Genomic DNA, 57,550 nt, shown 5'->3' with positions numbered 1-57,550 from the left:
TCCCCCGCTGCGGGCTTCGCCCTGCGGGGGAGGGGGATGTTTCAATTGTCAGCACGCTAGCGGCTCGCATATAAATGCCGCTGTAAATCACGGATGGCGGCTTGATATTGCGCATTGCCGCCGAATAGGCCGATGATTTTCTTCGGCGTGCCGATACTTTTGAACGGCGCGTTGTTCAAAATCGCGGTTTCTTCGAGCGCGATGCCTTCGTTCATGTATTTGTCAAGCAGTGCGCTCAATACTTCGCGGCATTCGGTGCTGTATGCCTGCAAAAAGCCGTCTTTTTCCAGGCGACGGGCGCGCTCTTTGCGGGTCATGGCGGGGCGGTTGTAGGCAAGGTGCAGGATTAAATCGAAGGGGTCAATGCCTTCTGCCTCGCCGTAGGCTTCCTGCAACACGTCCAGCGGCAGCCCTTGTTCTGCCAGCGCGTCGAGTACCGCCCGCTTTCTGTCGGCGGCGTTCCATGCCTGCAAGAACACATCGAGCGTGGCGTATTCGTGCAGGATATTGCGTTTGCTGTAATCGGTGAGGCTTTCCACGATGAGCTTGCCGTTTTCGTCGAGAATTTCCACTCGCTCGCTTAATACGCAGACTTCCACGCCGCGCACGCGGATTTTTTTCCTGACTTCGCCTTCGCTGGGCGGTTCGAATTTCCCGCCATCTCCATTGCCGTCAATATCGCCATTGTCTGGCGTTTTTTCATCCTTTTCATCCGGCAGCCAATTATCGCCATCAATGACAAACGCTTCGTCATCATCGGTTATGGATTCGGGCAGGCCATCAAATTCGGGGTCGGCAAAGAGATTGGTGACATTGCGGAAATCCATGATGGTGAAATACTGCTTGCCGTAGTCATCGTTAATGCGTGTGCCGCGCCCGATAATTTGCTTGAATTCGGTCATCGACTTGATTTCATTATCGAGCACAATCAGCTTGCAGGTTTTGCAATCGACGCCGGTGGTCATCAATTTGGAAGTGGTAACAATTGCCGGATATTGCTCGTTCGGGTCGATAAAATTATCGAGCTGCGCTTTGCCCTCGGCATTGTCGCCGGTGATGCGCATGATGTAGCGCGGGTTGTCTTTGACCCGCTCGCGGTTTTCATTGATTAGCGCTTGGCGCATGCGCTCGGCGTGGTCAATATCGACGCAAAAAACAATGGTTTTGGCAAAAGGGTCGTTGTCGTCCAGCCATTGCGTAATGCGACGGGCAACCGCTCGCGTGCGCTCGTCAATGACGATGTATTTCTCAAACTCTTCGCGCAGGTAAAGGCGGTCTTCGATTTCTTCGCCGTCTATATCGGTTTTGCCTTTGGGCGGGCGCCAGCCTTCTAAATCTTTATCGAGGCCGACGCGAATCACTTTATAGGGCGCGAGAAAGCCGTCTTCGATGCCTTGTTTTAGGGAATAGATGTAAACCGGTTCGCCGAAATAGCCGATATTGCTCACCTCGCTACTTTCTTTTGGCGTGGCGGTCAAACCCAAATGGGTGGCTTGGCTAAAGTAATCCAAAATCCGCCGCCATTGGGATTCTTCGCGCGCGCTGCCGCGATGGCATTCATCCACCACAATCAAATCAAAGAATCCAGGCTGGAATTGGCGGAACGGCTCATTGCCTTCCTCGCCCGCCAATTGCTGATAGAGGCTCATATAAATTTCGTAAGCGCTATCGAGCGTTTTATTTTCCACCTTGGTAATGACTTTTTTGAACGGGCGGAAATCGTTTTGCATGGTCTGGTCAATCAAAATATTGCGGTCGGCGAGATAAAGCACCCGCTTTTTCAATTTGTTTTTCATCAGCCGCCAGATAATTTGAAAGGCGGTGTAGGTTTTGCCCGTGCCGGTTGCCATCACCAAAAGCACGCGCTGTTGCCCACCGCTAATGGCGGCAACGGTGCGGTCGATGGCGATGCGCTGGTAATAGCGCGGCGCGATTTGTCGGTCGCCGTCAAAATAATAATCAGAAAGTAGCGCGGTTTGCTGCGTGGCAGAAAGCGCGCTTTCGCCAGAAAAACGCGCCCACAGCGCCGCATAAGCGGGAAATTCGTCCATTGCCAATTCGCGCTCTGTGCCAGTCAAGCGGTCATGCTCCAAAAAGCCCTTGCCGTTACTGGTATAGGCAAAAGGAATATCCAAAATTTCGGCATATTCCAGCGCCTGCTGCATGCCGTCGCCCAACATCTTATCGCCGCGCTTGGCTTCGATAATTGCGAGCGGCGTGCGCCCGTTGGGCGCGGTCAAAATATAGTCGGCCTGTTTCTTTTTGCCTCGGCTGGCGTTTTTGCCGTGCACGGTAACCCGGCCGTCGGTAAAGCAATATTCCATAAAAATCTGTTCTTTTGTCCAGCCTGCCGCTTCTATGGCGGGGGTGATATGGCGATTTTTAATGTCTTCTTCGCTGAATATGGGCTGCTTCATGCGGCGTTCTCCAATGTGTCGATTTCTGCCAGTAATGTTTCGAGTTTGGCGACGATTTGCTGTTGTTCGCTTAGGGGTGGGAGGGGTATGGGCAAATCTTTTAGAGAATTTAAATATATTCCTTTTTGAGCTGTTCCTTTACTTACTAATGTCATTATTTCTAGTAAGAAAGGTGATTGTAAAAGGTAACTCAAATAAATAGAACTAATTAAGATAGGTTTAATAACTGCAACACTTCGTTGTAACGCAAATTTAGTATCGTCTTCTACGACTGCCGTACGTCCAATAGTTCCAACGATTGTTAGTAAAACGTCATTAGGATCAATTGATGTTCTTTTATTCTCAATTTCCCATTCTTCGTAACTTATCCAGCGATTAGCCGATGAGAATTGAATTTTTTGTTCAAATATATTTGCTGCACTAAGAATAGGTATTCCTGATACTCTTTTGGGCGGCGGGTTGTGAGAACCATCGGTAATTTTAGATGATATTTCCCCCAACCGCACCCACACCCAATTTTCAGGGATGGCAAAGGGGATTTCTTCTTCACTAATCACGGCAAGCGGTTTGTCTTTTTTCAGTTTGCCTGCTTTTTGTAATGCGGCTTTTTCTGCCTGGATGGCGGCGAACAGGTCGCGGGCGTTTTCGTTCGTTCTTTCGTTGAGTTCTCCCTGCACCGCCGCTTGTAGTAATGCCGCGCGCAGTTTTTTCGGGAAGGCGTTTTGTGCGGCAAGCAGGGCTTGTTCTTGCGCTTTTAGTTCGTCTATTTCGGTTAGCAGGTGGTTCAGTTTTGCGACGATTTGTTGTTGTTCGGTGAGGGGTGGTAGGGGGATAGGTATATTATGTAATTCTTCAACAGTAATACCTTTCACCGTTGCCCCTTTACCTTCCATTTTTAATGTGCGATAGAAGTGATAAAAGTATTTCTTGTTAATGGATTTAGAAAGGAATATAGCTCGTAAGTCTTGGTTAATTGCGACATCAATATCTGTTAAAGCAATTTTCCCTAATCCCATTCTCGTGCAAATAATAAATGTACCTTTAGGGATTAGATTTGCGCTGGAATTCTCTAATCCTTCTGTAGTAATGCTATCTATCGTTTTTGTCAGCACATCACAATTCAAATCTTTTACGCTTGCCCACGGAATTTTACCATTCCAATAACTCGGCTCTTGTTTGCTTGGTGTTCCACCACCGATATTTTGCAGGATTACATCCCCCAACCTCACCCAAACCCAATTTTCTGGAATGGCAAAGGGGATTTCTTCTTCGCTAATAGCAGCAAGCGGTTTGTCTTTTTTTAATTTGCCTGTTTTTTGTAAGGCGGCTTTTTCTGTCTGGATGGCGGCGAGCAGGTCGCGGGCGTTTTCGTTTGTTCTGTCGTTGAGTTTGCCTTCTATCGCTGCCTGCAAGACGGCGCGGCGCAGGTTGTCGGCGAGTTGCGGGGTGCGCATTTATTCGTCCTCCGCTGTCAGGTCGATGCCTATCAGGGCGCGGATGGTCGCCAGTTGTGCGTCGATGCGTTCGTTCAGGCGGTCGCGGGTTTGTTGGTAGTCGCGGATGGTGTCTGCGGGACTGAGGATTTCGGCTTCTTCGTTGGGGTAGCCGCAGAGGTCGAGGTTTACGCCGCCCGCCAGCAGTTCGGCTTTGTTGTAGGCGCGGGCTTTGTAGCTGCCTTCTTGTTCGTCTGCGATTTCGGTGCGGTTGTGCCACCAGGCGATGCAGTCGGCGAAATGTTCGAGTTGCATCGGTTTGGTTTTGGAAAAGGCTTTGCGGTCGGCGGGGATGTCCACGCGGTAGTACCAGAGCTGCTCACTCGGCGCTTCGCCTGCGGCGGGCTTGTCGAAAAAGAGGATGTTGGTGGTGATTGAGGTGTAGGGCGCAAAGACGCTTTTCGGCAGGCGGATGATGGTGTGCAGGTTGTAGTCTGTGAGCAGGCGGGTTTTGAGGGCGGTTTTGGCACCGTCGTTGCCGAAGAGGAAGCCGTCCGGGATGATGATGGCGGCGCGGCCGTGGGTTTTCAGGCGGTACATGGCAAGGGCGATAAAGAGGTCGGCGGTTTCGCTGCTGCGCAGTTCGGCGGGGAAGTTGTGCTTGATGATGTCTTGCTCGCTGCCGCCGTAGGGCGGGTTCATCAGGATGATGTCGTGGCGGTCGGCTTCGCGGTAGTCACGCACGTTTTGTTCGAGCGCGTTGCCGTGGCGGATGCGCGGGCTGTCGATGTCGTGCAATATCAGGTTGGTGATGGCCAAGAGGTGCGGCAGCGGTTTTTTTTCGACGCCGTAGAGGCTTTGGTTCAGGGTGGTGCGGTCTTGTACGGTTTTGACTTGCGGCTCGATGTGGTTCAGCGCAGAGACGAGGAAGCCGCCGGTGCCGCAGGCGAAGTCCGCCACGGTCTCGCCGAGGACGGGCGCAATCATTTGCACCATGAAGTCGGTGACGGCGCGCGGGGTGTAGAACTCGCCGGCGTTACCCGCGCTTTGTAGGCTTTTGAGGATGGTTTCGTAGATTTCGCCGAAGGCGTGGCGCTCTTTGCTGCTGTCAAAGTCGATGGCGTCGATTTCGTTGATGACTTTGCGCAGTTGCACACCGTCTTTCATGAAGTTTTTGGCATCCATGAAGACGTCGCGCACGATGCGTTGGCGCAGCGGGGTTTGTTCGTTGATGCGCAGGTTTTTTAGGGCGGGCATCAGCTCGGCATCGATGAAGTGCAGCAGGTCGTCGCCGGTGAGGGTGTTGCCGTCTTTGTGGTCGGTCGCCCAGTTTTGCCACTGGTAGACGGGCGGGATGATGGATTGGTAGTTTTCATCGATGATTGCCCAGTTTTCTTCTTTGTTGCCGTAGATCTTGAGGAAGAGTAGCCAGGTCATTTGTTCGATGCGCTGCGCATCGCCGTTGATGCCGGCGTCGGAACGCATGATGTTTTGGATGGTTTTGACGAAGGTGTTGAGGCTCATAGGTGTGTAACGGGTTGTTCAGATGTGGGTATTTTAGCGGGTTATGCGGTTTTTTTTTGTGGTGGTTTTTGGGGGACGGGTGCTGGTGTAGCTGCCGCTTTGTCGCTATACTGCGCGCCCCGTTTTGGGGCTAAATCATTAAACATACACAGGAAAAACTATGGATCGCAGATCATTCATCAGCGGCGCCGCCGCCGCCTCCCTCGCTTTCGCCGCCACCGCAGCCAGCGCCGAAGAACACAAGCACGAACACGCCCACGGCGCTGCCAACCCGAACGAAGCCGTGCTGAAAGCAACCGCCGCCTGCCTCGCCGCCGGTCGTGCCTGCCTCGCCCACTGCCTGCGCCTGCTCGCCGAAGGCGACAAGAGCCTCGGCGACTGCGCCAAAACCGTCAATCAAATGCTGGCGCTGTGCGACGCCACCAACAGCCTCGCCGCGCAACAGGCCGCATTGCTACCCGCCGTCGCCAAACTCTGCGCTGATGCCTGCAAACAGTGCGCCGAAGCCTGCAAGGCACACGCCGAGCACCACGCCGAGTGCAAGGCCTGCCTCGAAGCCTGCAACGACTGCGCCGAACAATGCGGCAAAATCGCTGCCTGATTGCCCCATTCGCAAAAAAGCCCGCCATCCGGCGGGCTTTTTCCCAACGAGAACCGCGATGACCACACCCGCCCTCACCATCCCGCTCACCGGCCGCGCCCTGATTGAAGCCTCTGCCGGCACCGGCAAAACCTGGACCCTCACCGGCATCATCCTGCGCCTGCTCATCGAAGGCGGCTACGAGCCGCGCGGTATCATCGCCACCACCTTCACCCGCAAGGCCGCGGCAGAAATGCAGCAGCGCGTCCAAAAGCGCCTGCACGCGCTGCGCGAAAACCTGAAAGCCATCGCCAGCGGCTACTTCCACGACGAAACCCTGCTGGCCGACGACGCCGGACTCGTCGCCCGCCTCGATGCCCTCATTACCGCCAGCGGCGGCGACGACATCAACCGCCACCTCATCGCCAACGCCGTCAAAAAACGCGGACTGAACGGCCTGATCGCGCTCTTTGCCCGCGTCGAAAGCCTGCAAGAACACCTCGACGAAATCTTCATCGGCACCATAGACAGCCTGTGCCAGCGCTGGCTGGCCGAATTTGCGCTGGAAACCGGCAACGACGAACGCCTGCAAATCAACGAAAACAGCCCCGCCCTCGAAGAAACCGTACACGACGCGCTGCGCCGCCTGCGCCACGCCGAATACCTCGCCGACCCGGACGCCTTCGCCCGCCGCATCGCCCAGGGCGCCCTGCATGACAGCGACGCCTACCTTGCCGCCGCACGCGAGGCGACCACCTACCGCGACGCCGAAATCAACAGCGACAACCCCAAAACCGACAGCGACGACTCCCCCGAAACCTACGACAGCGAACACCACGCCGCACTCGTCCAACAACTGCGTGCGCTGGACGCCGCCGTGATTGCCGACTGGCACGCCCTCATCACCGCGCCCGCCTTCATGGCTATCACCCGCAAAGATGCGGCATGGAAAGCACACACCGGCCACATCCCCACCCTGCTGCACCAACTGCGCGAAGAAACCCCGTTAGACACAGACACCACCGCAAAACTCGCCGAAGGCATCCTTGACCCCAAAATCAACAAAAGCAAAACCAACGACGCCCTCGCCGCCGCCTACAGCGCCCACCCCCTCACCACCCTCCTCCGCGACCTCCTCGCCGCACGCGACGCCCAACAACAACACCACGCCCACCGCGCCCGCCAAACCACCAAACAACTGCTTGACACCGTGCGCTACGAATACCCCGCCGCCCTCGAAGCGCGCGGCGAAACCACCTTCAGCGAAAAAACACGACGCATCAACCAGACCCTTGCCCACGACCGCCACGGCGCGAGCCTCGCCCGCTACATCATGCAGCGCTACCCGGTGATGCTGGTGGACGAATCACAAGACCTCAACGACGAACAGGCGACCCTGCTCGAACACACCTGGCTGCGCGACGACGCCGACCGCACCCGCACCTTCCTCCTCCTCGTCGGCGACCCCAAACAGGCCATCTACGCCTTCCGTGGCGGCGACGTCGCCAACTACAACCGCCTCAAACAACACTTCACCGCCGCCGAACAACACCGCCTCGACACCAACCGCCGCAGCAGCCCCCACCTCATCGCCGCGCTGAACGAACACTACCTCCAGGGCGACAACGCCCACCTCGGCGAGCACATCACCTACCACCGCGCCCAGGCCGCCAACCCCGCCCCCACCATCGTCAGCACCAGCGGCGCCCCCATCGCCCGGCCGATGCAGTGGTACCACAGCGGCACCAACAACGGCGAAGAAACCGACGCCATCGCCGCCCTCGTCGCCCACCTCCTCGCCGCCAACAGCCCTTGGGCGCGGCGCAACGCCGACGGCAGCCTCGCCCGAATCCGCCCCGGCGACATCCAAATCCTCACCCGCGGCAACGACAGCCTCGCCGAACTGCAAACCAAACTGCACGCCCGCCACATCGACAGCGAGCTCAACCACGACCGCAGCGTCTTTGGCGGCACCGTCGCCCGCACCTTCGCCGACCTGCTCGCCGCCATCGAACAACCCGACCAGCGCGACCGGCAAAACCGCCTCCTGAGCGGCCACTACTACGGCTACAGCCAGACAGAACTCGACCGCCTCGCCGCCATCGAACAAGGCAGCATCGCCGCCCGCCCCGACGAACTCACCCTCGCCGACCTGCGCGACGCCCTCGCCCGCGCCCAGGACGACTGGCAAAACCGGGGACTGCTCGCCGCCCTCAACCCGCTGCTCACCCACCGCAAACACAACATCTGGCAAACCCTGGCCAGCTACCCCGCGCCGGACAACCTGCGCCACCTGCTCGACCTGCGCCACATCCAGATCATCATCGCCGAACACGCGCCCGGCCAACGCCCGGCACAATTTGCCGCGTGGTGGCGCGACCAACTCGCCGCCCCGCCGGACGCCGACTGGGCCAAAGCCCCGCCGCTACCCGGCGACGACGCCGTGCGCCTGCTTACCATCCACAAAGCCAAAGGCCTCGAATCCCCCGTCACCATCCTCGCCACCGGCGGCGTACGCCGCGGCGGTGACAACCGCGCGCGCATCAAAACCTGGCGCTACCGCGACGGCGAGCGCATCCGCATCACCCTCGACAAACCCGAAGGCGCCATCGAAACCCGCATCAACACACAAGAAAACGACGAAAACCGCCGCCTGCTCTACGTCGGCCTCACCCGCGCCAAAAACCTGCTGCTCGTCGCCCACCGCGAAAAATATGGCATCGAAAGCACCGAAAAACTCTACCAAACCTACGCGCAAAACCCCGGTCAATGCCCGCACGCCGACGAAATCCCCATCTTCATCACCAATTCCCCCGCCGAACTACCCCCTCCCGCCGACCTGCCCCCCTCCCCCTGTGGGCGGGTACCCACGCAAAATGCGGCTGCATTTTGCGTGGGGCCCGGCGGAGGGGAAGGGGGTGGGGTTCGCCTGCATACCGCCAATGCCGAAACAACCACCGCACTACCCCCTCCCCCGCAGCGAAGCGCAGCGGGGGAGGGCTGGGGTGGGGGTAGCGCCAACATTCCCGGCACCGCCGCCGAAATAACCACCCCCCCAAAAACCTGGCGCACCCGCTTTCACGGCTGGCAACGCAGCAGCTTCAGCGCCCTCTTGCGCGACGCCATCGAACCCACCTCGCCCGACCTCGCCGACTACGCCATCGCCGAACACCAAACCGCGCCAGACGCCCCGGCAGACGCCGACATCCGCTACACCTACCCGCGCGGCACCGCCCCCGGCAGCGCCCTGCACGCCATCCTCGAACACACCCGCCCGGACCACCGCGACGACTGGCGCCGCCACCTCGACCACGAAAACCAACAATGGCAACTCGGCCTTGAGCCCGCCCAACTGGACGCCTGCGAAACCTGGCTCGACGCCATCTACCACAGCACCCTGCCGCAAAGCGGCATCACCCTCGGCGACAGCAAACGCGGCAACCACCGCAGCGAATACAACTTCACCCTCGGCGGCGACGACCGCGCGCCACTACCCGTCGCCCGCATCAACCGCCTCCTCACCGCCGCCGGGTACCCGCTCAACCTGCACCAACACCACCGCCACATCCGCTACATCCGCGGCGAAATCGACCACATCTACCAACACGACGGGCGCTACTACATCCTCGACTACAAAACCAACCACCTCGGCAACCACCCGGACGACTACACCCCCGCCAAAATCCGCGAAGCGATGAACGACCACCACTACTGGCTACAAGCCGCGCTGTACCAGGTCGCGCTGCATCGGCTGCTCAAAACCCGCCTGCCCGACTACGACCCCGCGCGCCACCTCGGCGGCATCGAATACCACTACCTGCGCGGCATCGACCCCGCGCACCCGACACACGGCACATACGGCTGGAACTACCCGCCCGACTTCATCGCCGAACTCGACCGCCTCCTCGGCAACAACCCCGACTGACCACCCCGCCATGCAACACCTCGCCCGATACCTCGCCCGCCAAAGCGGCCACCCCGAACACGGCGATCGCCTCGCCACCCTCCTCAGCGCACTACAAAACGCACACGACAACGGCGACACCCTCATCCGCCTTGACGCCGAACAGCGCGCCGCCGCTGACGCCCTCGCCACGACACCGCTGCTTGCCGACGACGACCGCACCGCGCCACTCACCCGTCGCGGCGACCGCCTCTGGATCAACCGCACCTACCAACAAGAAGCACGACTCGCCGCGATGATTCGCGCCCGCCTGGGCGACACCGCCCCGCCTGCCGCCACGAACACCACCCCTGCCGACGGCCTGCGCGAAGAACAACAAGCGGCCATCCGCCTCGCCCAAACCCGCCGACTCACCCTCATCAACGGCGGCCCCGGCACCGGAAAGACCTACACCATCGCCCGCCTCATCCGCGCCGAACAAGACGCTGCGGCAGACATCCGCATCGCCCTTGCCGCCCCCACCGGCAAAGCAGCAAAACGCATGGAAGAAAGCCTCGCCGCCGCGGGCATCAGCGGCCTGCCCGCACAAACCCTGCACCGCCTGCTCGGCATCGACAACAACGGCGAAGCGCAATACCACGCCAGCCGCCCGCTGCCGCACGACATCATCATCATCGACGAAGCCTCGATGCTCTCGCTCGAACTGGCACACGCGCTCATCGCCGCCACCGCCGCCGACACCCGCCTCATCCTGCTGGGCGACGCCGACCAGCTCGCCGCCGTCGAACCCGGCGCCATCCTGCACGACCTCAGCCACCACCCGGCACTACAACAACACCGCATCACCCTGCACGAAAGCCAACGCTTTGCCACCGACAGCGGCATCGGCCAACTCGCCGCCATCCTCGGCGCCGGCGAGGACCGCGGCGCGACGCTGCTCAAAGCACTCGAACCCTGCCGGCAGCCCATAACCACCGCCGCCGCTCCCCCCACCGAACTGCCCCCCTCCCCCTGTGGTCGGGTTCCCACGCAAAATGCGGTTGCATTTTGCGTGGGGCCCGGTGGAGGGGACGGGGGTGGAGTTTGCCCGCATACCGCCAATGCCGAAACGACCATTGAACCGCCCCCTCCCTCGCAGCGAAGCGCAGCGGGGGAGGGTTGGGGAGGGGGTAGCGCCAGCATTCCTGGCACCAGTACCGAAACGACCACCCCGGCGAGCCATCACGACACCATTCCCTTAACTACAACGAGCGCCCAACAATTAACCCCACCCCAACCCTCCCCCACAGGGGGAGGGAGTATATCCGTTGCGCCATCGCCAACCCTCACCAATCCGCCCACCGAACTGCTCCCTCCCTCGCAGCGAAGCGCAGCGGGGGAGGGCTGGGGAGGGGGTAGCGCCAGCATTCCTGGCACCACTGCCGAAACGCCCACCAGCGTAGGTCGGCCATTCATGGCCGACAACAAAAACGTCGGGCATAAATGCCCGACCTACGACACCATTGCCGATACCCAACAAACCGCCGCCAATCCGCCCACCGAACCGCCCCCTCCCCCGCAGCGAAGCGCAGCGGGGGAGGGCTGGGGAGGGGGTAGCGCCAGCATTCCCGGCACCACATCCCAAACAACCCCCATCCGCTGGTACCCCATCCCGGACGCCGCCCTCTACCGCGCCCTCATCGCCCCCTACCAGCCCTACCTCGAACAACTCCAAAGCGGCGCCGACCCGCAAACCCTCCTCAACGCCTACGACCAATACCGCATCCTCTGCGCCGGACACCACGGCGCACTCGGCACCCGCCGCATCAACGCCGCGCTGCGCCGCCTGCACCAACAAAAACAGCACGAAGACACCGGCCTAGACTACTACCACGGCCTGCCGCTGATGATCCTCGCGAACGACCACCGCCAACAACTCTACAACGGCGACACCGGCATCTGCCTCGACGACGGCAACGGCCTGCAACTGCACCTGCCCAACCACGCCCCCGTGCCGCTCGCCCGCCTCAACCGCGCCAGCCTTGCCGACGCCTACGCGCTCAGCATCCACAAATCCCAGGGCTCCGAATACCCGCACATCGCCCTCACCCTGGACGACCACGCCGAGCGCCTGCTCAGCCGCGAACTGCTCTACACCGGCATCACCCGCAGCAAAGGCCGGCTTGACCTCTACGCCAGCGAAACCGCCCTGCGCACCGCCGCCGACACCCCGACCCGTCGCAACACCGGCCTCGCCTGGCATCTGGAACATTCCGCGTAATGACGCTCACTCTGAAAAAATTCGCGCCCCTTTAGTTTGACCCCAGGAGAACAAAAATATGGCAAGAAAAAATTACTTCCTGTTGGCGCTGGGATTAACCGTTATTGGCAGTCTTATGATGGCGAACGGCATTAACCGGGTTCGCGTGCAAAATATACTGGAGAAACAGGGCATATCCGTGCAGGGGGAATTGCAGGCGGCAGAAATGAGTGGGGAAGACACCCTTCCTCCCAGAAGATTTTATAAATTGCACATAAATTATTTGGGACATCAGGGCAAATTTGGCGTCGATAGAGAAACCTTCAGGCGCTATACCCGTGACGGAAACATTGTGCCGGGTACGACGGTAGAAATTCTTTATCTGGAACAGAACCCGGAAACCGCCGAAGTCAAGGAAATGATGGGCAAATGGTTTTACCAATTTCCTGACGGGCCGGGAAGCCGCATTATTGTCGGCTCAATTTTTCTACTATCTGGTCTTGTGTCGTGGATACAATTTATTCAGAGAAGAATACGGAGGCGATGATTAATACCCATCCACGCCAATTATTTTCACAGCGCAGGACGGTTGAAATATAGCCATCCACCGAAAGTTTCAGACAAGACGCGCCGCTGAATGCAGTACGCCGTTGTACGGCGCGGGTTTCCCTAAAAAATGGCTCCTCTATTTTTCGGGTGCCCGGTCTGCGGCGCAACACCGTATGAGGCTTTCGGTGGATGGCTATAATTTCATAACTATCCATATGCGATACGACAGCAATTATTTGAATCTGCCGCAGAACAGCTCCCTCCCCCGTGGGGGAGGGCTGGGGTGGGGGCAGGGATACAAATTCCAAAAACCTGTCCCTTTGCCTGGTTTGGAAAGAGGTCTAATTAAGCAAGCGCCCTTGCGGCCTTATTCACCCGCACGCCATTTACCGTCTATCTGGATAAGCGGGATTTCATCATTCCGGCTTTCGCCGTTTTTGGTTTTGATGGTAATAAAGGCGTGGGCTTTGGTTTTGCCGTCGCTATAGGCGATGTCATTGACGGTAACGCTGTCGAGCCCCTGATTTTTTTCGGTCTGTTCGCGCATGACCTTGCCCGCCTGACGCATTTGCTCTTTCATGCCGTCTGCACTGAGGTGATGCTTTTGCAGAAATTCTGGCGAGGTGTATGTCCATGCGATGACTTGCTCAATGTCGCCATTCAGGGTTTCGGTGACATAGGCTTTGGCAAAGGTTTTGGGGTCGCTTTGTTTGTCGCTGCAAGCGCTGATGACAAGAGCGAACAGGGCAAGGGTCAGAATGCGCAGGGATTTTTTCATGGATGTCTCCGGAGATTCAGGCGGATTTGCCACGGGGATGATAGCGTATTGTGCCGTGGTATTGGTGATACGGAAAACGCCTCATGATGAGGCGCTTTGCAGTTTTTGCAGGACGGCGGTGTTGGGTTCGGGGAAGCGGTAATCGCTGATTTCCGCGCGCGTAACCCAGCGCCAGCGCTGACCTTCAAGACCTTGCGGGGCGATGTCCCGCGTCAGGCGGATGTGGTAGAAGTCGAGGACGACTTCCGCACCACGGCTGCCGTGGTAGTAGTGGGTGAGCGTTTCGTTGGCAAGGTCAAGGCCGAGTTCTTCGCGCAGCTCGCGCAACAGCGCCGCTTCGTGGCTTTCGCCGGGTTCGATTTTGCCGCCGGGAAATTCCCAATAGCCCGCCCAGGCTTTGTTCGGCGGGCGTTCGGCGATGAGGAGTTGGCCGTGCGGGTTTTCGATGATGGCGGCAACGACGGTGAGCGGTTTGTGGTTTGTCATTTCTGGGTCTCCATAATGTTCAGTATGCGGAAGCCGCGTAATCAGCCGTGCTGCAACGCTTGCCAGCGCTCCTGCAACACCTCCAGCTCCGCCAGCAGCAGCGCGCGCTGTTCTTCCAAATAATCCTGCAACGCCGCCTCGTCGGCAAAGCCCTGCAACAGCGCCCACGTCTCATCTGCGGCAATCGCGGCGATTTCCGCATTGAGCGCGTCAATACTGGCGCGCAACTCGCGGATACGCGCCTGCAACGCCTCGCGGTCGGTGAGCGCCTCGCTCGCGGCGGTAAACACCCCGCGCTGCAACTGCGCCAAAAACCGCTCCACCGCCGCCACATCCTTGCGCTTGTACGCCGCGCCCAACTCCTTGAACAGCGCCTCCGCCTGCGCCTTGAATTCCGCCGCGACCCGGTCGGGGTGGCACAAATGACAGGCGCGGCGATACGCCTTTTTCAGGCGGTCTTCCTCATCAGCATCCAGCTCGGCGACGGGCGGCTCGGCGGCTTGCGCTTCCTCGGACTGCGCCTTGTCGCGCTCAAAATCCTCGCGCTGCCGCTGCGCCTCGGCAAATTCCTCATACGCCGCCGCTTCCTCGTCATCCACTTCGTCCGCTGGCGCAGCCTCAAGCGCATCCAGCCAGTCACAATACTGGTCATAAAGGTCAAGCAACTCCGCCCGCTCGTCTGCCGCGTCCTCCCAATCTTCAACCTGCGCTGCGCTCTCCTCGTCTTCCGCCGTGGCATCCAGATAATCCGCATCCGCCTCGCGCTGATAGCCTTCCCTTTCCTCGGCATGACGCCGCGCGCGGCGCAGCTGCTGCCATTCCAGCCGCGCAATCGCCTCGCGCAGCGCGAAAATCTCCTGCAACGGCGCGCCGCAGCACGCCAAAAAATCCCGGCTGAAACGCTCCAGCCGCTCCTGCATCTCGTCGCGCTCCAGCGTCTGCGCGCTCACCAGCCGCTCCAGCCTGAGCACCGCCAATTCCTCATCCAGATGCACCACCAGCGCTGACTGCGCCGCAAGAAAGGCATTGATGCGCTGCATCGCGCGCGGGTAATGCCCCGACTCCAGCGCCTCGATAATCAGCGCCAGCACCGCCTGCGGCGTGGAGTTTGCCGGCAAATCCGCCAACGCAGCCCGCAAGGCGGGCAACTGCTGCGCAATCAGCGCCTCATCGGCAAGCGACATCGCCGCGCGGACAATCTCCAGCCGCTTGATCAACATTTGCATGGGCGGGATTCCGGGTTAGAAGGGGGGATTATCGTCATCATCGTCATCGGAGAAGAAAAAGTCGTTGTCATCGTCGTCGTCATCTTCGAGCAGGGATTTATCGTCCAGCCCTATTCTCAATGCACCATTGCGTTCGCGGTAGAGGCTTTTCAGGGAAGCGGGCAAGCTGCGCAGGGGATTTTCCGTGAATTTACAATTCAAGTGCAACAGCTACAAAAAAAGGCATCCATAAGCGATACTGCAAAAAACATCAAAACCTTGCAGGAGACCGCAAATGGATACCTACCGTCATATTACGCCCTTTGAGCGGGGTTGCATAATAGCTCTGCACGAGCTGGGCTACAGCCTCGCCGCCATCGCTACCATATTGAAGCGCCACAGGAGCACTATCTTGCGCGAGCTGAACCGCAACCGTTCCTTTGATGGAACTTACAGCGCCAGCAAGGCGCAGGAGCAATACGACAACCGGCGTCTGGTCTGCCACCGCAAGCGCAAGCTCAATGACCCGGAGCTTTTTGCCCTGGTCAAGGACAGGTTTCTGAAAGAGCACTGGTCGCCGGAGCAGATCCAGTACCGCCTGCGCCATGAAGGCAGTCCGCATTCCATCAGCTACGCGACCATCTACCGTGGCATTTATGCCGGGCGTTTCAACGACCCCGACTGGGTAAAAAGCGGCAAGCAAAGGCTGCGCCACCGTGGCAAGCAGCGTCGGCGCAAGGGCGACCCCACGCGCGACAACTTCCCTGTCGCGCATGAGCTGTCGGAACGTCCGCCAGAGGCGCAAGCACGGGCGCGCATCGGCGATTGGGAAGCCGACACCGTGGCAGGCGTGGTTGGCGGCGCGGTGTTGCTGACGCTGGTTGACCGCAAAAGCCGTTATCTGCACTGCGTGCGGCTGGAGAAGAAGACGGCAGACAACGTGAATGCCGGGATTTTCAAGGTGTTGGCAGGGCAGATAGTGCATAGCATCACGCCAGACCGTGGCAAGGAATTCGCGCGGCACGCGGTGGTAGCGGAGGCGCTGGGGGTGAAAATATACATCCCGCCGCCGTACCAGCCGTGGCAGCGCGGGACGAACGAGAACACCAACGGGCTGTTGCGCGAATATTTCCCGAAACATCAGGATATTGCCCAATATCCTGATGAGTACATCGAAAAAGCTGTGCTGGCGTTGAACAACCGCCCGCGCAAATGTTTGCAGTGGAGGACACCTTATGAAGTGTATTTTGATGAGGTGTTGCACTTGGTTTGACAATTCACCACATACACCTGAGTGCTCTATGTGTATGTAAACAGGGTTTCCGTACAGGCAGCGAGGTCGCCGCGAGTAACCCCACCCCAGCCCTCCCCCACGGGGGAGGGGGCTGATCGGCGGGTATTCGAGCGGCAGTTGACGTTTCCGGTGGGTAGTCGTAGGTCGGGCATTTATGCCCGACGTTTTTGTTGTCGGCCATGAATGGCCGACCTACGCTGGTGGCCGTTTCGGCAGTGGTACCGTGGGGCGCTACTCCCTCCCTAACCCTTTATAGCCATCCACCGAAAGCCTCATACTGTGTTGCGTCGCCTGACCGGGCACCCTAAAAAATGGCGGAGCCATTTTTTAGGGAAACCCGCGCCGTACAACCGCGTACTGTCTTCGGCGACGCGCCTTGTCTGAAACTTTCGGTGGATGACTATATCTCGCTCCGCGAGCAAATGCTTGTCGCACTACGCGCGAGCTGTTCCAGTCCCGCTGCGGGCTTCGCCCTGCGGGGGGAGGGGGATTTATGTGAAAAACCCCGCCGGAGCGGGGTTCAGGGTTATGCCAGTTTGCCGTGGCAGTCTTTCAGGCGTTTGCCGGAGCCGCAGGGACAGGGGTCGTTGCGTCCGGTTTTGGCGAGTTCTTCGGCGGTCGGTTCGCGTAGGCCGCTTTCTTCGCTGCTGTTGGCGCTGCCCTGGTAGCGGGCGTGAGCGAGTTCGGCGTCGTGTTGGCGTTGGGCTTGTTGTTGCATGGCTTCGGCTTCGTCCGCCGCGTTTTGTGCCTGGAACTGGATGTGTGCCATGACGCGCACGATTTCAAACTGGATGTGGTCGAGCAGGTCTTTGAACAGTTCAAAGGCTTCGCGCTGGTATTCGCGCTTCGGGTCTTTTTGGGCGCGTGAGCGCAGCCAGATGGCCTGGCGCAGCATATCCATCGTCGCCAGGTGTTGTTTCCACTGGGTGTCGATGGTTTGTAGCGCGATGTATTTTTCGACGCGGCGCATGATGTCGGCTCCGACCTGCGCTTCTTTTTCTTGCTGGATGTGTTCAAGGGTTTCGACCAGGCCGTCGGTGATTTGTTTGGCGCTCATGTTGGGGTTGGCTTGCAGCCAGTGGTTCTGGATGTCCACCGCCAGGCCAAATTCGTTGCGCAGCGCGGTTTCGAGGCCGGGGATGTCCCAGTTTTGTCGTACCTGGTCGTCGCTGATGTAGCGGCTGGCGAGGTTTTCCATGACGGTGTGGCGCATTCCGGCGATGAGTTCGGCGATGTTGTCGGCGTCCATGATGTTGGAACGCTGGGTGTAGATGACTTTGCGCTGTTCGTTGGCGACGTTGTCGTATTCGAGCAGGTTTTTGCGCGAGTCGAAGTTGTGCGCTTCTACTTTGCGCTGCGCGCCTTCGATTTGTTTGGAGACCATGCGCGATTCGATGGCTTCGTCTTCGCTCATGCCGAGGCGCTGCATCATGCTCGCCATGCGCTCGCCGGCGAAGATGCGGACGAGGTTGTCGTCGAGGGCGACGTAGAAGCGGCTGGAGCCGGGGTCGCCCTGGCGGCCGGAGCGGCCACGGAGCTGGTTGTCGATACGGCGCGATTCGTGGCGTTCGGCGCCAATGACGTGCAGGCCACCGGCGGCGATAACGGCTTCGTGGCGCTGTTGCCAGTCGTCGCGCACCGCCTGTTTGGCTTCTTCGGTCGCGTCTTTGCCGAGCGCGTTCAGTTCGCTGCGCAGTGAGCCGCCGAGGACGATGTCGGTACCGCGCCCTGCCATGTTGGTGGCTATCGTTACCTGGCCGGGGCGACCGGCCTGGGCGATGATTTCGGCTTCGCGCGCGTGTTGTTTGGCGTTCAACACGTTGTGTTCGATGCCGAGGTCGGTCAAAAGGCGCGAGACGAGTTCGGAGGTTTCGATGGAGGCGGTGCCGAGCAGTACCGGCTGGCCGCGTTCTTTGCATTCGCGCACGTCGGCGGCGATGGCGTCGTATTTGCCTTTTTGGTTGAGGTAGATGAGGTCGGTGTGGTCTTTGCGCTGTACCGGGCGGTTGGTGGGGATGACGACGGTTTCGAGGCCGTAGATGTCCTGGAATTCAAAGGCTTCGGTGTCGGCGGTACCGGTCATGCCCGCCAGTTTGTCGTAGAGGCGGAAGAAGTTTTGGTAGGTGATGGAGGCCAGCGTTTGGGTTTCTTGTTTGATCGGCACGCCTTCTTTGATTTCGATGGCCTGGTGCAGGCCGTCCGACCAGCGGCGACCGTCCATGGTGCGTCCGGTAAATTCGTCGACGATGACGACTTCGTTGTTGCGCACGATGTAGTCCACGTCTTTGTGGTAGAGGTGGTGCGCGCGCAGGCAGGCGTTCAGGTGGTGGAAGATGCCGAGGTTTTTCGGGTCGTAGAGGCTTTCGTCTGCGGCGAGCAGGCCGTGCTGGTGCAAGAGCGCTTCGAGGTGTTCGTGGCCGCTTTCGGTGAGGCCGACCTGTTTGATTTTTTCGTCGATGCTGAAGTCGCCGGGGCCGTCTTTTTCTTTTTGCGGCACGAGTTCGGGGACGAGGGTGTTCAGTTTTTCGTAGAGGCCGTTGTCGATGTCGGAGGCACCGGAGATGATGAGCGGGGTGCGCGCTTCGTCGATGAGGATGGAGTCCACTTCGTCCACGATGGCGTAGTTGAGTTCGCGTTGCAGGCGGTCTTCGGGGGCGAGCGCCATGTTGCTGCGCAGGTAGTCGAAGCCAAATTCGTTGTTGGTGCCGTAGGTGATGTCGCTGCGATATGCCGCCTGTTTGTCTTCTTGCGGCATGCCGGCGACGATGATGCCGGTGGTCATGCCGAGGAAGCCGTAGAGTTCGCCGAGTTCTTCACCGTCGCGGCGGGCGAGGTAGTCGTTGACGGTAACGACGTGTACGCCTTTGCCGGGCAGGGCGTTCAAGTACACGGCAAGGGTGGCGACGAGGGTTTTGCCTTCGCCGGTGCGCATTTCGGCGATTTTGCCTTGGTGCAGGACGATGCCGCCTATCATCTGCACGTCGTAGTGGCGCAGGCCGAGGACGCGTTTGCTCGCTTCGCGCACGACGGCGAAGGCTTCGGGCAGGATGTGGTCGAGGGTTTCGCCTTTGGCGAGGCGTTCGCGGAATTCGGTGGTTTTCGCCTTGAGGGCGTCGTCGTCAAGCGCCTGGATTTGTGGTTCGAGGGCGTTGATTTTGGCGACGGTTTTGCGGTATTGCTTGATGAGTCGGTCGTTGCGGGAACCGAAAATTTTGGCTGCAAGGCTATTCCACATAAATGTTCTTCCTTTTGATTGGTTTGCGGCTTGGAAAGGCGCGCATGATACCGCAATTGCTGCGGTGCGGCGCAGGATTTGGCACGCTTTGCTATGATGGCGACGTTAGCGGATATGCGTCCGCCTTTGTTTTTATCAAGCACGCTCATGAAAAAACCTCTTGCCCCTGCGCGCGATTTTTTGCGCCCGCTGCTGCGCCAGCTGGATGTCGATACGACGTCGTCGCGCAATTATCAGAATCTGCTTTATGCCTGTCTGCCGGGCGAGTGGCGCAGCCGCGTCCTGCTTGGCAAGCAGGAGGGTTTGCAGTGGCAGTTGTGGGTGGCAAACGGCAGCGATGGCTATCAACTGCGCTTTTTGTTGAGCGAAGTTGAGGCGATGCTCGCGCAGAAATTGCCGCATCCGCCGAAGCTCAGCGTGGTGGTGCGCGCGGACGTGTGGGCGCAACAGCGCGCGCTACCCGCGACAGGCCGCCTCTATCCGCGTCATTATTACAGCGAGGCGGAAGCGGAGGCGGTGATTGAGGCTTTTATAGAGGGTCAGTTGCGCGGGAAATAGATAGTGGCGCAGGCGGGGACATTCGTGCAGGTCGGGCATTTGTGCCCGACTTTTTTATTGTCGGCCATGAATGGCCGACCTGCGGCGCTGAATTGCATTGGCGATAAAGTTACGGACGCTACCCCCTCCCCAACCCTTTCTCGCACTACGCGCGAGCTGTTCCAGTCCCGCTGCGGGCTTCGCCCTGCAGGGGAGGGGGATTCTGGCCTCAATCGCCATCCCAGCCGCCTGCCTGCCACAGTTTGCGGTACAGCCCGTTTTGTGCGAGTAGTTCGTCGTGGCTGCCGCTGGCGGCGACCTGGCCGTCGGCGAGGACGATGATTTGCTGCGCGCCGCTGATGGTGCTCAAGCGGTGGGTGATGACGATGACGGTTTTGTCTTTGACCAGCGCGTCGATGGCTTGTTGTACCGCGACTTCGCTTTCGGTATCGAGCGCGGCGGTGGGTTCGTCGAGGATGATGATTGGCGCGTTTTTCAGCAGGGCGCGGGCGATGCTGATGCGCTGTTTTTCGCCGCCGGAGAGTTTGCCGCCGATGTCGCCGACGCGGGTTTGGTAGCCGTCCGGCATCGCCATGATGAAGTCGTGGCAGCGCGCGGCGCGGGCGGTAGAGGGTTTGCAGGGGAATGCGGCGCAGGTGTTCGCCCATACGGCGGCGGGCGGCATCGCCCGCACGGGCGCAGTTGCCGTGGTAGTCGTAGTCTTGCGAGCGCCAGCGGAAGACGGCGGCGAGGGCAAAGAGTACGGTGAGCGCGGCCAGCCACAGCACGGCGCGGGCGTTTTTGCCGTCGCCCAGCGCGAGAAACAGCGGCAGCAGCAGCGCGAATCCCGCGCCTTGCAGGCAGGCGGCGGCGATGCTGTCGCGCAGGCAGCGTTTGAGGACGGGCGCCTGTTCGCCGGCGGCGGTGGCATGCTGACCATTCCGGCGCTATCGCTCGCCGGGTTGCCGACGGACGAGGCGCTTGCCACCACCAAACTGCAGGGTAGTTGCGGCACGCTGCTGGCAACCAGCTATTTCGTCAAACGCGACCAGATGCAATTTCGCCGCCTCTTGCCGGGCATCATCGCCTGCGCCATTGGCGCCGCCTGCGGCACGCTGACGGTGCAGTTTCTGCCGAAGGATTTGTTGCAAAAGGGGCTGCCGTTGCTGCTCGTGGCGGTGGCGCTGCTTTTTCTTTTCATGCCTGCGCTCGGTACGGTGGTGCATCAGGCGCGGCTGTCCTTTGCCGGCTTTGTCGCTGCCGCCGCTTTGCCGATTGGTTTTTACGACGGCTTTCTCGGCCCCGGTACGGGCAGTTTTTTTATGCTGGCGCTGATTTCCCTGCGCGGCTACACCCTGCAACAGGCGGCGATTGAGGCCAAAGCCTACAACGCCACCACCAATTTGGTTTCGCTGCTGGTTTTTCTCGCAGGCGGCAAAGTCGTCTGGACTGCGGGGCTTGCCATGGCGGTAGGACAACTACTCGGCGCGCGCCTCGCCGCCGGGCTGGTCATCAGCAAGGGCAATCGCCTGATTCGCCCGGCGGTGATTACGATGTCGCTCATCATGAGCGCGGTGTTGGCATACCGTTATTGGTTTTAGGGCTTATTTGCCGCCTCAATCGGTGGAATAGGTGGTCTCGCCGATATTGAGGGAATTCCTCTCGTTATTCCAAAAGAAGAAAAGCTCGCGCTCGGTCTTGCCATTCGGGTAGGTGAGTTCGATGGTGTAGCCGTCGATGTGGTAACGGCCGCCCGCGCCGGTACTGAAGTTTCCGCTGTGGGCAATCACGCCATCATCGCCCAGACCTGCGGTATTGGAATGAATGGTGCTGCGGCTGCTGTCGCTGAAGGTACCGTCGCGTTTGAAATTGATGGTGTCGAAGCTGGCAAAGCTGCTGTAGTAGGTGCCGCCGGAGGAGTAGTGGGTGTAACTGCCTTCGATGGTCTCGCCGGTTTTGGCAGGCGCGCGCGCGACGCCTTCCAGTTCCTGCCATTCGCCGTCTTTCTGGATCTCGTAACCATCGCCCTTTCTGCGCCAGGCGTACCATTTGTCGGGCTCGTGCTGGCGCGAGGCGGCAACGTCAAAATCGGCGGGGCTGACCGGCAAGTCTTTATACGCCTGACCGTCTTTCAGAAGCAGCCAGATGTCGTGCTCAAGGGTAACGCCAATGCCGCTGTAGTCGTTGTAAACGTGGTTGTAGAGCGCTTCGATGTCGCCAAGCGCTACGCCTTTGCCCGGTGCAGTAACCCATTTGAAGCGGCGCGCTTCGGCATCATCGGCAGCCTGCTGTGTCGGCGAGGCGTTTTTCGCCGCGCCCTGGTATTGGCAGACGTTGATGAAGTTGTCGCCAATATTCTGCCCGTAGATGCCCAATTCGCCGTCTTTGTGCCGGAAGAAGAAGGCGATTTCTTTGGTTTCACCATCCGAGTTTTCGTAATTGTACAAAAAATGCTTGCTGCTAATATTGATACGACCGTCGTTCTCGTATCGGAATTCGCCGGTCTGATCCTTAAATCCGCTGATACGGTATTCACCATTCTCATAAAGCGAAAGAGTAAATTGCGCACCGCCATCAATCTGTACCTTGCATTGATAGTCACCAAAAACCAGGTCGCCACCGGGCGTCAGCCCATCTATTTTGAATTGCCGCATAAAGGCTTCGCCATGCCTGACACCGCCTTTGACGTTGCCGCTGCTGCCCGTGCTGCTGGCAGTTGACGTGCTGCTGCTCGCTGTGCTGGCGCTGCTACTGCTTGCCGTGCTGCTCGCGGGCGTACTTGCCGCACCGCCTTGGTCTTCCAAATATTGCGCGGCAATCAGCGCGGTGATGGTTTTTTGGTGGCGCTGCAAGAGTTCGGCATCTTTTTCCGTCTGGAAATCAATGATGCGCATTTTGTCGTTGCCGACCGGATAGACGGTGAGATTGGCAAGAATGCTTTTGCCCTGATACTCGACTTCAAGCGAGAGCGTGGCGATGTTGCCGCTTTCTTCAACTTCGCCGCGCTGGACGATGGTCATGCCACTGCTGTTTATAGCGTCGGCAAAGAGGTTCAATACTTGCGCCGGGCTGCCTTGCCCCGCTATCAGGTCGGAGATTTCGACACCAATTTCGCGCCCTTCTTCATTTTTGGGGCTGTATATAGCGCCGCTTGGCATGCTTTTGCGCTCCCAGCCGGGCGGGGTGTCGATAGCGGCGGCGTGCTGGCTGGCAAGAACGGTGCCGATAATTAAAGCGAGGGGACGAGTTTTCATGATAGTTCCTTATGGTTAGTGGCTTGCGCCGATTTGCCAGTTTTGCGCGGTTTGGCTCGCCTGCCAGAGGCGGGCGTAGCGGCCGTTTTGCGCGATAAGACTGGCGTGGTCGCCTTGTTCGACCAGTTGCCCATGGTCGAAGACGAGAATCTGCGTGGCGTGGCGGATGGTGGCGAGGCGGTGGGCAATCATCAGCACGGTTTTGTCCTGCATCAACGCCGCCAGCGCGCGCATCAAGAGCGCTTCGTTTTCGGCGTCGGCAAAGGCGGTCGCTTCGTCAAGGATGAGGATGGGGCGGTTTTGCAGGATAGCGCGGGCGATGGTGATGCGCTGGCGTTCACCGCCGGAGAGGGTGGCGCCGCGTTCGCCGACGGCAGTTTGGTAGCCATCCGGCAGCGTCATGATGAAGTCGTGGCATTGCGCGGCACGCGCGGCGGCTTCTACTTCGGCGTCGCTGGCGTCGGGCGTGCCGAGGCGGATGTTGTCGGCAATGGTGCCGCTGAAGAGGAAGTTGTCCTGAAAAACGAAGGCGACTTGTGCCATCAGCGCTTCCGGGGCGAGGTGGCGGATGTCGGCGCCGCCAATGCGGATTTCGCCGCTGTCGGCGTCCCAAAAGCGCGGAATGAGGCGGGCGACGGTGGTTTTGCCCGCGCCCGAACTGCCAACCAGCGCGGTCAGGCTGCCCGCCGGCGCGGTGAAGCTGATGTCGGTCAGCGCGTTTTTTTCGCGGCCGGGGTAGCGGAAATTGACTTGATGGAAGCTGACGCTGGCGTCTTTTGGCGTTTGCGGCGGCGCAAGCACCGGCAGCACCGGCGCGTCCAGCACTTCGATGATGCGTTCGGCGCTGATTTTACCCTGCTCAATCAGGTGGTAGAGCGAGATGTAGGGCAAGAGCGCTTCCGCCATGCCGGTGCCGATGAGCAGCACGGCGAGCCAGGTGGCAAAGGGCAGCGCGTCCTCCTGCCACCAGTAGAAACCCGCCCAGAGCAGCACGACCAGGGTCGGCATCGGGTTCAGTATCAGCATGCCGCTGCGCGCCGAGCCGCCGACCGAGCGATACCAGCCGATGAGCATGGCGAGGTAGTTATCCAGCGCGCGCTGGTAGCGGCCGAAGCTGGTTTCGCCGCCGTCGAAGGTGCGCACTACCGGCATCGCCTGTACGAATTCGACCACGGCAACGTTCACCTGCTCGCGCGCGGCGTTGTAGGCGGCGGTGGACTCGCCCGCGCCGCGCATGACGAGGCCGAATATCACCATGCCGACAGCCAGCACAGCAGCGGCAACCAGAGCAAGGCGCCAATCGACAACGAGCAGCACGACAAAGGCAATCAGCGGCGCGGCGTAGGCGCGGGCGTAAAGCGGCGTGCTGTCGGCAACGAAAACGTGCAGACCGCGCACGTCGTCCTGCATTACCTTGGTCAGCGCCGCCGCGCCCCGGTCGTGCAGGAAACCGAGCGAGACTTGCGCCAGGCGTTCGGCAAGTTGGCTGCGCAGCAGGGTTTCTAAGCGAAAAGCGGCAAGATGCGAGACGCGGAAGGCGTAGCCGCGCAGGGCAAAGGCAGCGAGGGTGAGCGCGACCAGCAGCGCGGCGGCAAACCCGTTGGCGCGCCCAGCGAGCAGGTCTTTGAGCATATGCGCCATCAGCAGCAACGCGGCGGTGCCGAAGGCAATGGCGGCAGTGGAAATCATCATCGCGCGGCGGATTTGCGGGCGCACCGGGTCGATGATGCGCCAGGGAGAGGGGTTGGACATGGCGGCGGCTCCTGTCAAAGGGTCGGGAAAATGATAGCGGATTTTATCCGGGGCGGCGGGGAAGTCCTTTTACATACACTTGAGCGCTCAAGGTGTATGTAAACGGAGGGTGGAGCTTGCCCCACCGCGCTGACACGGCTGTGGGAACGAATGCTGCGCTACCCTCTCCCCCACCGCCTGCAATACGGAAACAAATGCCGAAACCCGCGCTGTTCTGCCCCCTCCCCCCCTGTGGGACAAGCATTGCTCGCGTAGCGAGAGATGGTCTTTTGATTCATCAACAATATCGCTCACCCCCACCCCGTCCCTCCCCCGCTGCGGGCTTTGCCCTGCGGGGGAGGGGGAAATCTGCGCCTTGTCTGAAACTCTCGGTGAACGGCTATATTTCAGGGCGGCGGGGAAGTCCGTTTACATACACCTTTCCCGCTACCCTGTATGTAAATGTAGGACGGGGCTTGCCCCACCGCGCTGACACGGCTGTGGGTGGGAACGAATGCTGCGCTACCCTCTCCCCCACCGCGTGCAATACGGGAACAAATGCCGAAATCCGCGCCGTTCTGCCCCCTCCCCCGGTGGGGGAGGGTCGGGGTGGGGTTAAGTATTACTGCCGCCGATGTTGTTTCGGTGCGGTGAGTCAAGACCCACCCTACAACCACCAGCCAGCATCGTGCGAGAGATACCTGACCGCCTGAAGCCGTTTGCCTTTTAGAACCTGTTTAGAGTCTGCGGGTAAAAGCGAAATTCCCCCTCCCCCGCAGGGCGAAGCCCGCAGCGGGGGAGGGCCGGGGTGGGGGTAGCGATATTATCGACAAACCGAAATTCTGCTTTTTCAATTATTTGCTGCCCTCACCCCAGCCCTTTCTCTTGCTTGCGGAGCAAGAGAGAGACGTTAGGCGGTAGCCGCAGTATAGCCGTCCACCGAAAGTTTCAGACAAGGCGCGCCATTAAAGGCAGTACGCGGTTGTACGGTGCGGGCACCCTAAAAAATGGCTATGCCATTTTTTAGGAAACCCGGTCAGCGGAGCAACACAGTATGAGGCTTTTTGTGGATGGCTATAGTTGTTACCGGGATTTCCGTCCGCAGTAAGACGGGGCAGATTCGGATGCCGTTTTTGCTTCGGTGATAGCATGAATGCCTCTACCCCCACCCTACCCTCCCCCGCTGCGGGCTTCGCCCTGCGGGGGAGGGGGAAATCGGCGCACCTTGTACAGAACTTTGTGAGTATCGCGATAAATCCCCACCCGCCAGAGCGGGGATAATTTGAAAACCGCCAGACGGCTCGCGTTAAAATAGCCGCCGATTTTTAACCTTACGGAGCATCCATGCGCAGCGAACGTGTCTGGTTCGGCTTTTTCGTCCTCCTCGCCCTTACCCTCAACTTCGGCTTTGTCTATGGCGACATTAGCAACCCCGAACACCACGACAAACTCGAACTCTTCTTCGCCTTTATCGTCAGCATCGTCTGCACCATCCTCAAATTCGGCGACCGCTCCCATCTCGGCTCGCTAATGCTGGCGACCAGCCTCGTTGCCGACGTGCAACTGCTCGGCGCCGTCTTCTCCTGGACCTTCAGCGTCTCCCTGCTCGAAGCCAGCACGATGGCGACCATTGTCTCCTTCACCGCAGGCGCGCTCGTCGCCAACCTCGTCTCGGTCACACTCGTCGTCATCGAAGCCGCAACGCTGCGCCGCTGATGAACGAAGTCGTCTATCTCATCCTGCGGCAAATGCGCCGCCCGGCACTCATCCTGCTGGGGACGTATTCGCTCGCCATCCTCGGCATCACCCTCATCCCGGCGGTCAATGCCGACGGCGAACTCACCTACCTCACCCTCTTTCAGGCCTTCTACTGGGTCAGCTACACCGCCACCACCATCGGCTACGGCGAATTGCCGCTCGCCTTTTCCGAATGGCAGCGGATGTGGGTCGTCGTCAGCATCTACTACACCGTCCCCGCTTGGTTCTACGCCATCGGGAAAGTCATCGCCCTCTTGCAAGACCCCACCTTCCAGCACGCGCTCAGCGAAAGCCGCTTCGCCCGGCAAGTCGCCAAACAGCGGCGCCGCTTCTGCATCATCTGCGGCTTCGGCGAATCCGGGCAACGCCTTGTCCGCCTGCTGCTCAATTCCGGCTACCAGTGCGTCGTCATCGACAACGACCCGGTGCGCATCAACAAAATGGCGCTCGACCCCAGCCTGCACGGCGTGCTTGCCATCACCGGCGACGCCTACAGCGTGGAGCTGCTGCTGAAAGCGGGCGTGCAATCGCCGCATTGCCGCGCCGTCATCGCCATCACCGACTCCGAAGCGGTGAACATCAAAGTCTCGCTCGCCGCCCGCCTCCTGACCTCCGACCAGACCCGCTTCCAAATCATCTGCCGCACCTACACCCGCGCTGGCAGCGCCAACGCCAAATCCTTCAACACCGACGCCACCATCAACACCAACCAAATCTTTGCCCTGCGCCTGACCACCGCGCTGCGCCGCCCCGCCATCGCCGAACTCATCGCCCGCCTGCAAGGCGCACCGGGCGAACCCTACCAGCCGCCGCCGCAACCGCCGATGGGACACTGGATTATCTGCGGCAACGACGCCCTCGGCAAAACCCTGAAACGCTTCCTCGACTACGAAGGCGTGGACTGCACCATCATCGACCCTGACCTGCCGACCGCGCCCGGACAAGTACGCGGCATCGGCACCGAAGCCGTCACCCTGCGCGAAGCGCGCATCGACCGCGCCCAGGCCATCGTCGCCGCCTACAAATCCGACCCGGACAACCTCTCCATCGCCGTCGCCGCCAAAACCATGCACCCCTCGCTCTTCGTCGTCGGCAAACAAAACCGCAGCGCCGACCAGCGCCTCTTTGCCGTCGCCGGATTTGACCGTGTTATGGCCGAAGCCGACCTCATCGTCAGCGAAGTCTATCCGCGCATCGCACAAAACCTGTTGAGCCGCTTCATGAAAGTCCTCTGGCACCAAAACGAGGCGTGGGGACAAAAACTGCTGCGGCGCATCGAAACCCTGACCGGCGACCACAACCCGCGCCACCACATCCTCAAAGTGGACAAACAGCGCGCCCCCGCCATCATCAACGAACTGCAAAGCGGCCGCCTGCTGCGCCTGCAAAGCCTGTGGATGCTGCCGGACAAACCCGAAACCGCCAACGACGCCATCCCGCTGCTCATCCTGCGCAACCAGCAACAAATCATCCTGCCCAGCGCCGCCACCTCGCTGCAAGAAGGCGACCAGGTGCTCATCATCTACCACGACCCCGCCATCGGCAGCCGCATCCGCCGCGCCGCGCGCGACGAAAACGAGCTCTACTACGCCACCCACGGCCGCGACAAACCGCTGGCCTACCTCACCAACTACCTGCTGAAAAAACTCGACCTATGATCCACTACCAAACCTACGGCCACGCCGACAGCCAGCCCGTCATCCTCCTCCACAGCGGCGGCATGGCGGGCGAAGAATGGCAACCACAAATCGCTCCGCTCGAAAAACGCTACCGCCTGCTCATCCCCGACCTGCCCGGCCACGGCAAAAGCCCGCTCACCAGCGAACGCCTCACCATCAGCCACATGGCGGACAGTATCCTTGAAATGATGGACGCCGAAGGCGTACAAAGCGCCAACCTCTGCGGCTCCAGCATGGGCGGCGCGGTCGCCCTCTGGCTCGCCCTGAAACACCCCGAGCGCGTCAAACGCCTCGTCCTCTACCGCATCAGCTACCGCAGCAACATCGACATCCACAAACAAGTCTATGCAATGGGCGACCCCGCCTACTGGGAAAACTTCGGCCTCGCCGCCTGGCTCTCCAAACTGCACAGCCCGCAAGGCGGCGCGGATGCGTGGAAACACGTCATCGCCCGCGTCGGCGACGCCCTGCACGCAGACAGTAGCGAACACAAACACCGCCTCGAAGACCTCGCCCGCATCCGTTGTCCGGTACTCATCATCACCGGCGACCGCGACCCCGTCGCCCCGCTGGCAGACGCCCTGGAAATGTACCGCACCATCCCCGACGCAGGCCTCTGGATCATCCCGCACGCCGGCCACATCACCGCCAGCAACACCTGGCGCGCCCCGGCCTTTGCCGAAGAATTGCGCCGCTTCTACAGCCGCCCGGAAAAATAACCCCGCCTGCGTGGCCAAACCGTATAATGCGCGCAACTTTTTACTAAAACCGTTTCAAACCCCAAACCCAATACAGGAGACCCAATGGAAGTCATCACCATCACCGCCAACCCCGCCGTCGATATGACCATCCACGTCGATGGCTGGCAACGCGACACCGTCAACCGCGCCCAGGCCGTGGACATCACCGTCGGCGGCAAAGGCCTGACCGTGGCCATTAACCTCGCCGACGCCGGCATCAGCACCAGTGCCACCGGCTTCATGGGCGCAGAAAACGAAGAACGCTTCGTCCGCACCTTCAAACAGCACGGCGTCATCGACCACTGCATCCGCGTCCCCGGCGAAACCCGCACCTGCGTCAAAATCGTCGATGGCAGCAACGGCGAAACCACCGACATCAACCCCGCCGGTCTCTTCGTTCCCGAAGAATACCAACAACAACTGTGGGACTACATCGACCAGCACGTCGGCGTCGCGCGCGTACTGATGATGGGCGGCAGCCTGCCCGCGGGCATCGACAAAGACCTCTACGCCCGCATCGTCGCCAAATACAGCGGCAAATTTGAATACATCGTCGTCGATAGCAGCGGCAAGGCGCTGACCGAAACCATGAGCGCGGATGTACTGCCTGACATGATCAAACCGAACATCCATGAGCTGCAAGAAATGTGCGGGCGCGAACTGCCGACCGACGCCGACATCATCCGCGAAGCGCGCGGCTTCATCGAGCGCGGCATGAAAATCGTCGTCGTCTCCATGGGCGGCCAGGGCGCATGGTTTATCACCAAAAACGAAGCCGTACACGCCAAACCGCCGCGCGTGCGCGTTGCCAGCACCGTCGGCGCAGGCGACGCGATGGTCGCCGGCACCATCCGCGGCCTGCTGCTGGGACGCGACATGGCCGAAATGGCGCGCACCGCCACCGCCTACAGCGCCTCCAACATCGAACACGTCGGCACCTACCTGCCGAGTCAACAACGCATCGAACAACTCAAAGGCTGGGTCGTCATCACCCGCGAAGGCGAAGAACGCAAATAACCTCGCCGCCATCCTGCCCACAACGCCAGCATCGTCTGGCGTTTTCCATATCCAACCGGAGAAAACCCATGACAACCTTTACCCTTACCTCTCCCACTTTCCGCGACGGCGACACCCTGCCGCTGGCACAAGTCCACACCGACGCGGGCGGCGCGAATCACTCGCCCGAACTGCACTGGACGAACCCGCCCGCCGGTACCAAAAGTTTCGCCCTTTCCTGCTACGACCCGGACGCCCCGACCGGCTCCGGCTTCTGGCACTGGTACATCATCAACCTGCCCGCCGCGCTGCGCAGCCTCCCCGCCAATGCCGCCGCCCACCTGCCCGCCGGGGCACGCCACGCCCGCAACGACTACGGCGACTACAACTATGGCGGCGCCTGCCCGCCGCCCGGCCACGGCGCACACCGCTACATCTTCACCATTCACGCGCTGGATTGCGACCACCTTGAGCTGCCCGAAGACGTGACCACCGCCCGTGTCGGCTTCAACGTCTGGGCGCACAGCCTCGGCAGCGCCAGCCTCACCGGCACCTTTGGCCGCTGACAGAGTCGCCCCCATTTTGGAACATCACCGGATTTTGCGCACATTCGACTGCTGCAGAAACTCAAAGAAAAAGCCCGCGTGTGCGGGCTTTTTTGCATCCGTGGGGCAATCAGCTTTTTTTGCCGTATTTGCGTTTGAAGCGGTCAACGCGGCCGGCAGTATCGACGATGTTTTGTTTGCCGGTGTAGAACGGGTGGGATTGGCTGCTGATATCAACACGCACCAGCGGGTATTCTTTGCCGTCTTTCCAAGTGATAGTTTCTTTGGTTTCGACGGTAGATTTGGTGAGGATGGCGAAATCGGCACCGTTGTCCTGGAAGACGACCGGGCGGTAGTTCGGGTGGATGTCTTTTTTCATGAGAGGGCTCCTAAAATTCTGTTACGGGTATGAAAAAACTGCGCGATGTTACAGGCTGGACGCTGTTTTTGCAAGCCATTCCCGCTGGAAGCGGGTGGCGAGCGCCCTGCCTGCCGCATCTGTTTCATGCGGCACGCCAAGGTCGCGCAGTTGGGTCATCTGCATCCCGACGAGGCCGCAGGGGTTGATGCGCGTGAAGGGTTCGAGGTTCATGTCCACGTTGAGCGCAACGCCGTGGTAGGTGCAGCCGTGGCGCACGCGCAGACCGAGCGAGGCGATTTTTTTGCCGTCAACGTAAACGCCCGGTGCGTCGGCGCGCGATTGGGCGCTGATGCCCTGCTCTTGCAGGTAGCCGATGACGGTTTTTTCGATGAGGCTCACCAGTTCGCGGATGCCGATACCGGAGCGGCGGATGTCCAGCAGCAGGTACATGATGGTCTGGCCGGGGCCGTGGTAGGTGATTTGCCCGCCACGGTCTATCTGGATGACGGGGATGTCGCCCGGTGCGAGCAGATGTTCGGGTTTGCCCGCCTGTCCCTGGGTGTACACGGGCGGGTGTTGTACCAGCCAGATTTGGTCTTCGCTCGCCGCATCGCGGCTGGCGGTGTAGTCGCGCATCGCGTCCCAGGTTTCCTGGTAGGGGCGCAGGCCGAGGGTTTGGACGCGCATCAGAAGAGCAGTTTGATGCTGTGCCACATCCGTTTGAAGAAGCCGGCTTCTTCGACGGGTTCGGCGGCGACGGCGGGCAGGGTGGCGTAGATTTTGTCGCCGATACGCACGCGGATGGTGCCGATTTCTTGTCCTTCGCTGATGGGGGCAATGAGCGGGTTTTGGATGTCGAGCGCGGCGACGGCTTTGCTGCGTTCGCCGAGTGGCAGCAGCAGTTTGACTTCGCGCTGCGGGCGCACGTTGACTTCGTTGGTTTTGCCTTTGTACACCGGCACGGCGGAGAGTTTTTGTCCGGCTTGCAGGACGACGGCTTCTTCAAATTGGGCGAAGCCGTAGTTGAACAGTGCCTGCGAGGCGTCGTAGCGGTCGCTTTCTTTGTCAGCGCCGAGGACGACGGCGATGAAGCGGATGTCGCCGCGTTTTTCGGAGCTGGCGAGGCAGTAGCCCGCCTCTTTGGTGTGTCCGGTTTTCAGGCCGTCTATGCTGGCGTTGCGCCAGAGCAGGCGGTTGCGGTTGTCCTGCTTGATTTTGTTGTAGGTGTAGCTTTTTTGGCCGTAGTAGTGGTAGTACTGCGGGTGGTCGTTGATGATGTGGCGCGAGAGGGTGGCGATGTCGTGCGCGGTGGTGTAGTTCTGCGGGTCGGGCAGGCCGGTCGGGTTGGTGTAGTGGGTGTTGGTCATGCCCAGTTCGGCCGCCTTGCGGTTCATCATCGCGGTGAAGCCTTCTGCCGAGCCGCCGAGGTATTCGGCCAGCGCCATCGCCGCGTCGTTGCCGGACTGGACGATGAGTCCCTGCAACAGGTCTTCGACGCGCACTTGTTTGTTCACTTCGATGAACATCCGCGAGCCTTCTTGTTTGTAGGCGTTCTGGCTGACGGTAATCGGGGTGTCCATCGTCAGTTTGCCGGAATCCAGAGCTTCAACGACGAGGTAGGAGGTCATCAGTTTGGTGATGCTGGCCGGGGGCAGTTTTTCGTTGGCGTTTTTGTCGGCAAGGGTCTGTCCGGTCGCCGCGTCCATCAGGATGTAGCTTTTGACGGGCAGTTCGGGCGCGGTCTGGGCAAAGACAACGCCGCTGTAAACAGCGGCGATGAGGAGGATGATCAGGCGGGGGATGTGTGTGTGAGTCATCACGGTTCCTGGTGTTTTCCTAGTGCAGGGCGCGGATTTGTACTTGCGCGACTCCGGCGTTTAGTGTGCCCAGTTCCTGGGCGGCGGCACGTGACAGGTCAAGGACGCGGTTGCCGTGGAAGGGGCCCCGGTCGTTGATGCGGACGACGACTTTGCGGCCATTGGAGAGGTTGGTCACTTCTACCCGTGTGCCGAGCGGCAGTTCTTTGTGTGCTGCCGTCATTTCGTTCATGTCGTAGGTTTCGCCGTTCGCGGTTTTGCGGCCGTGGAAGGGGTTGCCGTACCAGGAGGCCGGGCCTTGTTGTTCAAAGCCTTTGCTGTCAGCCAAGGTCTGGTAACGTTTGCCGAGGACGGTGTAGCTGTAGCTTTTGCGTCCGCTGCTTTTGGTGTATACATCGCCTTCTTTGTTGAGGGCGTCGCCCTTGGCATTGTAATCAACCAGTTTGCGCAGGTTGGGCCGGTCGTAGGCGATGTCGCGGAAGGCTTTTTTGTCGTCTTCGGCGAGCAATGCCTTGTTTTTGGCTTCTTGCAATGCCTCGGTTTTTTGTGGATGGGTAAAATCGATCACTTTAACGATATTCACCTGCTGTTCTGTGGTCGGCGCGCTGCCGGTTTTGTCCACCACGGTTTCGGCGTGGGCAATTCCGGTGACGGCGATACTCAGTGCCAGAAGTTGTTTTACGTTCATTAGTTGTGTTTGCTCTCTCGTTTGTGTCTGATTCGGTCGGCCAGATCGCCAACCGCCATGGCATAAAGCGGGGACGCATTATAGCGGGTGATCACGTAGAAATTGTTATAGGTTATCCACCAGGATTTTTGTTGTTCTGTCTCGTCAACAACAAGGCTTCCGACCGCTTCGTCGGCATTATCACCGATTTCTTTTGTTAATTCTACGTCATTTTTCAGGCGCTCGTCTTGTAGTAAGGCGCCGATTTTGTAGCCGGGTTTGTGGTTTTTGCCGAAGTCGGGGATGTTCGGTTCGAGCGGCAGGCGGTATTTGTAATGGCCGCCTTTTTGCCAGCCACGGATTTGCAGGTAGTTGGCGATGCTGCCGATGGCGTCATCGGCGCTGTGCCAGAGGTCTATGTGGCCATCGCCGTCGTAATCGACCGCGTCGTTGTAGTAGCTGCCCGGCATGAATTGTGCCATGCCCATCGCCCCCGCGTAGGAGCCTTTGATGGCGAGCGGGTTTTTGTTTTCGCGTTTGGCGAGGCGGAGGAAGTAGTCGGTTTGTTCGCAGAAAAAGGGCGCGCGCGGCGGGTAATCTATACATAAGGTAAGGAGCGACTGCCACACGGGTGTCGTTCCGGTCATTTTGCCGTAACGGGTTTCGACGCCGAGGATGGCGACGATAATCGCCGGGTCAACGCCGTATTGGGCTTCCGCCCGCGCGAGCGCTGCTTCGTGTTCTTGCCAGAAGGCGACGCCACCGTCGGTGCGCGCCTGGTCTTCAAAGATTTTGCGGTATTCGTACCAAGGTTTGGTTTTTTCCGCCGGGCGGCTGATTTTTTCGAGGACGCCGTCGTCGCGCGAGACGGCGAGCAGGAGCGATTGCAGGTAGTCGCCGTCGTAGCCGTCGCGCGTGGCGAGCTCTTGCATCATTTTGACGGCGGCGGGATTGTCGCCGTAGCTGTCGGCGATGGCGTTCAGGCTAAGGGCAAGGGCGAGGCAGGCGAGCCAGCGTAGGGTCATAGGTGTTCCTCGTTTTTGTTTTCGCGGAATCCGCCCGCGAGGTTCATCGCGAGCGCAAAGCCCGCCATCAGCGACAGGATGGAGCTGCCGCCGTAGCTGATCATCGCCAGCGGCAGGCCAACCACCGGCAGGATGCCGCTGACCATGCCGATGTTGACGAAGATGTTGATAAAGAGGGTGAGCAGGATGCTGGCAACCATGATGCGGGCGAAGCGGTCGGAGAGGTGGAGCGAGAGGTAGAGGCCGCGCGCGATGATGAGGCCGTAGCAGACGAGGAGGATGCCAACGCCGATGAGACCAGTTTCTTCAGCGATGACGGCGAAGATGAAGTCGGTGCTGGATTCGGGCAGGAATTCGAGTTGTGACTGGGTGCCTTGCATGTAGCCTTTGCCAAAGAGGCCGCCGGAGCCGATGGCGATTTTCGACTGGATGATGTGGTAGCCGTTGCCGAAGGGGTCGGCTTCGGGGTTGAACAGCGTCAGCACGCGGTCGCGCTGGTAGTCCTTGATGCCGAACATCCAGAACAGCGGCAGGGCGACGGCGGCGAGCGCACCGCCCAGGAGCATAATCCAGCGCGGCATTCCGGCGAGGAAGAGGGTGATGAAGCCGGAGGCGCTGACCAAGAGGGCGGTGCCGAGGTCGGGCTCCATCAGGATGAGGATGGCGGGGACGGCGATGATGGCGAGGGCAAGGAGGACGCTGCCGATGCCCGGCACGGCGACGCGCACGGTGACGAGCCACGCGACCATCAGCGGAATGGTGAGTTTGGCCAGTTCGGACGGCTGGATGCGGGCGATGCCGATGTTGAGCCAGCGCTGCGCGCCGCCCGCCTTGCTGCCAAGCAGCAGCACGAGGATGAGGAGGACGATGGTAAGCCAGTAGGCGGGGGCGGTGAGGCGGCGGATGTAGCGCGGCGGCACGGCGACGATGGCAAGTAGCACGCCGATGGCGGCGGCGAAGCGCAGCGTTTGCCGCATCAGGATGCCTTCTTCGGCGCTGCCCGCGCTGCGCAGGATGAGCAGGCTGCCGCCCATCAGCGTCAGCAGGCCGAGCAGCATCGGGATGTCGATGCGGCGCAGCCATTCGCCCACCCTTTGCCAGACGGTTTTTTTGCGCACGTCATGCATCAGCAACATGGTTCATTCCCTGCAAATAGTAGTCGGAGATTTGCCGCACCAAGGGTGCTGCGGTAGAGCTGCCGCCGCCGCCGCGTTCGACCACCATGCTGATGGCGAGTCTGGGCTTGTCGGCGGGGGCGAAGGCAATGAACATCGCGTTGTCCTGTTCTTCCGCGCCCAGTTCGTGTGCGTGCACGCGGCGCTCGGTCTTGAAGGAGACGACTTGCACCGTGCCGGATTTGCCCGCCATGCGGTAGGTGAGGCCGCGCGAGATGTTGCGCGCGGTGCCGTAGGCGCTGTGGATGACGTTCACCATGTCCTGCCGCACCGTGTTCCAGATGCCGGGCTCGTACACGGCGACTTTGCCGGTGTCCAATGGCACTGGCGGGGCGATGTGGCTGGCGCTTTCCGGGTCGTAGATTTTGCGCAGCAGGCGCGGCGTGAACTCGCTGCCGTCGCGGGCGATGAGCGCGGTCATGTAGGCGAGTTGCAGCGGCGTGGTGGTGAAGAAGCCCTGACCGATGCTGCAATTGATGGTGTCGCCGATGTACCACTGCGTTTTGAAGCGCTTCATTTTCCACTCGCGCGTCGGCACCACGCCGCTGCCTTCATCCGGCATATCAATCCCGGTCGGGATGCCGAGGCGGAAATGGCTGGCGAACTCGGCAATGCGCTCGATGCCGAGCTGGTAGCCGAGGTGGTAGTAATAGACGTCGCAGGATTGCGCCATCGCGCGGTCGGCATTGACCGAGCCGTGGCCGTGGCGATTCCAGCAGTGGAAGCGCCGCGCCGCGCCAGGGACGCGGAAATAGCCGGGGCAATTGACGCGGGTGTAGGGGGTGAAGACGCGGTAGTGGTAGCCGGCGAGGCTCATGAACGGCTTGATGACCGAGCCGGGCGAGTAGCGGCCCTTGAGCGCGCGGTCGTACATCGGCCCGTGCGGGTCTTCGAGCAGACGCTTGTACTGGCGCTGGCTGATGCCGCGCGCAAAGAGGTTGGCATCGAAACCGGGCTTGCTCACCATCGCCAGCACCTCGCCCGTCTGCGGGTCAATCAGCACCGAGGAGCCACGATAGTCGCCCAGCGCCCGGTAAATGAACGCCTGCAATTCGATGTCGAGACTTAAATAGATGTCCTGCCCGCGCACCGCCGGTTGCTCGTGCATGAGGCGGACGATGTTGCCGTTGGCATCCGTCTCCACCTGCTGATAGCCGGGCTTGCCGCGCAGCCGTTCCTCATATTGCTGCTCGATGCCGGAGCGGCCAATGTATTGCAGGCCGCGATAATCATCCGGATTGAGCGTTTCCAAATCCTCTTCGCTGATGCGGTTGGTATAGCCGATGACGTGCGCCGCCAGCTCGCCGTAAGGGTAATAGCGCTCGTAATATTCCTCGACCGACACCCCTGGCAGGCGGTACAACTGCACCGCGAGGCGGTAATAATCCTGCTCGCTGATGGACGCCTTCAGCACCGCCGATTCATAGCGGCGCGTCTGCTTGTACAGGCGGAAAAAGCGCTCGCGTTCCTCTGGCAGGAGCGGCAGGATTTCATCGACCGCATCGACCGTCTCGCGCACATTCACCGTCTGCGACGGGCTGATGATGACGCGGTAGCGCAGGATGTTCTCCGTCAGCGCCCTGCCCTTGCGGTCATAAATCGTGCCGCGCTCTGGCACAATCGCCTTGAGGCGCATCCGGTTGCTCTGCGAGCGGGTGCGGTAATAGTCATAGCGCAGCACCTGCAAATAGCCCATGCGCACAAACAGGCCAAAGAATCCGGCAAAGACCAGCGCGGCGGAAAGAAAAATGCGGCGGGAAAAGGACTGTTGCAGCTTCGCCTCGATGTCGCCCTGCTCGCCTTCGCTCAACGGGTCGGCGCGCCAGCGTTTCATCGCAATTCTCCGAGAATGCGTTGCGCGCTACGGTCGGCAAACCAGCGCACCAGCGGCAACAGCAACAGCGACAACAACCCGCCCCAGAGCCAGCCGGGCGGCGCGGGTACGCCCTGCCACAAATAAAAGAGCAGACAGCGCAGCACCTGCAAGGCGAACGCCAACAGGCACAACACCATCACGCTGACGACCGGCGCAGCCATGCGCCAGATGCCGGGGAAGGGCGAAACCATCAGCGCGCCGAGCGCATAAAACAGCGCATGAAAACCAAACGGGCTGGCGGAAGCGACATCCATCAACAGACTGACCGGCAACAACCAGCGCCACAGCGGCAACTGCGGCACAAAAAGAAACAGATACAGCGCCGCCACCATCACCACATCGGGCAGGACGAACCACGGCGCATAAAAATCCGCGCCGACCATCAGCGCCCACAACAACAAAAACAGCCCGCCGAGCGGCGACGTATTACGCATCCGCATGAGGATTCTCCGCCGCCGCTGCCGCTTTCGCCGCATCATCCGCCGGCTCTGCTGCCGCCTCAGGCTCCGGTTTGGGCGGCACCGGCGGGCCGACCGGCACCACCGCCTGCGGCGTATAAGCAATATGGCGCTGGTCAAGCAACAACACTTCCAGCATGGACTGCAAATGGGCGAGCGGACGCAAGCGCACCGTCATTGATGCCGCGCGGGTATCACGCTCAATCGCGGTCACTTCCGCCACCGGATAACCGCGCGGGAAAATACCGCCGAGACCGGAACTGACGAGGCGGTCGCCAACCTGAATATCACTGTCGGCGCGCAGCGCGGGCATTTCCAGCGTGCCGTAGCCATTGCTGCCAAACACCAGCGTGCGCTGCTGCGTGCGCGCGACATACACCGGGACGCGGCTGCGGGTATCGGTAATCAGCATGACGCGCGACTCGTGCGCAAATACCTCCACCACCTGCCCGACCAAACCGTAGGGGTCAATCACCGCCTGATTGACATACACCCCGTCGCGTTCGCCCTTGTTAATCGTCACCGATTCGCGGTAGCCATCAATCGCGGTATCGCTCAACTCGGCGATGAGCACCGGGTCGGTTACGTTCAAAAGCGAATCCATCAACATCCGCAGGCGGCGGTTCTCCGCCTGAAAATGACCGAGCAACTGCACCTGCGCGCGCAACTCCTGATTCTCCTGCTGCTGTTGCAACAGCAGTGCGTGCTCGTCCTGCCGTTCAGAAAACACCTGCCAGCCGTGTTGCGACCATTGAAGCGGCGTATGCAGCGCGGTACGCACCGGCGCATAGACGCCATCGTGCAACCAGCCATAAGGCAACGCCAGCCAACGGGTGCGCTGCGCCACCAGCAACAACACCATGGCGCACACCAACACCAGCAGCACGGGACGCAGGCGCAACTGCGGCGGCGCCTGCGATTCCGGCACAGAATAAAAAATCATGCGTTGTCGGTCAGGACATCAAGAACGATGCCACACCACGTTGATCGAGCAATTCCAGCACCTTGCCGCCGCCACGCGCGACGCAAGTCAGCGGGTCTTCGGCGATAATCACCTTGAGCCGCGTTTCCTCCATGAGCAGACGATCCAAATCGCGCAACAGCGCGCCGCCACCGGTGAGCACAATGCCGCGGTCGGCGACATCCGCCGCCAGCTCCGGCGGGGTCAATTCCAGCGCCTGCTTGATGGCGCGGACAATACCGCCGAGCGGCTCCTGCAACGCTTCCAGCACCTCGTTCGAGTTGATGCTGAAGCTACGCGGCGCACCTTCCTGCTGATTGGTGCCGCGCACTTCCAGCTCGCGGATTTCCGAAGACGGATAGGCGCAGCCGATTTCCTTCTTGATGCGTTCGGCAGTCGGTACGCCAATGACGATGCCGAAATTGCGGCGCACATAATCAATAATCGCGCTGTCGAAGCGGTCGCCGCCGATACGCACAGAAGTCGAATAGACAATGCCGTTCAAGGAAATCACGGCGACCTCTGAAGTGCCGCCGCCAATATCGACCACCATAGAGCCGTAAGCCTCATCGACCGGAATACCGGCGCCAATCGCAGCGGCCATCGGTTCCTGAATCAGGAAAACCTCGCTACCGCCCGCACCTTCGGCGGCGTCGCGAATCGCACGTTTTTCGACTTGCGTCGCGCCAGACGGCACGCAGACGAGAATGCGCGTTGCCGGACGGAACAATCCCTTGCGACGGTGCGCGCGGTTAATAAAGTGCTTGAGCATCATCGACGTAATCTTGAAGTCAGCGATGACGCCATCTTGCAGCGGGCGTACCGTGGTCAAATTGCCCGGCGTGCGCCCCAGCATCTGTTTCGCCTGCGAACCATAAGCGACAATCTTCTTGCGTCCGTCTTGCGGATCTTCCGCGATGGCAACCACCGAAGGCTCGTCCAAAACTAGCCCCTCGCCACGCACATAAATCAGCGTGTTGGCAGTACCCAAGTCAATCGACAAATCGCTGGAAAACATCCCGCGAAACAAATTAAAACCCATATAAAAGCCTCTGCTTGCAAATACATTTCCACCGGAAACGGTGCAATCCAAAGCGCGATATGATACCTTTCCGCGCGTTTTTTTGAAGGATTTTTTAAACACCATGAGCCAACTGGACCCCGCCACCGTTGCCAAAACCGCGCACCTCGCCCAGCTCGAAATCGAAGGCGCGGAACTCACCCGCCTTGCCGGCGAACTTGAACAAATCTTCGCCCTCTTCAGCGCCATCAACACCGCTGAAATCAGTGCCACTGCGCCACTCTCACACCCCTTGGGTGACACCCAGCGCCTGCGTCCCGACGTTGCCATTGCGCGCGACATGATGCCAAGCATCGAAGAAAACGCGCCACGCGCCGAAGACCGTTTTATTACCGTCCCCAAAGTCATCGAATAACCATGCACCACGACAGCCTGAAAACCCTCGCCGCCCGCCTTGCCGCGCGGGAAATCTCGGCGCGCGAACTCTGCGAACACAGCCTTGCGCGCATCAGCCAACACAACCCGGCGCTGAACGCCTACATCACCGAAACCTTTGAACACGCCCGCGCTGCCGCCGCTGCCAGCGACGCCCGCCGCGACAAAGGCGAAACCCTCTCGCCGCTGGACGGCATCCCGATGGCGCACAAAGACCTCTTCTGCACCAACGGCATCCGCACCACCGCCGGCTCGAAAATGCTGGCAAATTTCATCCCCTCCTACGACGCCGGCATCGTCGCAAACCTTGCCGCTGCTGGCGCGGTAATGACCGGCAAAGTATCGATGGACGAATTTGCGATGGGCTCATCGAACGAACGCAGTGCCTTCGGTGCGGTGAAAAACCCGTGGCAGCCCGAACACGTCCCTGGCGGTTCCTCCGGCGGCTCGGCCGCAGTCGTTGCCGCGCGCCTTGTCCCCTACGCCACCGGCTCCGACACCGGCGGTTCCATCCGCCAACCCGCCGCCTGGTGCGGCATCACCGGCATCAAGCCGACCTATGGCACCCTCTCGCGTTGGGGGATGATTGCCTACGCTTCCAGCCTTGACCAAGCGGGCGCGTTTGCCGCAAGCGCCGAAGACCTTGCACTAATCCTGAACGGCATGGCCGGACACGACCCGCGCGACTCCACCAGCAGCGCGCAAACCCGCACCACCTTCGATGGCGAACTGAACCAGCCGCTCAACGGCATCCGCATCGGCCTGCCGCGCAACTACTTCCGCGACCTCAACCCGGCGATGGCAGACGCCATCCACGCTGCTGCCGCCCTTTACGAAAAACTCGGCGCAACGCTGGTGGACATTGAGCTTGCCTACAGCGACGCGGCGATTGCCACCTACTACATCATCGCCTCGGCGGAAGCTTCTTCCAACCTCTCGCGTTATGACGGCGTGCGCTACGGCCACCGCAGCGCGCAGGCGAAAACCCTGCAAGAAATGTACCGCAAAAGCCGCAGCGAAGCCTTTGGCGACGAAGTCAAACGGCGCATCCTCATCGGCACCTATGCCCTCTCCGCTGGTTACTACGACGCCTACTACGAACAAGCACGGCGCGCGCGCCATGCCATTTTGAACGGCTACAAGGCGGCGTTTAACGACGTAGATGTCATCCTCTGCCCGACCACACCGACGCCCGCCTTCAAAATCGGCAGCAAAATCGACGACCCAGTGGCAATGTTTTTGGGCGATCTCTACACCGTCTCGGTCAACCTCGCAGGGCTGCCCGGCCTCAGCCACCCGGCAGGCTTTATCGACGGCCTGCCCGTCGGCTGCCAGCTCATCGGTCCGCACTTCAGCGAACCGCGCCTGCTCAACCTTACGCACCAGTTCCAGCAAGCAAGCGACTACCACCTGCAAGTCCCGGCAGCCTACGCCTAAATAGCGACCACCCCACCCGCGAGCGGCACTCCCCGCTCGCGCTTTGTTTCTGCCTCACCGGAAAACCCCATGCAACATTTTTGGTATGCCGACGCGCACAGTTGCCTGCCGCTGCACGGCGACACCGACATCAACCAGCTTCGCCTGCACTACGACGCCGGCGTGCGTTATCTTTCCATCAACGTCGGCATGGACATGAACCCGCTGCCGCAAATCATGACCACCATCGCCGGTTACCGTCGCCAGATTGCTGCGAGCGACTGGCTCGAACTCGCCGAAACTGCCACCGACATCCCGCGCATCGCCAGCGAAAACCGCCTGGCGTTAAGCTTCGACCTCGAAGGCGCGCTGCCGCTCTTGGAAACCCCGGACATGGTCGCGCTCTACCACCGCCTCGGCGTGCGGCAAATCCACCTCGCTTACAACCGCAGCAACAGCGTCGCCGGTGGCGCGCACGACGAAGGTGGCCTGACCCCGCTCGGCGAAACCATCGTGGACGCCATCCACGCCGCCGGCATTCTCATGGACCTGAGCCACAGCAACGAACAAACCGCGCTTGACATCTGCGCCTACAGCGGCGACCGCCCGGTGCTCTTCAGCCACGCCAATCCGCGCACGCTGGTAGAACACGGGCGCAACATTACTGACCGCGCCATCCGCGCCTGCGCCGCCACCGGCGGATTGATTGCGCTAAACGGCGTTGGCAGCTTCATCGGCGACCCCGACCTCAAACCTGCCTCAATGCTGCCGCTGATTGACTACGTCGTGCAGATGGTTGGCGTCGAGCATACCGCCATCGGCCTCGATTACTGCTACGACGACGGCGTGCCGGACATCCCCGCCGATGTGAACCGCCAATACTGGTGGCCGCCGCAAGCGGGCTACGACCCGAAAAAAGGCTTAAGCGGCAGATACGTCAGCCCCGCCGGGCTCGATGACGTCCGCGATGGCCTCGCCCGCCTCGGCTACCGCGACGCCTACATCCAGGCAATCATGCGCGACAACCTGCTGCGCCTGATAGAAAAAGTGTGGAAATAAAAAAATCGGCCTGCGGGCCGATTTTTTTATTGCGGATTTTTGTCCGCTTTCCTTGAGGAGAACGGTCAATTCACCTTTATATCCGCCGTGCCAGCGCTTCCGCCTTGCCGGTGTAGGTTGCGGGGGTGAGTGCGAGCAGGCGCGCTTTGGCGTCTTCCGGGATGTCCAGCGTGTCGATGAAGGCGCGGATGGTGGCGGCGTCCAGGTGCGGTTTGCCGCGCGTCAGTTCTTTCAGTTTTTCGTAGGGGTTGGCGATACCGTAGCGGCGCATCACGGTCTGGATGGGTTCGGCGAGCAACTCCCAGGTGGCGTCCAAATCGGCGGCAAGCACGGCGGGGTTCGCTTCGAGTTTGTCGAGGCCACGCTGGTGCGCGCTCATGCCAAGCACGGTGTAGCCGATGGCGACGCCCATGTTGCGCAGCACGGTGCTGTCGGTGAGGTCGCGTTGCCAGCGCGACACGGGCAGTTTTTCGGCGAGGAAGGTGAGGATGGCGTTCGCCATGCCGAGGTTGCCTTCGGAGTTTTCAAAGTCGATGGGGTTCACTTTGTGCGGCATGGTGGAGGAGCCGATTTCGCCCGCCTTGATTTTTTGTTTGTAGTAGCCGAGCGAGATGTAGCCCCAGATGTCGCGGTTGTGGTCGATGAGGATGGTGTTAAGGCGGGTGAGGGTGTGGAAGAGTTCTGCCATGTAGTCGTGCGGCTCAATCTGGATGGTGTAGGGGTTCCAGGTGAGGCCGAGCGCGTCTTCGACGAAGCGGCGGCAGTGGTTTTCCCAGTCGTAGTCCGGGTAGGCGGCGAGGTGGGCGTTGTAGTTGCCGACGGCACCGTTGATTTTACCGAGGATGGGCTGCGCGGCGAGCTGGTCGCGCTGGCGTTGCAGGCGGTAGTGAACGTTGGCGATTTCTTTGCCGAGGGTGGTCGGCGTCGCCGGTTGGCCGTGGGTGCGGCTCATCATCGGCAGCGCCGCGTGTTCGTGCGCCATTGTCCGCAGTTTGGCGCTGATGGTGTCAATGTGCGGCAGGAGGATAGTGTCGCGCGCGGTTTTGAGGGTGAGGGCGTGGGCGAGGTTGTTGATGTCTTCGCTGGTGCAGGCGAAGTGGATGTATTCGCTGGTAGCGGCGATTTCGCTGTTCGCGGCGAAGCGGTTTTTCAGCCAGTATTCGATGGCTTTGACGTCGTGGTTGGTGGTCGCCTCAATGCTTTTCACGGCGGCGGCGTCTTCGGGCGTGAATCCGGCGATGACGCGGTCAATTTCCGCAAGGGTCGCGGCGCTGAAGGGGGCGACTTCGCCGATTTCCGGCGCGGCGGCGAGGGCTTTCAGCCATTCGAGTTCAACGCGGACGCGCGCTTTCATCAGGCCGTATTCGGAGAAGACGGGACGCAGCGCGGCGACGCTGTTGGCGTAGCGGCCATCGAGCGGGGAGAGGGCGAGGAGGGTGTCGTGCATGGGGATTTCCTTTTAGGGTTTGGGTTTTGTCGTTTGGGACAGGATAAGCTTCTTTTTTGCAGGGCGAAGCCCGCAGCGGGCGGGTTTCTTCGCCAGCGATGTTTGTCGCTACGCGATTTGTTTGCTGCCCCCACCCCAGCCCTCCCCCACGGGGGAGGGAGCCAACTTGTGCGCGTCCGCAAGCAGGGCGGGGTGAATTGTAATCGGCTCCTGACTGGCGGGCAGGTTTTCTTTATCAGGGGTGGCAGGCTTCGTAAAGGGGTTGCAGGGCGCGGAGGGTGTCGGCAATCCAGGTGGCGCTGTCGCTGCGGCCAAGCTGGTCGCGCTCCAGGTGTTTGCCGATGCTGTAGTAATCGGCAGCGTCGCGGAGGGGCAGTTCGCCGCAATCGGCGACGCGCGGGTAGTCGGCGTATTCGTCGTCGCTGCCGTGCCAGAGGTCGTAGTCGGCGTAGGCGGTGCGGTCGAGCGCGTCCGGCCAGCGGTTGTAGTGGTCGATGGTGGTGGTGGAGATGCCCGCCTTGTAACAGTGCCAGTCAAGGCTGACGGTGAGGCGGCGGCGGTTGAGCAGCACGGAGAGGATGGCGGCGCTATCCTGCCAGTCGTGGTATTTGAAGTAGGCGAAGAAGTGGGCGCGCACTTGCCAGCCGTTGCACCAGCGCTCGATGTGCGGCGCGGCGAAGGGTTCGCCGAGCAGGATGGCAACGCGCTGGATAATGGCGCGCCAGTTTTCCCAGGCGGCTTTGTAGTCCGCCTTGATTTGCGGGATGGTTTCCGGCGCGTATTTTTTCAGTTGCGCGAACTGGTAGCAGGGCAGGTTGAAGAGGTCGCAACTGGCGGGGGTGAGGTTGGGGGTCATGCTTGTCAGGCGTGGTACTCAGCTTGGGCGTCGTTGATGGTGCGGGTGATTTTGATGAGGGTAAGGGCGGAGGTGAGGTAGGAGAGTTGGGCAAGGGTGGTAAAGATGATGATGGTTGCCGTGGCGGCGGGGTTTTCTGTCAGGGTGTGGGTGGTGATTTTGACGCAGATGGCGCAGGCGAGGAAGCAAAACCACCAGCGGAAAAGGAGGTTTTCGTTGTCGCTGTTTTCGTTTTTTATCAGGGCAAGGCTGCCGCGCCACAGTTCGCCCATGATTTGGTAGGGGCGAAAGACGTTCATCAGCGGGATGAACCACCAGTAAATGGCTCCCGCAGGGGTAAAGCGGACTTTGATTTGGTCGAAGGAACGCAGGTTTTCGTTGGCACGGCGCAGCCAGATGAACACCATGAGGACGCTGAGGACGAGGAATACCCAGTAAAAGACGCCAAGCGCATCGCGGCTTTCATTCATGATTTTGACGGGTTTGAGGTAGCGGAAATAGCCGTCAGCGTTGTTCATGCGGTATGCAAGCAGATACTGCGGGATGATGGTAAGGGCGAGTTCCAGCGCCATCTCAATGACGCAGAGGTACAAGATGCGGTTCAGCCAGCGGGCAAGCGGGCGCGGGTCTTCGTATTCGTAGATTTCTTCGGGGTATGAGGACATGGTTATTCGCTCGTTTGTATTTGGGCGTGGTACTCAGCCTGGGCGTCGCTGATGGTACGGGTGATTTTGATGAGGGTGAGGGCGGAGATGAGGTAGAGGATAATGGCGATGCTGCCAAAGGTGAGTACGAGGGTAATTTGCTGGTGTTCGTCATTCGCAATGCTGCGGCCAATGAGGTCAAGAATTTTGGGCGAGATAAAACAAGTCCACCAGACAATGATGATTTCACCGTATTGGTTTTTTGGGTTATGGACGAGATTCAGGCTGTTGCGCCAAAGCTCTTCCATGACGGGAATCGGGGCAATCAGGTTGGCGACGGGGATAAACCACCAGTAAACGGTTCCCCGTGGGGTGAACTGAAGTTTTTTTACGGCGAAGGCGCGCAGGTTGGCATTGCTTCGATATAGCCATTTGAACAGGATGAATGCCGTGGCAATGGTCAGCGCAATGGATGTGGTTAGCAGCAGGCAGTTTCCCTGTTCATTCATGAATTCGGAAAAAACGCTATATGGTTGGGGGAGTGTTCCCGGATGGGTTTCTTGTTGTTTCAGGAAATACAGGGTAATGAATGTTATGGTCATGCCAATGATGGCAAGGAGGATATTGCCGTAAATGGTGTAATGCAGCCAGCGGGCAAGTGATTTGGGGTTGCGGTATGGGTAATTTTTTTCGGGATGGTTGCTCATGATTTTTGGTAATGCTTCAGTAGTGTTAATGCCTTCGCTGCCCCCTCTCCAACCCTCCCCCGCTGCGAATGCTGCGCGTTCTGCGGGGGAGGAGCTTCCATGTTGCAGCCCGGCAGCGGTGTGTTCCTTTGCAAGTGGTACGCCGAGGCGCACGCTATGCAGGTTGGTTAAGCGTTTTACATACACTTGAGCGCTTATGGTGTATGTATATTTTTCGGGGTGATTGAAAAAGGCAGCTTGCGCTGCCCCGGTTCAGTGATGGTGGTGATGGTGTCCGTGCGGGCCGTGGACGTGGCCGTGGGCGATTTCGTCGGCGGTCGCCTCGCGTACATTCTGCACTTTTGCCTTGAAGCGGATGGTCAGTCCGGCAAGCGGGTGGTTGCCGTTCAGGGTGGCGTGGGTGTCGTCAATGTTGGTGATGTGGAAGTAGTGGATGTTGCCGTGGTTGTCTTCGCCTTCGAGCAGCATTCCAACTTCGATGTTTGACGGCAGGTTTTTCCGCTCTTCTTTGACGATTTGGTCTTCGCGGATGTCGCCGAAGTGGTCTTCCGGGGCGAGGGTGAGTTCGATTTGGTCGCCGACGGTTTTGTCTTCCAGCGCCGCTTCGACTTTGGGGAAGACGCCGCCGTAACCGCCGTGCAGGTAAAGGAGCAGTTCGCCGTCGTGGGTGATGGCTTGTCCCTGGTCGTCGTAGAGTTCGTAGGTGAGTTCGACGACGCTGTTTTTGTTGATTTTCATGGGTTTTCCTTGCGGTTTGTAGGGCGGCGGATTATAGCACGGCGGCTGTGAGCCACAGGACGGCGAGGGCGTAGAGGGCGGCGAGGACGTCGTCCAGCATGATGCCGAGGCCGCCGGGGGTATGGCGGTCGATTTGGCGGATGGGCGGCGGCTTGGTGATGTCAAAGAGGCGGAAGAGGAGGAAGGCGGCGAGGTAGCACGGCAGTGTTCCCCAGCGTTGCCACAGCGCGGGCGGGATGTAGGCGAGAACGAGCCAGACGCCAAAAAATTCGTCCCAGACGATTTCGCCGAAGTCATGCACACCAAGGTCGCGCGCGGTTTTGTCGCAGACCCAACAGCCGAGGGCAAAGGCGGCGAGGAGGAAGAGGGCGGTGACGGTCGGGTTTGTCAGCAGGAAGGACAGCGGCCAGTAGAGGATGGTCGCGGCGAGGCTGCCCCAGGTGCCGGGTGCGGGGTGGATGAGGCCGCTGCCGAGGCCGAAGGCGAGGAAGTGCACCGGGTTTTGGCGCAGGCTGGCGAAGGTGTGCGGGCGGTAGCCCTTCGGGTTTTTCGCGTTCATGTCAGAGGACGCAGGTTTGCAGGGAGAAGCGCACCGGGGTTTCTACTTGTTTGGCGCGCTGTTCGGGGTTTTCCTGGGTCATGAAGCGCACCGAGAAGCGGTGTTTGTCGCCGCTGATGCGCGGGAAGACGCGCTGTTCGTTGTCGAGGTGGATGCGAATCATCTGGTTGCGGCGGTTGCTGTCCAGTGTTTTCAGGAAGATGCCGTCGTCGGTGTATTCGTTGGTGATTTCCGCCCCGGCGCGTACCAGTTGCAGCACGAGTGCGACCGCGCGCGCTATCGGCAGGAACATTTCGTAGCATTGTTGCAGGAAGGGGATTTCGTGGTTTTCGTTTTGCAGCAACCAGTATTGGTAGGCGGGGACCTCAAAGAGGCAGTTGCCGCTCTGGTTGAAGTTGCGCTGGCGCAAGCTGGTGAAGAGTTCGTTTTCGCGCAGGGCGCTGATGGGGTTGAAGTTGAGGCTGTAGGCTTCTTGCAGCGACATATCAATGTTTTCCAGCGTCGCCACCCGTTCTTCCAGCGTCCAGCCAAGGGCGAAGTGTTCGCGGTCAATGCCGGTTTTGTAGCCTTGCAGCTCCTTGATGATTTCGGCGCGGATTTCGTAACGGTGGAGGAAATCCAGCACGTCAAACAGCGCATCGAGAAAGAGCTGGATGGAATAATATTCGTCAGCCTGGTGGAAGTTTTTCATCTGGAAGAACATCGATTCCAGCCGCATGAAGAGGCGGATGCGTTCGTTCAGAGGCTGCTCGTAAGTGCTTAATTGGCATTCGGTTTGTGGGCTGATCGGCATGGTGTGGAACGTTCCCGGTACGAGGTTGGGCGCTATCGTGGCACAAGGCCGCGTGGTTGTCCATCGCATTGCGCGGAGAAGCCCTGATTTGGTATAGTTTCCCGCCGGTTTGCGGCCACTGAAGACCGCCCGGCAACAGATTTTTCAAAACCGTAACGATAAAGTCCGACAGGAGCGGGATGCTCGAACGGACCATGTTTTTTACTTAAATTTCGGCCGTATGCGCGATGCGTACGGCCACGGAGATTCTTACCATGAAACGTATGCTAATTAACGCCACCCAGCAGGAAGAGCTGCGGGTTGCGCTGGTAGATGGCCAGCAACTCTACGACCTTGACATCGAAACCCTTTATTCCGCGCAGAAAAAAGCCAATATTTACAAAGGAAAAATCACCCGGATTGAGCCCTCGCTGGAAGCGGCCTTTGTCGATTACGGCGCGCAGCGGCACGGCTTTCTCCCTTTCAAGGAAATCGGCAAAGAATACCTGACCGGTTCCACCACCGCCCACGAAGGCCAACCGTCCTTCAAGGACATGATTGAAGTCGGCCAGGAAGTGCTTGTTCAAATTGACAAAGAAGAGCGCGGCAACAAGGGCGCGGCGCTGACCACCTACATCAGCCTCGCCGGACGCTTCCTCGTACTGATGCCGAATAACCCGCGCGCCGGGGGTGTCTCGCGCCGCATCCAGGGCGACGACCGCAAAGAATTGCGCGAAACCCTCGATATGCTTGATGTGCCGGACAACATGGGCATCATCGTGCGCACCGCCGGCGTGGGTCGCGCGCAAGAAGAATTGCAATGGGATTTGGACTTCCTCCTGCAACTGTGGGAAGCCATCTCCGAAGAATACCGCAAGGCGCCGCCACAACGCCTGATATACCAGGAAAGCAACATCATCGTCCGCGCGCTGCGCGACTACCTGCGCCCGGACATCGGCCAAATCCTCATTGACGACGAGCGCGTGTACCAACAGGCGAGCGACTTCATGACGCTGGTCATGCCGAACAACCTCAACAAACTCAAACTGTATCAGGACAACATCCCGCTCTTCACCCGCTACCAAATCGAAGGCCAAATCGAATCCGCCTACCAGCGCAACGTCCAGCTCCCCTCCGGCGGCGAACTGGTCATCGACTACACCGAAGCGCTCGTATCCATCGACATCAACTCATCGAAAGCGACCAAAGGCGGCGACATCGAAGAAACCGCCTACCAGACCAACCTCGAAGCGGCGGACGAAATCGCACGACAAATGCGGCTGCGTGACCTCGGCGGACTCATCGTCATCGACTTCATCGACATGGGCGTCAGCCGCAACCGCAAAGACGTCGAAAACCGTCTCTATGACGCGACCAAAATCGACCGCGCCCGCGTCCAGATTGGCCGCATCTCCCGCTTCGGCCTGCTTGAGCTGTCACGGCAGCGCCTGCGCCCGTCCATGGACGAATCCAGCCACCGTGTCTGCCCGCGCTGCAAAGGGCAGGGTTCCATCCGCGGCATTCAATCAATGGCGCTCTCACTCTTGCGCCTGATTGAAGAAGAAGCGATGAAAGAGCGCACCCGCCGCATCACCGGCGAACTGCCAGTGAGCATCGCCACCTACCTTTTGAACGAAAAACGCGCCGTCATCCGCCAAATCGAACAGCGCAACAAAGTCGAAGTCGTCCTCGTGCCGAACGCCGACCTGCACACGCCGGACTACTACATCGAGCGCCAGCGCGAAGACGACTGGGACGAAGACGCCATCCCGATACCGAGCTACCGCCTGCGCACCCGCCACGAAAGCCACGAAGAAAGCGACATCGCCGTCAAACCGGGCGAAACCGTCGCCGAACAGGCCGCCGTGCAGGGCATCGTCCCGCGCGCACCCGCGCCGCAAATCGCGCCGACCGTGCAAAAAACCGGCCTCGCCGCGCTGTTCTCCAAAGTCGTCGCCCTGTTCAAAGAAAACCGCGACGCCGCCACCAACCCCGAACCCCCCGCCAAAAACAGCGGCGACAAACGGCGCGAACGCACCGCCCCGGCGCGCAACCGCCGCGACCGCAACGAACGGACAGAAACCGCGCCGCCACCACAACCCGCGCGCAAACCCGCCGAAACCAAAAGCGAAGCGCCCATCGAGACCCGCATGCCGCGCAACAACAACCGGCAAGAAGAAGCCGCGCGCCGCTACGAAGAAGCCCTACAACAAGAAGCCCCGCGCGAAGAAGCGCCCGCTACCGCGCCGCGCCGCGAAAACAAGACGAACCGTAGTGCCCTGCCCAAAGACGACGTCAACCCCACCCTCGAAGCGCTGCTCAACCCGCCGGAAGAAATCAACGGCCGCACCGTGCGCAAAGGCCGCCCGCGCGACGTCCACGCCGTGCGCGGCCAGGGTAAGGCGGACTACATCCCGCAAGAACGCCCAGAAACCCTGAACGAAGACGACATGAACGCGCCCGGCCTCGTCGAAGAACTGCGCGATGACACCCTGGAGGCCGCAGAGCCCGCCGCACCCGCGCCGAAAAAAGCGCCCTCGTTCGCCAAAATCAAACCGCTGCCGCCGTCTGACGCCGAAGCGCCCGGTCTCGTCTCGCTGCTGGACCACCCCGCGCCCGTCGCCCCGGTGATGATTGCAGGCAACAAACTGCGTGAAGACGCGCACTACCCGCTCGCCGTCCCCGCCGCCAAAAACGAAAACCCGCTGCGCCAACTGGCCGCCTTCGGACAAAGCGTCTGGTACGACAACATCGACCGCACCATGCTCGAAAACGGCGAACTGACGCGCCTTATCGACGAAGACGACCTGCGCGGCATCACCTCCAACCCGTCCATCTTCCAAAAAGCCTTCGCCGGCGACGCCTACGACGCCGCGCTGCGCAACTGGCTCGACGAAAACCCCGGCGGCAGCGCGCGCGATGCCTACTACAGCCTCGCCATCGACGACATCCGCCGCGCCTGCGACCTGCTCCTGCCCGTGTACGAAAAAACCGGCGGCACCGACGGCATGGTCTCGCTCGAAGTCTCGCCCGACCTCGCCCACGACAGCGGCAAAACCGTCACCGAAGCACTCGAACTGCACCGTCGCGTCGCCCGCGAAAACCTCATGATCAAAATCCCGGCGACACTGGCGGGCATCAAAGCCATCCGCGAACTCACCGCCGAAGGCATCAACATCAACGCGACCCTCATCTTCTCGCCCGAACGCTACCGACAAACCCTGGAAGCCTACATCGACGGCTTGAAAACGCGCGTTGCCGCCGGACAATCCATCGACCTGCTGCGCTCCGTTGCCAGCTACTTCGTCAGCCGCGTGGACAGCAAAATCGACGCACGGCTCGCCGACGAGCACGCCGCATTGCGCGGCCGCGCCGCCATCGCCAACGCCCAAACCGCGTACAGCTACTACCTCGAACGCATCAGCCACGACGACTGGGTCGACCTCGCCAAAAAAGGCGCCGCCGTCCAGCGCCTGCTCTGGGCGAGCACCGGCACCAAAAACCCCGCCTACTCCGACGTGCGCTACGTCGAACTGCTAATCGGCCGCGACACCGTCAACACCATTCCGCCCGCGACCTACGCCGCCTACAAGGCACATGGCCGCGCCGAAGAAACCCTGCTGCGCCACATCGACCAGGCACCGCAACTGCTACAACAAATCACCGATGCAGGCATTGACTGGGCGCAACTGTACGTTGAACTCGAAGCCGAAGGCATTGCCAGCTTTGAACAAGCCACCGCCGAACTGCTGGCGACGCTTGCCGCAAAAATCAAAACCCTGCGTGAAGCGAAACCCGGCGACGCAGCGGCAGACGCGGACAACAGCGACAAGACCGCCGAAGCCGTAGCAGAAACACCCGCCGCCGAAACTACGGCAGACGAAGCACCCGCCGCGCCCGAAAACGTCGCGGAAAGCGCAGACAGGGATGAAGCCGCTGGAGACACACACGCCGCAGCCGCAGAAACCCCGGCAGAAGCGGACAACAGCGATGAAACCGCCGAACCCGTAGCGGAAACACCCGCCGAAAACATCGCGGAAACCGCAGGCGAAGACAGCCATGCCGAAGCAGCGCCCACCGAACCGGCTGCCGAAACCAGCGCAGAAAACGAAAACGCTGACGCACCGGCTACCCCGCGCGAAGACCTCGCAGCAAACGCGGATGGTCACGCCGAAACAGCACCTGCCACCGAAACGCCTGCCGAAAACAGTGCCGAAAGCGAAAATACCGACGCGTCCGGCAATAACGCAGACGGCGACGACGAAAAGCGCGACTAAAACCGCGCACACCAACCAACAAGGGGCGGCAACGCCCCTTTTTTTGTTGGAGCAGACGGATTTCCTTGCAAACCCACCACTGTCATTCCGGGAAACCGGATAGCGGTACTCACAAAGCTCTGTACAAGGCGCGCCGCCGAAGACAGTACAGATTAGTACGGCGCGGGTTTCCCTAAGCGGGTTTCCCTAAAAAATGGCTCCGCCATTTTTTAGGGTGCGAGGATTGCTATATTTCTTTCAAAATCCCGTCGTCGGGCATTGCCGCGGAACAAAGTTGTGAAATTGTGAAAACCGGTTATAAAATGCGATGAACTGCACAGAGAAACTGTGATTTCTTGTGGAAAAATGTTTCCTGGCAGCCGTTCATAAAATCAAACGGGAGCAAACGATGAAAATTCTGGCGGTATGCGGTTTTGGCATGGGCAGCTCGATGGTGCTGCGTTTTACGATTGAAAAGGCGGTCGCCGCGCTTGGCATGGATGCCGAGGTGGAGCACACCGATTTGGCATCGGTGGTGGGAATGCCGGCGGATGTGATTTTGACCAGCCCTGAGCTGGTCAATCAGCTCAAAGGCTCCGTGCAGGCGCAGGTTCTGCCCGTCCGCAATTACACCGACAAAAATGAAGTGCAGGCACTGCTTGCCAGCGTGTTGGGAGGTGCGGCATGAGCGCGTTTTTCGGCAGCCTCGGCAGCTTCATTCTTGACAACATCCTGCGCAACGCCGCCGTCTTGCTCGGCCTGATTGCGATGCTGGGCCTGCTTCTGCAACGCAAGGGCGTTGCAGACGTGGTCAAGGGTTCGCTGATGGCGGCGTTTGGCATGGTGATTCTCACCGAGGGCGTCTCCGTGCTGATTGGCACGATTGCGCCGATTAACGCCGCCGTGCAAAGCAGCATGGGGCTTGCGGGCGACGCGGCGGCAACGCCACCCGACGCCGCCTTTACTGCCGAATATGGCGGCATCGTCGGCTTGAGTATGTTTTTCGGCCTGCTGCTGCACCTGCTCATCGCCCGCTTTACCCCGGTTAAAACGGTGTTTCTCACCGGGCATATGCTGTGGTGGTTCCCGTTTGTCATCGTCGCGGGCGGGGTAGAAGCCGGACTTGGCGGCACGCGGCTGATTGCGCTTGCTGCAGTGTTGTCCGCGCTGTACTGGTCGCTGATGCCGTGGCTGATGCGCCGCTTTGTCTGGGATGCGACGGGTGATGAAAGTTTCCTTATCGGCCACCCGACCGGGATTCTCTCGCTATTCTCCGGCTATGTGGCAAAAGTATTCGGCAACAAGGCGCGTTCTACCGAAGATTTGCAATTGCCACCGAACCTTTCCTTTTTCCGCGAGATTGCCATTTGTGGCGCGCTGGTGATGCTGCTGATATATCTCGTCGCCGGATTGTTTTTACCCGCGCTCGTGCCAGAAGGAAAAACCCTCTTTTTTGTCGCCATTGATGCCGGATTGAAATTTGCCGCCGGACTTTTGGTCATGCTCTACGGGGTACGGATGTTAATCAGCCAGATTATTCCGGCATTCAAGGGCGTGGCAGAAAAAATCGTTCCCGGTGCGAAGCCTGCATTTGACGTCCCCATTCTGTTTGGCTACCGCCCCAATGCCGTCATTATTGGCTTTGTCGTTGCCATGCTGACTTCCACCGTATTGGTGCTAATCGTCAATTACTTTAACGTCTTCGGCGTATTGCTGTTGCCGCTGGTCATTACCAGTTTCTTTGAATGCGGCGGTGCCGCCGTTATTGGCGAAGGTCAGGGCGGATTGCGTGGTGCGGTTGCGGGCAGTGTGGCGGCAGCGGTGCTGATGATTGTGCTGGTGGGCATTTCCGCCGCGCTGTACAGCCATAGCATTCAAAACTGGATATTGATATTCGGCGGCAATGATTTGTCATTGACCGGCATTATCGCCTATTACCTCGGCCTGATATTTGGAGGCTGAATGTACGCCTACCCAAAAGCCATCCTTGCCATGCTGGAAGAAACCTTCGCGGCAGAAGGCGAATCTATTGAAAAAACCGTGGCGGCATTATGCGCCGCCATTACCGAAAAACGCACCATTTATATTTTTGGCGCGAGCCATGCGGGCATTCTTGCCGAAGAAATGTATTACCGCGCGGGCGGGCTGATGCTGATTAACCCCATCTTTGGCAGCGAGATTATGCTCAACCGCGCGCCCGTTACCGTAACCAGCCGCATGGAGCAACTGGAAGGCTATGGCACGGTATTGGCGGAAGGTGTCGATTTTCATGCGGGCGACGTGCTGATTGTCCATTCCGTATCCGGACGCAATGCGGTGGCCATAGATTTGGTACTGGCCGCGCGTGCCAAAGGCGTACAAATTATCGCGCTGACCAACCTGCGCTATTCGCAAAGCGTGACCAGCCGCCATTCCAGCGGCAAACGTCTGTTTGAACTCGCCGATATTGTGCTGGACAATCACGGCGTCATCGGCGATGCAGTGTGCGAACTGCCCGGCGTGACGCAAAAAGTCGGACCGGCTTCAACCGTGGTCGGCACGGCGCTGTTGAACACCATCGTGGTGGAAGTCTGCCAGCGTCTTGTCGCAGGAGGGATGCAGCATCCGCCGGTGTTTTATTCGGCAAATCTTGACGGCGGCGCGGCACGCAACCAGGCGCTGGCAGAGGAATACCGCGACGTCATCCGCTATCGGCTGTGAGCGCTGGTTTCTGTCGTAAAGCCTGCTGCATGGGCTTTATGTTGTTGGGCGTTTGAATGGCTGCGCCCTACCCTACCTCTATGACCCTGCTCTTTCCGCGCCGCATCACCCGCTTCCTCCTCTCGCTCATTTACGCCGCCTTCTTCGCCTGGGCGACGTGGATGAGTGCCTTCGTCTTCGAGTTCAACGATGAAGACCGCCTCTACCAGGTGCTGTTCTGTCTCGCCTTCGCCGCGCATGGCTGCTGGCTCGGCGCCCGCCATGCGCGTTACGTCTTCCGCCGTGAGTCCGTCCACCTCGACGCCGACGGCATCACCCTTTGGCACAACGATGTGCGGCAATGGCACGCCCTGTGCCTGCCGTGGGCGGACGTGCTTGATGTGTGGACGGACAATATCCGCCTGTACCGTGCCGAAGCCCGCCTCTGCCTTGTCTGGCGCGGCGGCAAGCGGGTGGAAAATGTCGCGTTGCGCTTGCCGCCGGGGCTTTATCGCCTGAGCAACGGCAAGCGTTGTCGAAACCAGACTGCCGCCGCCTTGCTCGCACAACTTGCCGCGCGCCGTCTGCCGCCACCGCTGGCGCAACCGCCCGTGTTTGCCGATGTCAGCGGGAGCTGGCTATTTTCCGATATCGACGGGGTTTTCTATGGCATCGCCGCCATTCCGCTCGCCATTCTGACGCTGATGTCCCTCGGCCTGCTCGTGGGCTTGCTTTTTTATGCGAAGACGCTTGATGACGTGACGACGATGCTGCTGCTCGGCAGCCTGTTTTCGCTCATCACCCTGATCTCCCTGCGCGCCATGAGCAACGGCTTTCGCCGCTGGCGGGACGGCTGCAACGGGCGCATCTTCTTGCGCCTTGACCGCGATGGCGTGCATTACTGGCGCTACGGCATGGCGCGCTACACCCCGGCAATGATTCCGTGGGCAGCGATTAACGACGTGGCGGCAGATTGCTGGCGACAGCCAAAATGCGGCTGGCTTTGCACCGTCAATATCAGTTGGCGCCCGCACGCAAACGCCGTCTATCTGCGCCATCTCCGCTACAACACTACCCGGAGCCGGGACAATCGCGAACAGACGCGCGACATTGCCGCCCGCATCCGCGCGAATAGCCCCAACCACGGTCAATACGACCACCTGCCGCGCACTTTTCTGGACGATGTCAGCGGTTACACCAGCTTCAACCCCGACAACCCGCCGTAACGGTGTTTGCAATCAAGATGTGCCGACGGCGTCCGTGCCAGAGACACGAAACAGGTTCTAGGCGCTGTTTGCAATTCGGCGGAGCCCCTCTCCCTCTGGGAGAGGGGTTGGGGTGAGGGCGGTAAGCAATTGAAAAATTGGAATTTCGGCTCATCAATAATATCGCTCACCCCCTCCCCAACCCTCCCCTGCAGGACGCGCAGCGCCCGCAGCGGGCGGGTTCCGTGCGTAGGGTGTGTGGCGGCGTAACCGACACGCACGCGGGAATTTGACATCAGCAAACGCGTGCGTGCCTGCGGCACACACCCTACAAACTAATGATGTAGCTCACAAAATCGTTGCCACGCAACCGTATTGGATTGGGCGTGTTTACGGCTGAATGGTAAACAGGCCTTAACCAAACCTGCGAATGAAATCATCATGTTATGGCCAATTGTAAACAGCACCTAGACATTTCCCACGCATTTCACCGCACCTTCACACAATGGTGTCCGGCACAGGCGATACTGCC

The 57,550-nt window shown here is 60.1% G+C and carries 47 protein-coding genes and 1 pseudogene; 20 read left to right on the top strand and 28 right to left on the bottom strand.

Annotated elements, in window-relative coordinates:
* Positions 1–56 precede the first annotated feature (56 nt).
* The 3 genes from hsdR to ACO54Z_RS13165 are packed head-to-tail and all read right to left on the bottom strand — an operon-like array spanning position 57 to position 5,374.
* Positions 57–2,417, bottom strand: coding sequence for an EcoAI/FtnUII family type I restriction enzme subunit R (hsdR, locus tag ACO54Z_RS13175; RefSeq protein ID WP_485997425.1), 2,361 nt, complete (start codon positions 2,415–2,417; stop codon positions 57–59).
* Positions 2,414–3,871 carry a restriction endonuclease subunit S gene (locus tag ACO54Z_RS13170; RefSeq protein ID WP_485997424.1) on the bottom strand — a complete coding sequence of 486 codons (1,458 nt, stop codon included), beginning with the start codon at positions 3,869–3,871 and terminating at the stop codon, positions 2,414–2,416. The genes hsdR and ACO54Z_RS13170 overlap by 4 nt, the downstream gene beginning before the upstream one ends.
* Positions 3,872–5,374 (bottom strand): class I SAM-dependent DNA methyltransferase, encoded by a 1,503-nt coding sequence (locus tag ACO54Z_RS13165; RefSeq protein WP_485997423.1) that lies wholly within the window; start codon positions 5,372–5,374, stop codon positions 3,872–3,874.
* A 160-nt stretch (positions 5,375–5,534) separates the two neighbouring features.
* Between ACO54Z_RS13165 and ACO54Z_RS13160 the strand changes: the two genes are divergently transcribed.
* From ACO54Z_RS13160 to ACO54Z_RS13145, 4 genes are read left to right on the top strand one after another with little or no spacing between them, the layout of a single operon-like run.
* Complete coding sequence (locus ACO54Z_RS13160; protein ID WP_485997422.1) at positions 5,535–5,975, top strand: four-helix bundle copper-binding protein; 441 nt, start codon at positions 5,535–5,537, stop codon at positions 5,973–5,975.
* Positions 5,976–6,033: 58 nt separating this feature from the next.
* On the top strand, positions 6,034–9,879 hold the full coding sequence (locus tag ACO54Z_RS13155; protein ID WP_485997421.1) for a UvrD-helicase domain-containing protein: 3,846 nt from the start codon (positions 6,034–6,036) through the stop codon (positions 9,877–9,879).
* Between the two features lie 10 nt (positions 9,880–9,889).
* Complete coding sequence (locus tag ACO54Z_RS13150) at positions 9,890–12,118, top strand: AAA family ATPase (protein WP_485997420.1); 2,229 nt, start codon at positions 9,890–9,892, stop codon at positions 12,116–12,118.
* Between the two features lie 58 nt (positions 12,119–12,176).
* Positions 12,177–12,644: a DUF3592 domain-containing protein gene (locus ACO54Z_RS13145; protein WP_485997419.1), complete on the top strand. Its 468-nt coding sequence runs from the start codon at positions 12,177–12,179 to the stop codon at positions 12,642–12,644.
* Positions 12,645–13,013: 369 nt separating this feature from the next.
* On the opposite strand, the gene ACO54Z_RS13140 is transcribed toward ACO54Z_RS13145, so the two are convergent.
* The 4 genes from ACO54Z_RS13140 to ACO54Z_RS13125 all read right to left on the bottom strand — a co-directional run bounded on the left by ACO54Z_RS13140 (position 13,014) and on the right by ACO54Z_RS13125 (position 15,301).
* Positions 13,014–13,424 (bottom strand): DUF4878 domain-containing protein, encoded by a 411-nt coding sequence (locus ACO54Z_RS13140; RefSeq protein WP_485997418.1) that lies wholly within the window; start codon positions 13,422–13,424, stop codon positions 13,014–13,016.
* An 81-nt stretch (positions 13,425–13,505) separates the two neighbouring features.
* Complete coding sequence (locus ACO54Z_RS13135) at positions 13,506–13,910, bottom strand: (deoxy)nucleoside triphosphate pyrophosphohydrolase (protein ID WP_485997417.1); 405 nt, start codon at positions 13,908–13,910, stop codon at positions 13,506–13,508.
* A 41-nt stretch (positions 13,911–13,951) separates the two neighbouring features.
* Positions 13,952–15,136, bottom strand: coding sequence for a J domain-containing protein (locus tag ACO54Z_RS13130; protein WP_485997416.1), 1,185 nt, complete (start codon positions 15,134–15,136; stop codon positions 13,952–13,954).
* Between the two features lie 15 nt (positions 15,137–15,151).
* Complete coding sequence (locus tag ACO54Z_RS13125) at positions 15,152–15,301, bottom strand: hypothetical protein (RefSeq protein ID WP_485997415.1); 150 nt, start codon at positions 15,299–15,301, stop codon at positions 15,152–15,154.
* 109 nt (positions 15,302–15,410) lie between these two features.
* On the opposite strand from ACO54Z_RS13125, the gene ACO54Z_RS13120 reads away from it, so the two are divergent.
* Positions 15,411–16,388 (top strand): IS30 family transposase, encoded by a 978-nt coding sequence (locus tag ACO54Z_RS13120; protein ID WP_485997414.1) that lies wholly within the window; start codon positions 15,411–15,413, stop codon positions 16,386–16,388.
* Between the two features lie 547 nt (positions 16,389–16,935).
* Here the strand turns inward: ACO54Z_RS13120 and secA are convergent.
* Positions 16,936–19,644: a preprotein translocase subunit SecA gene (gene secA / locus ACO54Z_RS13115; protein WP_485997413.1), complete on the bottom strand. Its 2,709-nt coding sequence runs from the start codon at positions 19,642–19,644 to the stop codon at positions 16,936–16,938.
* Positions 19,645–19,791: 147 nt separating this feature from the next.
* Between secA and ACO54Z_RS13110 the strand changes: the two genes are divergently transcribed.
* Positions 19,792–20,202 carry a hypothetical protein gene (locus ACO54Z_RS13110; RefSeq protein ID WP_485997412.1) on the top strand — a complete coding sequence of 137 codons (411 nt, stop codon included), beginning with the start codon at positions 19,792–19,794 and terminating at the stop codon, positions 20,200–20,202.
* Positions 20,203–20,410: 208 nt separating this feature from the next.
* Here ACO54Z_RS13110 and ACO54Z_RS13105 read toward each other — a convergent pair.
* Positions 20,411–20,812 (bottom strand): annotated as a pseudogene (locus tag ACO54Z_RS13105) (ATP-binding cassette domain-containing protein); the annotation flags it as partial.
* On the opposite strand from ACO54Z_RS13105, the gene ACO54Z_RS13100 reads away from it, so the two are divergent.
* Complete coding sequence (locus ACO54Z_RS13100; protein WP_485997411.1) at positions 20,775–21,782, top strand: TSUP family transporter; 1,008 nt, start codon at positions 20,775–20,777, stop codon at positions 21,780–21,782. The pseudogene ACO54Z_RS13105 and the gene ACO54Z_RS13100 sit on opposite strands and share 38 nt — an antisense overlap.
* A gap of 15 nt (positions 21,783–21,797) precedes the next feature.
* Here ACO54Z_RS13100 and ACO54Z_RS13095 read toward each other — a convergent pair whose 3' ends face one another.
* Both ACO54Z_RS13095 and ACO54Z_RS13090 read right to left on the bottom strand, forming a co-directional pair.
* Positions 21,798–23,435 carry a hypothetical protein gene (locus ACO54Z_RS13095; RefSeq protein ID WP_485997410.1) on the bottom strand — a complete coding sequence of 546 codons (1,638 nt, stop codon included), beginning with the start codon at positions 23,433–23,435 and terminating at the stop codon, positions 21,798–21,800.
* A gap of 15 nt (positions 23,436–23,450) precedes the next feature.
* Complete coding sequence (locus tag ACO54Z_RS13090) at positions 23,451–25,187, bottom strand: ABC transporter ATP-binding protein (protein WP_485997409.1); 1,737 nt, start codon at positions 25,185–25,187, stop codon at positions 23,451–23,453.
* Positions 25,188–26,510: 1,323 nt separating this feature from the next.
* Here ACO54Z_RS13090 and ACO54Z_RS13085 point away from each other — a divergent pair.
* The 5 genes from ACO54Z_RS13085 (at position 26,511) to ACO54Z_RS13065 (ending at position 30,905) form a co-directional block, all read left to right on the top strand.
* A complete protein-coding gene (locus ACO54Z_RS13085; RefSeq protein ID WP_485997408.1) occupies positions 26,511–26,882 on the top strand; it encodes a DUF6394 family protein in 372 nt (123 codons plus the stop codon).
* Positions 26,882–28,582: an NAD-binding protein gene (locus ACO54Z_RS13080; RefSeq protein WP_485997407.1), complete on the top strand. Its 1,701-nt coding sequence runs from the start codon at positions 26,882–26,884 to the stop codon at positions 28,580–28,582. Before ACO54Z_RS13085 ends, ACO54Z_RS13080 begins: the two co-directional genes overlap by 1 nt.
* Positions 28,579–29,322 (top strand): alpha/beta fold hydrolase, encoded by a 744-nt coding sequence (locus ACO54Z_RS13075; protein ID WP_485997406.1) that lies wholly within the window; start codon positions 28,579–28,581, stop codon positions 29,320–29,322. Before ACO54Z_RS13080 ends, ACO54Z_RS13075 begins: the two co-directional genes overlap by 4 nt.
* 84 nt (positions 29,323–29,406) lie before the next feature.
* Positions 29,407–30,360 (top strand): 1-phosphofructokinase, encoded by a 954-nt coding sequence (gene pfkB, locus ACO54Z_RS13070; protein ID WP_485997405.1) that lies wholly within the window; start codon positions 29,407–29,409, stop codon positions 30,358–30,360.
* 68 nt (positions 30,361–30,428) lie between these two features.
* Positions 30,429–30,905: a YbhB/YbcL family Raf kinase inhibitor-like protein gene (locus tag ACO54Z_RS13065; RefSeq protein ID WP_485997404.1), complete on the top strand. Its 477-nt coding sequence runs from the start codon at positions 30,429–30,431 to the stop codon at positions 30,903–30,905.
* A gap of 109 nt (positions 30,906–31,014) precedes the next feature.
* On the opposite strand, the gene ACO54Z_RS13060 is transcribed toward ACO54Z_RS13065, so the two are convergent.
* From ACO54Z_RS13060 to ACO54Z_RS13015, 10 genes are read right to left on the bottom strand one after another with little or no spacing between them, the layout of a single operon-like run.
* A complete protein-coding gene (locus ACO54Z_RS13060; protein WP_298080095.1) occupies positions 31,015–31,263 on the bottom strand; it encodes a type B 50S ribosomal protein L31 in 249 nt (82 codons plus the stop codon).
* A 48-nt stretch (positions 31,264–31,311) separates the two neighbouring features.
* Positions 31,312–31,932, bottom strand: a complete 621-nt coding sequence (lipB, locus tag ACO54Z_RS13055) for a lipoyl(octanoyl) transferase LipB (RefSeq protein WP_485997403.1) — start codon at positions 31,930–31,932, stop codon at positions 31,312–31,314.
* Complete coding sequence (locus tag ACO54Z_RS13050; protein WP_485997402.1) at positions 31,932–33,062, bottom strand: D-alanyl-D-alanine carboxypeptidase family protein; 1,131 nt, start codon at positions 33,060–33,062, stop codon at positions 31,932–31,934. The genes lipB and ACO54Z_RS13050 overlap by 1 nt, the downstream gene beginning before the upstream one ends.
* 19 nt (positions 33,063–33,081) lie before the next feature.
* The gene (locus tag ACO54Z_RS13045; RefSeq protein ID WP_485997401.1) at positions 33,082–33,750 is read right to left on the bottom strand and encodes a septal ring lytic transglycosylase RlpA family protein; all 669 of its coding nucleotides are present in this window, start codon (positions 33,748–33,750) and stop codon (positions 33,082–33,084) included.
* Positions 33,750–34,754 carry a lytic murein transglycosylase B gene (gene mltB, locus ACO54Z_RS13040; protein ID WP_485997400.1) on the bottom strand — a complete coding sequence of 335 codons (1,005 nt, stop codon included), beginning with the start codon at positions 34,752–34,754 and terminating at the stop codon, positions 33,750–33,752. Before mltB ends, ACO54Z_RS13045 begins: the two co-directional genes overlap by 1 nt.
* Positions 34,751–35,881, bottom strand: coding sequence for a rod shape-determining protein RodA (rodA, locus tag ACO54Z_RS13035; protein ID WP_366916287.1), 1,131 nt, complete (start codon positions 35,879–35,881; stop codon positions 34,751–34,753). The genes mltB and rodA overlap by 4 nt, the downstream gene beginning before the upstream one ends.
* A complete protein-coding gene (mrdA, locus tag ACO54Z_RS13030) occupies positions 35,874–37,763 on the bottom strand; it encodes a penicillin-binding protein 2 (RefSeq protein WP_485997399.1) in 1,890 nt (629 codons plus the stop codon). Before mrdA ends, rodA begins: the two co-directional genes overlap by 8 nt.
* Positions 37,760–38,245 (bottom strand): rod shape-determining protein MreD, encoded by a 486-nt coding sequence (locus ACO54Z_RS13025; RefSeq protein WP_298080088.1) that lies wholly within the window; start codon positions 38,243–38,245, stop codon positions 37,760–37,762. Before ACO54Z_RS13025 ends, mrdA begins: the two co-directional genes overlap by 4 nt.
* Complete coding sequence (gene mreC / locus ACO54Z_RS13020; RefSeq protein ID WP_485997398.1) at positions 38,232–39,206, bottom strand: rod shape-determining protein MreC; 975 nt, start codon at positions 39,204–39,206, stop codon at positions 38,232–38,234. The genes ACO54Z_RS13025 and mreC overlap by 14 nt, the downstream gene beginning before the upstream one ends.
* Before the next feature lie 10 nt (positions 39,207–39,216).
* Positions 39,217–40,266, bottom strand: a complete 1,050-nt coding sequence (locus tag ACO54Z_RS13015; RefSeq protein ID WP_485997397.1) for a rod shape-determining protein — start codon at positions 40,264–40,266, stop codon at positions 39,217–39,219.
* Between the two features lie 103 nt (positions 40,267–40,369).
* Between ACO54Z_RS13015 and gatC the strand changes: the two genes are divergently transcribed.
* The 3 genes from gatC (at position 40,370) to ACO54Z_RS13000 (ending at position 43,155) form a co-directional block, all read left to right on the top strand.
* A complete protein-coding gene (gene gatC / locus ACO54Z_RS13010) occupies positions 40,370–40,660 on the top strand; it encodes an Asp-tRNA(Asn)/Glu-tRNA(Gln) amidotransferase subunit GatC (protein WP_485997396.1) in 291 nt (96 codons plus the stop codon).
* Positions 40,661–40,662: 2 nt separating this feature from the next.
* Positions 40,663–42,117 (top strand): Asp-tRNA(Asn)/Glu-tRNA(Gln) amidotransferase subunit GatA, encoded by a 1,455-nt coding sequence (gatA, locus tag ACO54Z_RS13005; RefSeq protein WP_485997395.1) that lies wholly within the window; start codon positions 40,663–40,665, stop codon positions 42,115–42,117.
* 69 nt (positions 42,118–42,186) lie between these two features.
* The gene (locus tag ACO54Z_RS13000) at positions 42,187–43,155 is read left to right on the top strand and encodes a dipeptidase (protein ID WP_485997394.1); all 969 of its coding nucleotides are present in this window, start codon (positions 42,187–42,189) and stop codon (positions 43,153–43,155) included.
* Between the two features lie 76 nt (positions 43,156–43,231).
* Here the strand turns inward: ACO54Z_RS13000 and purB are convergent, their stop codons facing one another.
* From purB to ACO54Z_RS12965, 7 genes are all read right to left on the bottom strand, one after another.
* Positions 43,232–44,602: an adenylosuccinate lyase gene (gene purB / locus ACO54Z_RS12995; protein ID WP_485997393.1), complete on the bottom strand. Its 1,371-nt coding sequence runs from the start codon at positions 44,600–44,602 to the stop codon at positions 43,232–43,234.
* 235 nt (positions 44,603–44,837) lie between these two features.
* Positions 44,838–45,458 carry an HI_0552 family protein gene (locus ACO54Z_RS12990; RefSeq protein ID WP_485997392.1) on the bottom strand — a complete coding sequence of 207 codons (621 nt, stop codon included), beginning with the start codon at positions 45,456–45,458 and terminating at the stop codon, positions 44,838–44,840.
* Between the two features lie 5 nt (positions 45,459–45,463).
* Positions 45,464–46,123, bottom strand: a complete 660-nt coding sequence (locus ACO54Z_RS12985) for a DUF4328 domain-containing protein (RefSeq protein WP_485997391.1) — start codon at positions 46,121–46,123, stop codon at positions 45,464–45,466.
* Between the two features lie 2 nt (positions 46,124–46,125).
* Entirely contained in the window at positions 46,126–46,809 is a 684-nt protein-coding gene (locus tag ACO54Z_RS12980; RefSeq protein ID WP_485997390.1) for a DUF4328 domain-containing protein, read from the bottom strand.
* A gap of 252 nt (positions 46,810–47,061) precedes the next feature.
* Complete coding sequence (locus tag ACO54Z_RS12975; RefSeq protein WP_485997389.1) at positions 47,062–47,547, bottom strand: FKBP-type peptidyl-prolyl cis-trans isomerase; 486 nt, start codon at positions 47,545–47,547, stop codon at positions 47,062–47,064.
* 31 nt (positions 47,548–47,578) lie between these two features.
* Positions 47,579–48,106 carry a phosphatidylglycerophosphatase A family protein gene (locus tag ACO54Z_RS12970; RefSeq protein WP_485997388.1) on the bottom strand — a complete coding sequence of 176 codons (528 nt, stop codon included), beginning with the start codon at positions 48,104–48,106 and terminating at the stop codon, positions 47,579–47,581.
* Position 48,107: 1 nt separating this feature from the next.
* Positions 48,108–48,899 (bottom strand): cell division protein ZapD, encoded by a 792-nt coding sequence (locus ACO54Z_RS12965; protein WP_298079753.1) that lies wholly within the window; start codon positions 48,897–48,899, stop codon positions 48,108–48,110.
* Positions 48,900–49,153: 254 nt separating this feature from the next.
* Between ACO54Z_RS12965 and tal the strand changes: the two genes are divergently transcribed.
* From tal to ACO54Z_RS12940, 5 genes are all read left to right on the top strand, one after another.
* A complete protein-coding gene (tal, locus tag ACO54Z_RS12960; protein ID WP_485997387.1) occupies positions 49,154–53,155 on the top strand; it encodes a transaldolase in 4,002 nt (1,333 codons plus the stop codon).
* Positions 53,156–53,543: 388 nt separating this feature from the next.
* Positions 53,544–53,822, top strand: coding sequence for a PTS sugar transporter subunit IIB (locus ACO54Z_RS12955; RefSeq protein WP_298079776.1), 279 nt, complete (start codon positions 53,544–53,546; stop codon positions 53,820–53,822).
* Positions 53,819–55,096 (top strand): PTS ascorbate transporter subunit IIC, encoded by a 1,278-nt coding sequence (gene ulaA, locus ACO54Z_RS12950; protein ID WP_298079777.1) that lies wholly within the window; start codon positions 53,819–53,821, stop codon positions 55,094–55,096. Before ACO54Z_RS12955 ends, ulaA begins: the two co-directional genes overlap by 4 nt.
* Entirely contained in the window at positions 55,097–55,834 is a 738-nt protein-coding gene (locus tag ACO54Z_RS12945; RefSeq protein WP_485997386.1) for a sugar isomerase domain-containing protein, read from the top strand.
* A gap of 80 nt (positions 55,835–55,914) precedes the next feature.
* Positions 55,915–57,039, top strand: a complete 1,125-nt coding sequence (locus ACO54Z_RS12940) for a hypothetical protein (protein ID WP_485997385.1) — start codon at positions 55,915–55,917, stop codon at positions 57,037–57,039.
* The last annotated feature ends 511 nt before the right edge of the window (positions 57,040–57,550 follow it).

The sequence above is a fragment of the Cardiobacterium sp. genome (assembly GCF_057314735.1).
Note: the sequence above shows the minus strand (reverse complement) of the source record. Positions and strands in the feature narration are given on the sequence as shown.

What these genes read in the sequence shown, in the direction of transcription:
- ACO54Z_RS13155 (WP_485997421.1), top strand. Translation starts at nt 6,034, where the DNA reads ATGACCACACCCGCCCTCACCATCCCGCTCACCGGCCGCGCCCTGATT.
- ACO54Z_RS13110 (WP_485997412.1), top strand. Translation starts at nt 19,792, where the DNA reads ATGAAAAAACCTCTTGCCCCTGCGCGCGATTTTTTGCGCCCGCTGCTG.
- ACO54Z_RS13100 (WP_485997411.1), top strand. Translation starts at nt 20,775, where the DNA reads ATGATGAAGTCGTGGCAGCGCGCGGCGCGGGCGGTAGAGGGTTTGCAG.
- lipB (WP_485997403.1), bottom strand. Translation starts at nt 31,932, where the DNA reads ATGCGCGTCCAAACCCTCGGCCTGCGCCCCTACCAGGAAACCTGGGAC.
- rodA (WP_366916287.1), bottom strand. Translation starts at nt 35,881, where the DNA reads ATGCATGACGTGCGCAAAAAAACCGTCTGGCAAAGGGTGGGCGAATGG.
- ACO54Z_RS12990 (WP_485997392.1), bottom strand. Translation starts at nt 45,458, where the DNA reads ATGACCCCCAACCTCACCCCCGCCAGTTGCGACCTCTTCAACCTGCCC.
- ACO54Z_RS13120 (WP_485997414.1), top strand. Translation starts at nt 15,411, where the DNA reads ATGGATACCTACCGTCATATTACGCCCTTTGAGCGGGGTTGCATAATA.
- ACO54Z_RS12940 (WP_485997385.1), top strand. Translation starts at nt 55,915, where the DNA reads ATGACCCTGCTCTTTCCGCGCCGCATCACCCGCTTCCTCCTCTCGCTC.
- ACO54Z_RS12945 (WP_485997386.1), top strand. Translation starts at nt 55,097, where the DNA reads ATGTACGCCTACCCAAAAGCCATCCTTGCCATGCTGGAAGAAACCTTC.
- ACO54Z_RS13025 (WP_298080088.1), bottom strand. Translation starts at nt 38,245, where the DNA reads ATGCGGATGCGTAATACGTCGCCGCTCGGCGGGCTGTTTTTGTTGTTG.
- gatA (WP_485997395.1), top strand. Translation starts at nt 40,663, where the DNA reads ATGCACCACGACAGCCTGAAAACCCTCGCCGCCCGCCTTGCCGCGCGG.
- ACO54Z_RS13135 (WP_485997417.1), bottom strand. Translation starts at nt 13,910, where the DNA reads ATGACAAACCACAAACCGCTCACCGTCGTTGCCGCCATCATCGAAAAC.
- mrdA (WP_485997399.1), bottom strand. Translation starts at nt 37,763, where the DNA reads ATGAAACGCTGGCGCGCCGACCCGTTGAGCGAAGGCGAGCAGGGCGAC.
- ACO54Z_RS13130 (WP_485997416.1), bottom strand. Translation starts at nt 15,136, where the DNA reads ATGCAAATGTTGATCAAGCGGCTGGAGATTGTCCGCGCGGCGATGTCG.
- mreC (WP_485997398.1), bottom strand. Translation starts at nt 39,206, where the DNA reads ATGATTTTTTATTCTGTGCCGGAATCGCAGGCGCCGCCGCAGTTGCGC.
- ACO54Z_RS12980 (WP_485997390.1), bottom strand. Translation starts at nt 46,809, where the DNA reads ATGAGCAACCATCCCGAAAAAAATTACCCATACCGCAACCCCAAATCA.
- ACO54Z_RS13015 (WP_485997397.1), bottom strand. Translation starts at nt 40,266, where the DNA reads ATGGGTTTTAATTTGTTTCGCGGGATGTTTTCCAGCGATTTGTCGATT.
- ACO54Z_RS12955 (WP_298079776.1), top strand. Translation starts at nt 53,544, where the DNA reads ATGAAAATTCTGGCGGTATGCGGTTTTGGCATGGGCAGCTCGATGGTG.
- ACO54Z_RS13080 (WP_485997407.1), top strand. Translation starts at nt 26,882, where the DNA reads ATGAACGAAGTCGTCTATCTCATCCTGCGGCAAATGCGCCGCCCGGCA.
- ACO54Z_RS13095 (WP_485997410.1), bottom strand. Translation starts at nt 23,435, where the DNA reads ATGAAAACTCGTCCCCTCGCTTTAATTATCGGCACCGTTCTTGCCAGC.
- ACO54Z_RS13075 (WP_485997406.1), top strand. Translation starts at nt 28,579, where the DNA reads ATGATCCACTACCAAACCTACGGCCACGCCGACAGCCAGCCCGTCATC.
- purB (WP_485997393.1), bottom strand. Translation starts at nt 44,602, where the DNA reads ATGCACGACACCCTCCTCGCCCTCTCCCCGCTCGATGGCCGCTACGCC.
- ACO54Z_RS13085 (WP_485997408.1), top strand. Translation starts at nt 26,511, where the DNA reads ATGCGCAGCGAACGTGTCTGGTTCGGCTTTTTCGTCCTCCTCGCCCTT.
- ACO54Z_RS13060 (WP_298080095.1), bottom strand. Translation starts at nt 31,263, where the DNA reads ATGAAAAAAGACATCCACCCGAACTACCGCCCGGTCGTCTTCCAGGAC.
- ACO54Z_RS13065 (WP_485997404.1), top strand. Translation starts at nt 30,429, where the DNA reads ATGACAACCTTTACCCTTACCTCTCCCACTTTCCGCGACGGCGACACC.
- ACO54Z_RS12970 (WP_485997388.1), bottom strand. Translation starts at nt 48,106, where the DNA reads ATGAACGCGAAAAACCCGAAGGGCTACCGCCCGCACACCTTCGCCAGC.
- ACO54Z_RS13000 (WP_485997394.1), top strand. Translation starts at nt 42,187, where the DNA reads ATGCAACATTTTTGGTATGCCGACGCGCACAGTTGCCTGCCGCTGCAC.
- ACO54Z_RS13050 (WP_485997402.1), bottom strand. Translation starts at nt 33,062, where the DNA reads ATGACTCACACACACATCCCCCGCCTGATCATCCTCCTCATCGCCGCT.
- mltB (WP_485997400.1), bottom strand. Translation starts at nt 34,754, where the DNA reads ATGACCCTACGCTGGCTCGCCTGCCTCGCCCTTGCCCTTAGCCTGAAC.
- tal (WP_485997387.1), top strand. Translation starts at nt 49,154, where the DNA reads ATGAAACGTATGCTAATTAACGCCACCCAGCAGGAAGAGCTGCGGGTT.
- ACO54Z_RS13140 (WP_485997418.1), bottom strand. Translation starts at nt 13,424, where the DNA reads ATGAAAAAATCCCTGCGCATTCTGACCCTTGCCCTGTTCGCTCTTGTC.
- ulaA (WP_298079777.1), top strand. Translation starts at nt 53,819, where the DNA reads ATGAGCGCGTTTTTCGGCAGCCTCGGCAGCTTCATTCTTGACAACATC.
- ACO54Z_RS12985 (WP_485997391.1), bottom strand. Translation starts at nt 46,123, where the DNA reads ATGTCCTCATACCCCGAAGAAATCTACGAATACGAAGACCCGCGCCCG.
- hsdR (WP_485997425.1), bottom strand. Translation starts at nt 2,417, where the DNA reads ATGAAGCAGCCCATATTCAGCGAAGAAGACATTAAAAATCGCCATATC.
- ACO54Z_RS13160 (WP_485997422.1), top strand. Translation starts at nt 5,535, where the DNA reads ATGGATCGCAGATCATTCATCAGCGGCGCCGCCGCCGCCTCCCTCGCT.
- ACO54Z_RS13145 (WP_485997419.1), top strand. Translation starts at nt 12,177, where the DNA reads ATGGCAAGAAAAAATTACTTCCTGTTGGCGCTGGGATTAACCGTTATT.
- ACO54Z_RS12975 (WP_485997389.1), bottom strand. Translation starts at nt 47,547, where the DNA reads ATGAAAATCAACAAAAACAGCGTCGTCGAACTCACCTACGAACTCTAC.
- gatC (WP_485997396.1), top strand. Translation starts at nt 40,370, where the DNA reads ATGAGCCAACTGGACCCCGCCACCGTTGCCAAAACCGCGCACCTCGCC.
- ACO54Z_RS13170 (WP_485997424.1), bottom strand. Translation starts at nt 3,871, where the DNA reads ATGCGCACCCCGCAACTCGCCGACAACCTGCGCCGCGCCGTCTTGCAG.
- ACO54Z_RS13090 (WP_485997409.1), bottom strand. Translation starts at nt 25,187, where the DNA reads ATGTCCAACCCCTCTCCCTGGCGCATCATCGACCCGGTGCGCCCGCAA.
- ACO54Z_RS13045 (WP_485997401.1), bottom strand. Translation starts at nt 33,750, where the DNA reads ATGAACGTAAAACAACTTCTGGCACTGAGTATCGCCGTCACCGGAATT.
- secA (WP_485997413.1), bottom strand. Translation starts at nt 19,644, where the DNA reads ATGTGGAATAGCCTTGCAGCCAAAATTTTCGGTTCCCGCAACGACCGA.
- ACO54Z_RS12965 (WP_298079753.1), bottom strand. Translation starts at nt 48,899, where the DNA reads ATGCCGATCAGCCCACAAACCGAATGCCAATTAAGCACTTACGAGCAG.
- pfkB (WP_485997405.1), top strand. Translation starts at nt 29,407, where the DNA reads ATGGAAGTCATCACCATCACCGCCAACCCCGCCGTCGATATGACCATC.
- ACO54Z_RS13150 (WP_485997420.1), top strand. Translation starts at nt 9,890, where the DNA reads ATGCAACACCTCGCCCGATACCTCGCCCGCCAAAGCGGCCACCCCGAA.
- ACO54Z_RS13165 (WP_485997423.1), bottom strand. Translation starts at nt 5,374, where the DNA reads ATGAGCCTCAACACCTTCGTCAAAACCATCCAAAACATCATGCGTTCC.